This window comes from Flagellimonas marina, from assembly GCF_042651185.1.
Taxonomy (GTDB): Bacteria; Bacteroidota; Bacteroidia; order Flavobacteriales; family Flavobacteriaceae; genus Flagellimonas; species Flagellimonas marina.
The window spans coordinates 1,495,447-1,553,117 of sequence record NZ_JBHSCL010000004.1; the positions used below are offsets into that span (position 1 = coordinate 1,495,447).

Genomic DNA, 57,671 nt, shown 5'->3' on the forward strand with positions numbered 1-57,671 from the left:
AAATATTCCTGTTTGGTAGCCACTAAATTATTGAAAACCACAGTGTTTTTAGAGACCGCTTTCGCCTTGGCCATCTTTTTGAAGTCTATTAAGGGCTTGTAAGCAATGAATTCTCCCTGTTTAAAGGAAACGTTCATTCGATCCAAAAGTTCAACATTATATTTTTGTTCCAGGCTTTGGATAAAATGTACCGATGCGTCAATGGAACAACCCGATGCACTGGCATTGGTCTGATCCAATCCAATAACGATGAATCGATTATACTTCATCTCAAAACCGGCTTGCAATGCGCTACCATGAGCGGTCCATTCTTTCAAAAATTCGGAGAGACTCTGGGCTATTTCCTGTTGCTCTTCTTCAGTGAAACTACGATTGGATTGATAAATCCAAATTCGGGATGTATCTGGAAGTTGATTGAAATCTACTAGCATGCTATCTATCTATTAAGGTCTCGACTACGCCTGTCTGCCGACAAAGGCAGGCCCGACCTGACATTTCATAAATTTTATAATCCTTGGGAGTTTGCCAATACTTCAGCAACATCCAAAACCGTAACACTATCTTCTTTTTCATGTGCTTTAATACCGTCCGTCATCATGGTATTACAATACGGACAGCCTGTGGCTATGATGCTTGGTTGCGTCTGCAAAGCTTCTTTGGTGCGCATCACATTAATGTCCATATCTCCTTTTTCCGGTTCCTTGAACATTTGTGCGCCACCAGCACCACAACATAGCGCAGTTTTTTTGTGACGCTTCATTTCCACCACGTCTGCATTGGTCTTGGAAAGCAGTTCCCTAGGGGCATCATAAACAGAATTTGCCCTACCTAAATAGCAAGGGTCGTGAAAAGTGATGCGTTTCCCCTTGTATACTTCCCCCTCAATGGTCAACCGACCTTTATCTATCAATTCTTTAAGATATTGCGTATGGTGGACAACTTCATATTTACCACCCAAACTTGGGTACTCATTTTTTAAAGTATTGAAGGAATGTGGGTCGCAGGTTACAATTCGTTTTATTTCATAACCGTTCAACAACTCAATATTCATCATGGCCTGCATCTGAAACAAAAATTCATTACCGGCGCGTTTGGCAACATCTCCAGTGGAGCTTTCTTCGGTGCCCAAAACCGCAAAGTCCACATTGGCTTTGTTCAATAACTTCACAAAAGCCCGTGAAATCTTTTTAGCGCGATCATCATAACTACCGGCAGAGCCTACCCAAAACAATATTTCTGGCTGCTTACCCTCTGCCATAAACTCCTGCATGGTCTTGACCTTTAGTTGCTCGCTCATAGTTTTTGATTTATTCGTTCACCCAATTTAAACGGTCCATTTGATTATAGGGCCAAGGTGCTCCGTTGTTTTCAATATTGGACATCATATTGTTCAACTCCATCGGAGCTGCGGATTGCTCCATGACCAAATAGCGCCGCATTTCCACAATAATGGACAACGGGTCAATACTTACGGGACACGCCTCAACACAGGCATTGCACGTAGTGCACGCCCAGAGTTCTTCTGGGGTGATGTAGTCATTCAATAATTGTTTGCCATTGTCCACGAATTCACCTTTATTGGCATCTATGACCTTCCCTACTTCTTCCAATCGGTCACGGGTATCCATCATTATTTTTCGGGGCGATAATTTCTTCCCGGTTTGGTTGGCGGGACATTCCGAGGTACATCGACCACATTCCGTACAGGTGTACGCATTCAACAGCTGCACCCAGTTTAAATCCATTACGTCTGATGCACCAAATTTTTCTGGTTCACCTGAATCATCGCCCTCTGCTGGAGCTGCATACGGATCAGCGGAAGGGTCCATCATCAATTTTACCTCATTGGTAACAGATTCCAAATTTGTAAACTGACCCTGGGGCTTTACTCGACCATAATAGGTATTGGGGAATGCCAATAAAATATGTAAATGCTTGGAATAATATAGATAATTCAAAAAGGCCAAGATGCCCAAAATGTGCAGCCACCATGCGCTACGTTCAATCAGTATAAGTGTTGAAACGGAAAGACCATCAAACAAAGGGGTTATAAACTGACTGATGGGAAATGCGCCTGCCTTGGTATAATGTGCCGCTCCTAATTGTTGCAACTGGTAATCGGCAGCATTCATAGTCAAAAACAACAGCATCAACACCAATTCAATATAAAGAATCAGATTACCATCGGTTTTTGGCCATCCTTTCATTTCGGGTTTAATGAACCGCTTCAGCTTGATGATATTTCGTCTAATCCAAAAAACCACAACAGCCACAATGACCAATAAGGCCAAAACTTCAAAAGAACCTATTAGAAAATCATACAGTGCACCGAGTGGAGCAAATAATCGATGGGTACCTAAGATCCCGTCCAAAATAATCTCCAATACCTCAATATTGATGATGATAAAACCAACATAGACAATAATGTGCATTAGTCCCGCAATGGGCCGAACCACCATTTTGGTTTGCCCTAAAGCAATACGGATCATGTTTTTCCAACGTTGAGGTTTATTGTCGCTTACGTCCACATCTTTGCCCAGTTTTATGTTTCGTGACAATTTTTTAACGTTCTTGGTAAAGAAACCAATGCCCACAATCAGGGCGATAGCAAAGAGTATATTGGGCAAATATTCCATCATGTCCTAGTTCTGGGTCTGTGTTGAATCTGCAGGATCATTCTCTGGAAGCGTATAATCCTTTTGTTTTTTTCCAAATACGGATACGTTGACATACCGTTTGGGATTCAACCTAAAGTCTTGTAGCAGCAAATCCAATTCTCTGGAAGCTTCAGCCAAATTGTTGTACAACGCCTCGTCTTTGCTGAGCTTGCCCAAGGACCCCTCGCCTTTTTCAATTTTTCCAAGGATGACATTCAATTTATCCACAGTGGTCTGGAAGTTGGTAAGGGTTCCTGCAATATCCACACTTGCCAACGAATCGGAAAGTTTGGAGAAATTGGAAGTAATCTTATCTACATTTTTAAGCGAATTGTCCAGTTGTGCTTGGTTGTTTTCCAAGAGTACATTTATTTTATCCGCACTACCCTTGAATGCTTTAACCAATTGATTGAGTGAAACAATGGTTTCCTTCAATTCTCTTTTGGTGGGGTCGTCCAGTATCTGGTTCACGTTCATCAACAAAGTGTCGGCATGGGACACAGCACCTTCTACCTTCATTTGCAATGGTGTCAACTTTTGTTGGACTAATTCCGTAATACCCGGCTTTATTTTAGACTGAAGGGTGTCTCCTGATTGGGCAATAGGGGCCCCATCAAAAACAGGAACAATCTGTATTCCTTTACCTCCAATGATTCCGGTATCAAAAAGCTCTGCCACACTATTTTGGGAAAAGTCAAACTCATTACTCACTGAAAACGTCACCAGCAACTTCCCTGAGCTGTCCTTAAAACCAATATTGGTCACGTTGCCCACGCTGTATCCATTTATGGAAACTTGTGTGCCTGGTTGTAGACCGCCTACGGATTCGTATACGGCATAAAATGTTTTATTATTGTCGAACAGTGGGGAGGATTTTAAATAGCTAAGCCCAAAAACAAAGGCAAAAATTCCTACAAGTACGATAACCCCCGTTTTAACTTCCCTGGATAGCTTCAAAGGATTCGGTTTATGGTTTAAACAAAATTAGGAATAATTTTGACAAGGCTGGTAAAGATGTCCATTAGTTCGTGGCTTGCGACAATGGCACACGTTCTCCATTCTTGTAAGCCACTATATACGACGTGGTATAGCCCTTGGCATCTGCATTGGCTTTCAGCTTTCTTGCCTCTTCCATGGTTGTTGCATTGCCATACATATATCTATATAGGTTCTTATAGGGTTCTCTGGACAAAATGTCCAACCCTTTAAAGTTCTCACTTCTTAAAGGGATATTTTTGGCACTGGCCAAAAGTTGCACCTTAAATACAACGCCATTATTGGTGGGCACGATAGTTTTTACAACTTCTTTTTCAGGTGTTGACACCACGGTGGTTTCTTCCTTATTGGGTATATCGTTTGTATTTTCCTGGGTTTTTTCTTCCTCTTTGGTTTCTTCTGGAAGTTCAACAACTACCTCCGTATTCTCTATTTCCTTGGAAATGGAACTGAGGTCGGCTCCGGTGTTCAACTCAGATTTATAGGCCAAAACAGCATCGGCAATGGCCTTTCCCATTTCATTCTGACCTTTTTTTGAATTTAAGTAGGTTCCTTCACTTTTATTGGTCAGAAAACCAGTTTCCACTAAAACGCTTGGCATAAAAGTTTGATGGAGTACAATAAACCCTGCTTGTTTTACCTTTCGGTCTTTTCTCTTCAGCTTTACGGTAAAATTATCCTGAAGCTTTTTGCCAAGCAGAATGCTTTGGTCCAAAAATTCTTCCTGCATAATGGTGAGTCCAATTACAGACTCCGGTGAGTTGATGTCGTACTCGGCGTAGCGTTGTGCGTAATCATCTTCCAAATAAATAACGGAGTTCTCCTTTTTGGCCACCTCAAAGTTTCGTTGGTTGGCATGGAGTCCCAATACAAAAGTCTCGGCACCATCAGCATCTGAATTGTGGGCATTGCAATGCACGGAGACGAAAAGATCGGCATTGGCCTCATTTGCAATCTCACCTCGTTTAAAGAGGTCCACAAACGTGTCATTATCCCGAGTATAGATAACTTTTATGGATGGGTCTTTCTCTAATTCCTTACCAGCTGCAAGCACCACTTTTAAGGCAATATCCTTCTCTAGAAAGCCATTTCCTATATTTCCAGGGTCATGTCCGCCGTGTCCTGCGTCCAAGACTACAATAAACTTATCCTTCTGTTGTACTTCGGTATCATTTTTGGTGAAAGAAGTCAAGGGAAGGACTACGAAAAGAAAAACTAAAAATGCAAACCGACTTTTATTCATAAGAACTTACTAATTATGGTATTCTCTATTGGTTAAAAATATCGTAATCCCCCATAAGCGGAACAAAAAATATATGTAAGTTTGAGCCCAAAAACTGAGCCAAACCAGCACAAAAATAGGATTTATCACGTTGCAATCAAACAAACATCTTTTAGTTTTCCTATTTGTTCTTCTATGTGGCAGACTCACCTTAACAGCTCAGGAAGACCCTATTACACCTTTGCCCATCAAAGCTGTACAGGATAGTATCACGGCTCCATTGCTGCCTGCCGATTTTCTTAAAAGTCCCAATGAGGTTGATTCTGTCGAGGTAGATTCCGCATCCCAAAAACAGCCTTTATTGCTGGACAAAATCAAATATAAGGCCAAGGACTACGTAAAACTTAGCCAGAAAGATAACAAAATTTATTTATACGATGAGGCAGAAATCTATTATCAAGATACCGAACTAAAGGCAGGTGTTATTGTAATGGACTATGTGAAGAACGAGGTGTATGCAGGCCGAATAAAGGATGAAAATGGAGTTTATTCGCAGCTCCCCTTTTTCAAACAGGGCGACAATGAAGTAACACCGGATTCCATCCGTTTTAATTTTGATACACAAAAGGCCCTGATTTGGAATTCAAGGACGGAGCAACAAGCTGGTGTAGGCCAATTGGGGAGTGACGCCATGAACGTTTATGCTGAAATCACAAAAAAGGAAAACGATTCTGTTTACTTTTTAAGTGAAGGTAAATTGACTACTTCAAAGGACACGGCAGACCCAGATTATTACATTCGTGTGCGGAAAGCTAAGTTTGTGCCCAAAAAGAAAATTATTGCGGGTTATAGCAACATGTACATTGTGGATGTTCCCACTCCCATTGCCTTACCCTTTGCTTATTTTCCCTTATCCAGTGGACGAGTGGCCGGATTGCTTTTCCCAACCTTTGGGAATGACCCGCAGCGCGGCTATTTTCTTCAAAATGGTGGATATTATCTCCCCATAAGTGATAATGTGGACCTTAGTGTGATGGGAGACTTCTATACCAATGGCAGTTACGGTTTCAGAGGGCAATCCATTTATGCTAAACGCTATAAATTTAGAGGGAATGTCAACGTCAGTTATGAAAACTTAATCCGAAGTCAAAGAGGTTTTGATGATTACAGCAGAACAAGCAACTATAACATTCGAATATCGCACACCCAAGACCCAAAGGCCAGTCCGTATTCGCGCTTTTCGGCCTCAGTAAACTTGGGAAGCAGCCAATATTATACCAACTCGCTAAACCAAGTTAACCGAAACAATTCACAGACCAACACCTTTGCCTCTTCCATAAGTTATTCCAAAACGTTTCCAGAATACCCCTCAGTGAATGCCAGTTTGACCCTGAGTCATACCCAAAACTCAAGGACGCAGTCCATCAACATGTCCTTGCCAACTTTACAGGCCAGTATGGAACGGATTTTTCCTTTTGCCAAAAGAGAGGGCATAAAAAAAGGAATCATACAAAACATCAACTTTCAATATGATGTAAATGCACAGAACAGCATAACCACTACGGAGGAGGATTTCTTTACAAGTAAGATGTTTGAGGATGCGCGAATTGGTGCTCGCCACCGAATCCCCATCGGAACCAACTTTAAGGTAGCAAAATACCTCAGTGTCAGCTTGAACGGTAGCTATGAGGATGTTTGGACCTTGGAAACGATACGTCGCAGATACGATACTGAACAAGAAGCGGTGGTCACCGACACTATTCCCGGATTCGACCGCTTCAACCGATATAACCTTGGGGCCAGTGTGGGAACCGTGGTTTACGGTACTTTTAATTTTGGGGAGGATAAAAAGATTCAGGCCATACGCCATGTTATGCGACCTTCCATTGGATATAGTTACACTCCTTCCTTTGAACAATTTTATGATACGTATACAGATGAGGACGGAGAAGAAGTGCAATACACCCCTTTCGAGACCAGTATCTACGGAAGACCTTCATTGAACCGTGGAAGCTCGCTAAACTTTTCATTGCAGAACACCCTTGAGGCCAAAGTGAGGGACAAGGATTCTACGGCCACGGAACCCAAAAAAGTGAGCATCCTCAGTAACCTAAGCTTATCAACCAGTTATAACTTTGAGGCAGACTCATTAAAATTGAGTCCCATCAACCTTAGTGGGGCCACAGAAATCATTAAAAATGTACCCATTAATTTTTCGGCAACCCTGGACCCCTATGCCATAGACAATAATGGCAGACGAATAAACACCCTGAATGTAAAAAATGGTGGAGGACTATTACGACTGACCTCGGCACGATTGAATACCGGTTTCTCCATTAATAGTGAGATGTTCCAAAAAGGCGGGGCAAAAAAGAAAGCAGGTGACCAGTCTAACCAAGATCCGGATTATGGCGCCAACCCCTTTGAACTTAAAGGTGTACGAGATGCCCAACCTCATTTTAACAAGGGTAATCAAGATGGAGGAGGCGATAAAGACAATCCAATTTATGGCACAAAGATTCCATGGGACATGCGTTTGACCTATGTTGCTACTTATAACAACCGAAACCGAGAAAAAGAAATTACCAACCACTCCTTAATGTTCAGCGGAAATGTTCAGCTTTCGCCAAAATGGGAGGTTGGATTTAATTCTGGATACGACTTTAAGAACAAAGGTTTTGCCGATACCCGATTTAACTTTCAGCGAGACTTGAGCAGTTTTAGACTAAGTTTTGATTGGACTCCCTTTGGCCGCTTTGAGCGTTGGTACTTCTTTATTGGGATAAAGAGTTCTCTGCTTAGTGATCTTAAATGGGAAAATAGAAGCCAACCTTTTAGTGGCAGAAGATAATTTTAAATACTTTAACACCCAGCAAAAAAGCTATAATCAATGAAAAAAATAGTCAATACCCCTAATGCTCCAGCCCCCATAGGTCCCTATAACCAAGCAGTGTTGGTAAAGGATACGCTCTACATTTCAGGACAAATTGCGTTAGACCCTGCAACGGGTGAATTGTTGAAAGGGGATGTTAAAGCAGAGACCAAACAGTCTTTGGAAAACCTAAAAGCCATTCTTGAAGCTGCTGACATGACTTTTGAAAACGTGGTGAAAACTTCGATTTTCATCAAGGACATGAACCAATTTTCCCAAATCAATGAGGTATACGGTACTTACTTTAACCCTGAAACCGCTCCGGCTAGGGAAACTGTAGAGGTTGCCAACCTTCCAAAGTTTGTAAATGTTGAAATTTCAATGATTGCAGTTAAATAGTTTCTTTGTGAAACTCAACCAACCCTTCAATGGGTCTTCTGCGGATTACACCTAAAATCAGGTCATTTCGTTCCAAACAAGCGGTGAGTTCATCCTGAAGGAAGTGTGCAATACTGCCCACAAAACTAATGGGAACCTTGGTGGCCAGTTCAAATTGCATGATGTAGTTGTTCACAAACTGCTGGAACCCTTTTTCAATGACTCCCTTGCAGTAGGGATGCTCTTTGTTTTCAATGATAAATCGGGCAAATGTGGCCAAATACGTATTGGGGTTGGGTTGTTTGTAAAGGTTTTCTTTGATAACATCCGCATCCAGATTGTATTCCTTGGCGAACTTTATCCCCAAATCTTGAGGCATTTTGTGAAAATAATAATCCCGCAACAATTTTCTTCCGAAGAAATTACCACTACCATCATCCATTAATATATATCCCAAAGACGTTACTTTTTGGAACAATTGGTGACCGTCATAATAACTGCAGTTAGATCCTGTCCCCAAAATGCAGACAATACCCTGTCTACCAATCTTGGTTGTGGAGTAAATTGCCGCATAAGTATCTTCGCGGACCTCGGTCTTGGCATTAGGAAAAAAATCCTTGAAGATTTCTTTCAAGAATTTCTTCATTCTATCGGTACCGCAACCGGCGCCGTAAAAATATAACTGACGTACTTCTTCTTTGTTTTTGGAAAGCTCAAAATTATTCGCCAAACGATCTTCGATTACCTCACGGGTAAGAACCTCTGGACTAAGTCCCAAAGTTTGGGTAAGGAACAATTGTTCCCCTTTATCGTCCAGCGCAATCCAATCGGATTTGGTGGCGCCACTATCCACAATTAATATCATACGTCTGAGTTTAGTGAGTGAATCCTGAAAGGGGCCAAAACCCCTTTCAGGAAATATATTGTATGGCAAAATAAAAATTAAAGACTGGCTGCGTGCTCTGCCAAGTCGACCAATTTGTTGGAATATCCGGTCTCATTATCGTACCATGAAACCACTTTGAAAAACTTAGAATTTAACTCTATTCCAGCATCAGCATCAAAGATGGAGGTTCTTACGTCTCCAACAAAATCTTGTGAAACCACCAATTCCTCAGTGTAACCCAAAATACCTGCCAATTCGCCTTCAGAAGCTTTTTTCATCGCAGCCTTAATGCCTTCATAAGACGTTTCTTTTTGAAGTTTTACGGTCAAATCCACTACAGAAACATCAGCAGTGGGCACCCTAAAGGCCATTCCTGTCAATTTTCCTTCCAAGGAAGGGATAACTTTGGTAACCGCCTTAGCAGCACCTGTAGCAGCTGGAATAATGTTCAAAAGGGCACTTCTACCTCCTCTGTAATCTTTTCTAGAAGGACCATCCACGGTTAATTGGGTGGCTGTGGTAGCGTGGACTGTGGTCATCAATCCTTCTTCAATACCGAACTCATCGTTCAACACCTTGGCCAAAGGCGCAAGACAGTTTGTGGTACAAGAAGCATTGGAAATAATGTTGTCTGATGCTTTTACATCTTTATGGTTTACACCCATAACGAACATGGGAGCATCTTTGGATGGAGCAGAGATAACCACTTTTTTAGCACCCCCATCAATGTGGTACTGGGCAGTTTCCAAGGTGGTGAAAATACCTGTGCATTCCGCAACGATATCAGCGCCAACTGCATCCCATTTAAGGTTTTTAGGATCACGTTCGGCTGTGATTCTTATGGTTTTTCCATTTACGACCAAGTTACCGTCCTTTACTTCAATGGTACCATCGAACTTTCCATGTACAGAGTCGTACTCCAACAAATAAGCAAGATGCTCAACATCCAACAAATCATTGATGGCAACAACATCCACATTGTCTCTCTTTACGGTTGCGCGAAATACCAACCTTCCAATCCTACCGAATCCGTTGATTCCTATTTTTAAATTTGACATGTTCTCGTTTTTAGTTTTTACATTAAGTTGTCATTATATCGGAAACTCGTATGAGTTCTTTATCTATTTCTGTGTGGGCCTTGATGGCTTCATCGATAGGTGTCAACACCAATTTGGTATCTCGTATCCCCACCATATAATTGGATTTACCCTCCAATAAGCTTTCAACGGCCTTTACCCCCATTCTACTGGCCAAAACCCGGTCAAAACAACTTGGATTCCCTCCACGTTGCATGTGTCCCAAAACAGACACTCTTACATCATAGATGGGAAGGTGTTCCTCTACATATTCCTTTAGCTCGAAAACATTCTTACCGGTTTTATCCCCTTCGGCCACAATAACAATACTGGATGACTTACCAGATTTTTTACTGCGTTTTAAGGAATCCAGCAAACGCTCTAAACCTAGGTTCTGTTCAGGTATCAATATTTCTTCGGCACCAGCCCCTACCCCTGCGTTCAATGCAATATGGCCCACATCGCGACCCATTACTTCCACGAAGAAGAGTCGGTTATGCGAACTTGCGGTATCCCTAATTTTATCGATGGCATCCACAACCGTATTAATGGCGGTATCAAATCCAATGGTATAGGAAGAACCTAGAATATCATTGTCTATAGTGCCTGGAATTCCCATGATGGGAAAGTTGAACTCTTGATTAAAAAGCATGGCACCGGCAAAGCTTCCATTACCTCCAATCACCACAAAGGCATCAATACCTTCCTTAACCAATTGGTCGTAAGCTTTCTTCCTTCCTTCCTTTGTTCTGAATTCCTGGCAGCGAGCAGATTTAAGGATTGTACCTCCTTTATTGATAATATTGTTTACGCTACGGGCATCCAATGTCTTGAAATCACCTTCAATCATTCCCTGGTACCCTCGGTAAATACCCACACACTCAATTTTCATGTACGCGCAAGTACGCACCACAGAGCGAATTGCCGCATTCATCCCCGGAGAGTCTCCACCGGAGGTAAAAACTCCTATTTTCTTTATTTCTGAGGCCATTCAAAATTTTAAAGGGTCAAAACTAGGAAACTTTATTCAAAATATGAATGCCTTAATAATTTATTTGTTTTCTGGGAAATCCTCAAACGTTTTCGTAAGAAATTCATCAAAAACAGTGAAAAAATATAACCTTGTTACGGTTGTTTTAGGGGTGACTCCTTTTTCGGCCTAAATCGAATCAAACTATCCTTTCCCATAGTTTCCAAAGGTACAGGCTGTTCCTCTAAATCTTCTTGTTCTGGAGCCTCTTCACTCTCCTGCTTTTTATTGAATACTCTTTGCATCAACTCCTTAAAGCTGTTGAAGTCTACCTGATAGGAAAGACCTACCCCTTGGGTGTAGCCTTGGCGCTCTGCCAAAAATTGTTGTATCTGATTTTCTCTGTTGAATATTTTAGCACTCAGGGTTCCTTGTTCATTCAACAACACCTGAACCTCAACATCACCTGCTACCACAGTTTCCGAAACGCCTCCTACCGGAACTCCCACCCTACCATTTATAAGGATTCGGTCTGAGATTTGGGTGGATAAGGTAACACCAATCCTATCTTCAGTTCTTATGTCTGCATTGGGATCTAAGAGCCCTTGCTCATAGGAAAGTCCCAGATTTAATTTGTCATTGTTGCCTGCCAAGATTTGATTGAGTAAGCCTGAAGCCGTTTGTATAAGATTTCCAGTAACCGCTTGTTGATTGATTCCGGTCTGGGCATTTACAAAGGTCCCTTGCGCCAGAAGGAAAAAGGCATTCCGTTCTTTTACGGTTGGGTCTTGCAACCTGTACTCCAATTCGGACTGCACCACAGAGTTTGTACCCGGAAAATCAATATCAAAATTAATGTTTGGGCTTTCCAATTCGCCATCCAAACGTACAACCACCTCAGTTGGAATCCTTCCGGTGTATCCTGGATTATCCAAAAGTGGGGCTGGGTTGGCATTGAGTGAATATACCGCTTCCAAGTTCAACTGTGCTGCCAAGGGATCTCGTTCCCATAGAATGGTACCTCCGGGGCGCACTTTGAACTTTTTGTCAATCACCCCCCCATACTTAAAGTTGAATTCTCCGGTAACCGCAACAAATTCACCATACATATTGAACTTGCCGTTGGTATTGATCTCTATCAACAAGATTCCTTCCCCTGTACCTTTCAGTGAGCTTCCTGAGCTTTGATCCACCACAATTTCCACTTCGGCCTCTGGGGTAACAGCAAGGTCAAATTCCATTTCCAGTCCTTGGTAATCTTGCAGTACTCGTTCTTCGGTAAACGATTGCGACCCTCCTTTTTCAATAAAATTGATAAACGAATAATCCCCAACGCTCGTCACGTCACTTAATGGAATCTTTAGCGAAGTTCCCCTAGCCGTGGTGGCGTCCACTTTAATGGTGAGTGCATCGGTGGGACCGTAAATGCTTCCAGTACCATTTATAAATCCTTGTCCATAGTAAAGGGACTCTTCATCAAACTCGGTGTTGAGAATCATAAACCGATTGTTTTTGGTATCCACATCCAACCCCAGATACCAATCTTCAAACCCGGTATGGCTGATGGTACCATCCAACGTAGCCGTTGTGCCTTCAGCAACATCTGAGAGGCCTATATTTTCAAAATAGAAACTCTGATCAAATAAGCGAACACGGGAATACTGGGCAAAATTATAGTCCACATTAAGGTAGGGAATCCCTATACCGGCATTAACAAGGCTAAGTGACCCATTAATGGAAGGATTACTGACACTTCCAGTAACTTTTGCACTCCCTATGATACTCCCCCTGATATTGGATATGACGTCTTCTCCCAAAGGAGCGAACGGTTCCAAACTAAAATCGGTGAAATTTGCGGAGAGATCCAATTCTTGTTTATTATTATAATTGGTAACCTTGCCATTTATGCTCATTTTTTCCTTTCCATTGTCATTGAGCCAAGTGCTCACCCCAAATTCGGTCAAATCATTGTTTCCAAAAATGCCCAGCTCCAAATCTCCCAACCGAATATCATTGACACTAAAGTTGCTGATATTTAAACTGGAGGTGGGCAAATACTTGCCATCTTTTTGGAGGATGTTCAGAAACCCATCCACTGAGCCATTCAATTTAAGACTGTCTATGGCGGGGGTAATCTTATTGAGGGAAACAATCTTAAATTGAAGGTCCAAATCCTTATAGGTTGAATCAGCAATCTCACCTCTCAAGCGAATTTGCTCTCTATTTTTGTTGTCCATCACCACATCCTCAATTCGGATACTGTCTAGGGTTCTGTTAATGATGACCTTGTTCTGACTGTTCCCATCTTTGTTAAGCACCCAAGTGTTGCCTTTAAAACTAACATCAGATTTCTTTAATCCTATAACAGATTTATTGTTCTCGTTAAAGGTGTGATAGAAATTGAGGTTGTAACTGTCATTGTACTCGCTACCTCCCTTAAATTCTGTTCTAAAGAACAGTGTATCCTTTAAGGTGGTATTGATCAAACTAAAATCCTTTATGTCATAATAATTTGTAGACATGTCCTCTACGGACACGAAGGTGTTGAAGAGCGGATTCTTATTGTCTATTTTAAGTTCAATATTATCAAACTTATTACCGAAAGCTTCAATACTGGGCGATTTAAAAGTGAGTTTAAAATCACCTTCATCAGATACAATATTTCCTCTTATAAACGTATTGGGATCAAAGGCAACTTCTGGGAAGAAAACATCGACAATTTTGTTGTAAATCTTAAAATTGAAGTCCAAATGTTGCCCTTCAGAAATTTCGTGGGGTTTATAATTGGTGTAAATGCTACCTATGGAGTTCTGCACCAATTTTCCAATTTCATTGACCCTGAACTTTCCTCTCACATATCCTGTAATGATGTCGGGTGAATTGATCTCAACCGTCCGCACCGTATCTTGGTCAAACGAGGAGTACACCGAAAAATCCTCAAAATAATACGTGGAGTTCTGATTTTGATAGGTGGTGTTCGAGAACCGCATCTGACCTGCCATATCATCAAGAGTTCTACCTTCAATATCCATATTTACATGACCTTTGAAAATGGAGATGCTATCATCAATAAAGTTGAGCTGCTTTAAATCGGCATAATCCACTGCGGCAATAAAGTTGAACTTGTTCTCCCTTCCACCAAAATCGGCCAATCCTTTAAAATCGAACCGGAAATTTTCGTCATTGCACAGTAGGGAACCATCAAACAGCTGATCTTTTAAGATTCCTGAAACCTTAATGTTATTGTACTCGTATTTGTTGAACTGCAGCTTGTATACATCACCAATGACCTCGGTATTCAAATTCTCTGCAGCAAAGCCTTTTCCTTCCACATTAACATCCAAAGAAGTGAGGCCCAATTCATCGTCATTAGTGAATTCTCCCAAATCAAAATCAATAAGGGATATAAAACCAATGTAGGAAGCGTCATTTTTTGCTTGGAGATTTGTCATTTGTACATCCATATAGCTGCTACCCACCGCTGTATTGAGGTTTATTTTTACATCGAGGGAGGTCTCCGTAACCTCAACATCACCCCGAACCGTAAATTGCCCCAACTTTTGAACAGTTTCTGGAATGTTCCTTCCTAAAATATTGGGCAATAATGCCCTTAATTGATAATAACTGGAGGTTAGGTTGTCTATATCGCCACGAATGACAAACGGTGCTTGGTCCGTGAACATATTGTCAAACTCAAAGTCCCCCCGAACCCCTGTGTTGTCTGTAAAGAGGAAAAGATTATCTACGATAAGTTTATTGAGCACACCTGAAAAATCACCCGAAAGCGTAACAATCCTATCTTGCCCAAATTCGTCATAAAAAGCATTCACTTCGTTCAGTGCTACAGTAGATTCCGTAAAAGTGGCGTCAACCTGAACACGGTCCACGAATTGCGCAAAATCCTCGCGATTGTAATTGAACACCAAATTACCTTTAAGTTCAGATTGTTCAGTATCAATGAGAAGTTCATCAAACCGCATCTGTTCTTTGGTATACTTGAAGTTCGTGGCCAATTTTTTAAGTCGAAGCCCCCGTTTTGCGTCTAAGGAAAGATCTTCAATGTTCAAGGTAACCTGCGGCCCCAAAATTTGAAAGTCGTTGGCCAGAATCTTCAGTTCGGTAAAATTTAATATTCCTGGAGATTCCAAATTTTCATCACTGAGCATAAATCGGCCTTCATTGATTTCAATCTGATCAGAAGACATAAAAAAAGGAGGGGTTCCGGGAGGTCTTGGTTTACCATCATCAAGTTTGGCCACAAACACGTCCAAATTGGTATCGGATTCTCCTTTGTAGGTTTTTAGGTTGAAAAAGAGGCCATCAACCTCAATGTCCCCAAATTCCATTTTCCCGTTGACCATATTTCGTATGTTCAAGACAGAAGTGGTCAACTTATTAATATACGCCAGCGTATCCTTTTTATAATCTTCCACATAAATGCCCTTTATGCCTGCATTTAAATTAAAAAGCGATAAGCTTACTTGATCTATCTGGATATTTGTGCCAAATTCATTGTTTATGGATTCCATGGCATATTTTGCCATTTTGGTCTGCACGGCCGGCATGGATAAAATCAACGAGCCCAGCACCATAATCAGCAAAATTGCCAACAGGAAACGAAGTAGTATTTTCCGAAGTTTTTTGATAGGGCTTTATGTTTTACCTTTGATGTCCAATTTTTGTTCCAAAGCCAGTGGTAAATTCAAAAAATTATATTCTTGCAATTGAATCATCGTGTGATGATACTTCTGCCGCCATTCTCTGCAATACAAAGGTACTGAGCAATGTGGTGGCCACACAAGAAATCCACAAGCAATATGGAGGTGTTGTCCCAGAGTTGGCATCGCGGGCCCATCAACAAAACATTGTCCCTGTGGTACACCAAGCCTTGGCCAAGGCAAATATCGACAAAAAACAACTATCTGCCATAGCCTTTACGCGCGGCCCCGGACTCATGGGTTCACTGCTGGTGGGTACCTCATTTGCCAAATCGTTGGCGCTCGGCCTAAACATTCCCTTAATAGAGGTAAACCATATGGAGGCGCATATTTTGGCCCATTTTATTGAGGATGAAACCCGGACACCTCCTACATTTCCGTTTTTGGCCATGACCATAAGCGGTGGACATACCCAAATTGTGAAGGTTACCGATTATTTTACCATGGAAGTGTTAGGTGAAACCTTGGACGATGCCGTTGGCGAAGCTTTTGATAAAAGTGCCAAACTCATGGGACTTCCCTATCCCGGTGGACCATTGGTGGATAAGCATGCACGGCAGGGCAACCCGTTGGCCTATGATTTTCCAAAGCCGAAGGTAGATGGACTCAACTTCAGTTTTAGTGGATTAAAGACCAGCATCCTTTATTTTCTGCAAAGGGAGACCCAAAAGAATCCCGATTTTGTTTCAGAAAATATCGATGATATTTGTGCCTCGGTGCAGTATACCATTCTAGAAATCTTAATGGAAAAGCTACAACTTGCCGTTGAACAGACCGGAATCAAACAAATTGCCATAGGCGGTGGGGTTGCGGCCAATTCTGGCATACGAACTCGTTTAAAAGAAGCCGAGAAATCTCTTGGCTGGACAACCTATATCCCTAAATTTGAATATTGCACCGATAATGCCGCTATGATCGGTATTGTTGGTTATCTTAAATTTATGGAAGGTGATTTTACGGACCAGAGTGTAGCTGCTAAGGCGCGCTATGCCATTGGAAGCAAATAATTAGGCCAAAACAACGAAACTAAATCAATGCAGCTCTTTTACGACCCCAGTCTGGATCATAGTGCCACACAGTTTGTCTTTTCAGCAGAGGAAAGCAAACATATTGTCCGGGTGTTACGTAAAAAGGAAGGTGATGTTTTGCTCATCACCAATGGAAAGGGGTATTTGTTTGAGGCAGAAATATTAAAGGCTGACCCGAAGAAATGCAAAGCCCGAATCATTTCAACCAAAAAGTCGATTCCTAAGCGGTACCATGTACACCTAGCCGTGGCGCCAACCAAAATGAACGATCGTTATGAGTGGTTCCTTGAAAAAGCTACGGAAATTGGGGTTGATGAAATCACTCCTATCATTTGTGACAACTCCGAACGAAAGACCCTAAAACTGGAACGGATGGAACGCATGCTCCAATCGGCCATGAAACAATCCTTACAAACCATTCTTCCAAAACTCAATCCGGTTACACCGCTTAAAACTTTTGTGGAAGAGCCGCATACCGGACTCAAATTTATAGGTCATTGTGATAATGGGGATAAAATGGAATTGAAACGACGTGTAATCGCTGATATGGATATCATCATTCTCATTGGACCTGAGGGAGATTTCTCCAAGGAGGAAATAGATTTAGCCCGGGAAAAAGGCTTTATCCCCATATCGTTGGGAAACACGCGTTTGCGTACCGAAACCGCTGCTGTGGTAGCCTGTACTACCGTGGCAATAATCAATGGTTAGTTGTTTATCGCAGTTTTGGCAGCAGCGATAATATCCAGATTTTCAGACTCCATCACTAATACAAGAGTCAGGTCATCCGTTGGGGATACCAAATATGGAATATTGATTGAAGCTATTCCAGATTGACGCTCCAAATCGATATATTGCTCTGCAACCACAATATTTGTATTGCGAAGCGTCCTATTTCTATTTTCACCTCTTTTCACCTGAGTTGTCCGCTCGTCAATCACCAAAACAGCTCTCAATGATTTCTGGTTTATATCACCAATAGTGGAATATTCAAAATTAACTTGATCATCGATAGCTTTTACAGACTCTAGCTTTATCCCATAACCCTTATTCTTTGTGGAATAGAATTTAATTTTGGCATGTGCCGTAGTTGAATTGGACCCTACAAAATGTTCCTTTCCATTGACCACTATTTGCGGTGTATAATTGTTTGGAGAACGAAATTTTCTATTATAAGCACTTTGCTTTTTGGTATAGGCCGATTTGGCAAAAGGGTCCTTCCAACCAATATAATCCCAATAATCCACATGGTACGACAAGGCAAAAACCGATTTGGGAAATTCTTTCTGAACCCTTTCCAATAGTGCATCTGCAGGTGGGCAACTGGAACAACCCTGTGAGGTAAAAAGTTCCAACACAACAAAGGAATCCCCATGCTTTAAATTGATTCTTGGCTTTTGATTTTTACCAACGTTGGCGGTGTACAACGCCATTAGCGACATCCCAAAAAAGGCAAATGAGAGAAATATGATTTTTTTAATCATGAATACTGTACTTTTGACTAGTTGGTTAATCGGATTTACATGAGGCAACTTACCCTGTACAGCTGTATTTTAACGTTTTTTATGATGGCCATGGTCCACGCACAGGAAATTGCCATCCTTAAATATGGCGGTGGTGGTGATTGGTATTCCAATCCAACAGCTTTGCCCAACCTCATTCAATTTTGTAATGCCAACATTGGTACACGAATCGCTCCAGAACCCGAAACTGTGGAAACTGGGAGCGTTACCATTTTCAAATATCCATTCCTCCACATGACCGGTCACGGAAATGTCTTTTTTACCGATGAAGAAGCAGAGAATCTAAGAACTTATCTTCTTTCCGGAGGGTTTTTGCATATTGATGACAACTATGGCATGGCCCCATATTTAGAACGGGAACTGAAAAAAGTATTTCCTGAAAAACAGTTGGAGGAACTAGGAGCGGACCATCCTGTATTCAATCAAAAATATCAATTCCCCGATGGACTCCCCAAAATACATGAGCATGATGGCAAAAGGCCACAGGCCCTTGGCATTTTTGAAAACGGAAGACTTATACTCCTATTTACTTTTGAATCAGATTTAGGAGATGGCTGGGAAGACCCTTCCGTGCACAACGACCCCGAGGATGTTCGGTTAAAAGCGCTTCAAATGGGAGCAAATATCTTGGAATATGCCTTTAAAAGTTAATCCATGACATCAAAGACCATAGCAAACGGAGTTTTAAGGGCCGTAACCATTATTGCAGCGGTAGTTCTTCTGTGCTATTTCCTGTACAAAATTCAATCTGTTATAGCCTATTTGGCCATAGCCGTGGTCATTGCCTTGTTGGGCAGGCCGATTGTTTTGTTCTTACGAAGAAAACTGAAATTTCCCAATACCTTGGCCGTGGTGACCACCATGGTATTTATGCTCGGTATTTTTCTTGGAATATTGGCACTGTTCATTCCATTAATTACGGAACAAAGTAAAAATCTTTCCCTTTTGGACATTGAGGCTTTAAAGGCCGATATCAATACCCTGTACGTTCAAATTTTAGAATATTTTGGGGCTACCTCGGGAAATGTGGAAGATTTGATTGAGGAATCCCAGCTTGAGGAAAGTATGCTCAAAGACCTGAACTTTGGTTTTATCCCAAATTTCCTCAACTCATTTGTGAACACATTGAGCAATTTTAGCATTGGTCTTTTCTCAGTTCTATTTATCTCATTTTTCTTTCTCAAAGACAGCAAACTTTTCCAAAACGGTTTACTCACTTTTGTGCCGGACAACAAGGAAAGTAATCTGGTGAAATCCATTGACAAGATCAACGGATTGCTCTCAAGATACTTTGCCGGAATTCTGTTGCAGCTTTTCATTCTATTTGTTATTTACACCATTTCACTGTTGATTGTTGGTGTGGAAAATGCCATCGTAATTGCATTCCTTTGTGCCCTTTTCAATATCATTCCTTACGTGGGTCCAATCATCGGGGGAGCCATTATGATTACCCTAACCATGACCAGCTATTTGGGAGCTGATTTTAGTACGGTAATTTTACCAAAAGCCTTCTATGTTTTAATCGGTTTGGTGATTGGCCAGCTTATCGATAATTTCTTTTCACAGCCCTTTATTTTTTCCACCAGTGTTAAATCCCACCCACTGGAAATCTTCTTGGTCATTATCATTGCAGGCTTACTTTTTGGAGTGGTAGGTATGGTGGTAGCCGTACCTGGATATACCGCAATAAAAGTGATTTTAAAGGAATTTATGGACGAAAACTCCTTTGTGAAAAAGTTTACGAAAAACTTATAGTATACGTTTGAATAAATTCATATTAAATACTGGTATACAGGAATTTATAAAAAAAAATTGGAGAGCTGACATCGTGTCAGTCCTACTCAAAAAGCCGGTATTTGAGGGCATTTCCCAGAAAGAGCTTGCAGAACAGTTGGAAGCCAAGAAAAAGTGCAAGGATAAGTTACCTTCTTGGTTCAATACCCCAAACATTTATTACCCCAACAAACTCAATATTGAGCAAACCAGTTCCGAGGAAACTGCACGTTACAAATCAGGTTTGGTAGATGGAAAAACACTGCTGGACCTAACCGGAGGATTGGGCGTTGACACCTATTATTTTTCTAAAAAAATCGACACGGTTTTTCATTGTGAAATCAATACAAATCTGAGTGAAATTGCCCAGCACAATTTCGAGGTTTTGGGTCAAAAAAGCATCGTTTGTCTTTCACAAAATGGTATTGATTTTTTGAACGAAACCGACAAAAAATTTGATTGGATATTTGTGGACCCTTCGCGACGAAACGATGAAATTGGAAAAGTGTTTTTGTTCAAAGACTGTCTCCCCAATCTTCCAAAACACCTTCCTCTCCTTTTCAAAAAATCCAAAAATATTTTGGTAAAAGCCTCTCCTCTTTTGGACATCAAACAAGGTATCGAAGAACTCGATTTCGTAAAGGAGGTTCATGTCGTTGCCATTCAAAATGAGGTGAAGGAACTGCTCTTTCATTTGGAGCAAGATTATGACGGCTCAGTAAGAATTAAAACCATCAATCTGGTCCATGAAGAAGAAGTGACTTTCAATTTCAACCATGAGGATGAACCCCATGTTAAAGTGGAATTCGGCTCACCTGAAAACTATCTCTATGAACCCAATTCGGCTATTTTAAAATCAGGAGCATTTAAATCGGTGGCGAATGCCTACGGCCTAAAAAAATTACACCAACATTCACATCTATATACGTCAAATGGCCCAATAAACTTTCCTGGAAGACGGTTTTCCATAATAAGGGCACTACCCTATTCCAAAAGCAACGTAAAGGAATTTTCACAGCAAAAAGCAAACATCACAACGCGGAATTTCCCCATGTCCGTAGCTGAAATTCGAAAAAAACATAAAATCAAGGAGGGAGGCGAAACCTATCTCTTCTTCACGAAAACTTTCCCTGATGATCTAATGGTACTGGAATGCAAAAAATGGGAATGACCTATTCCAGATTATCCAACCATTCATATAATAGAGTCATCCAATTGTTCAGGCGTTTATCCTGCAGAGCCAACGAAAATCCATGCCCACCCTTCGGATAAATATGCATAGTCACCGGAACATTTTCCTTTTTAAGCGCACTGAACATCAAAATACTATTTTCAACCGGGACACCTTCATCATCCTGAGCATGCAACAAAAAAGTGGGTGGAGTATCCTTGGTGACATTTTTGTTTGCTGAAAATCGGTCAGACATCTCATCTGAAGGGTTATCTCCTAACAATGCCCCTCTTGATCCTGTATGGGTCGTGGATTTCTCCATGGAAATCACGGGGTAGATTAAGGCCATAAAATTGGGTCGTGCACTTACATCATCAGCTTCATCCTGTTTTTCATAAACGTCGTCCTCGTAATGGGTGCCAAGTGTGGAGGCTAGGTGTCCACCTGCAGAAAAGCCCATGATTCCAATCTTTTCTTCCGAAATATTCCACTCAGCGGCTTTGCTTCTCACCAAACGAATGGCTCTTTGGGCATCTTGCAAGGGAACGACTTCTTTTTCCTTTACAATGGATTTGGACAATGGCAGACGATATTTCACAACAATCCCGGCCACTCCCCTAGAGTTTAATGCCTTGGCCATGTCAATTCCCTCCCAATCGTACGCTAGTCCATAATAGCCACCGCCCGGAAAAATAACCACCGCTTGTCCATTGGCATTGCTCTTTGTGGGCAAATACACTTCAATGGTGGGTTCTTGAACATTGCTTATCCATTTGAACCGTTCAGTCTCTATTTTTTCCTTTTCATTTGATGGTTCCTGATTTGGAATTTTCTTGGACCACAAGGGCATAATGGTGTCTTGTGCCGAGAGACTCATGGTGAATAGGCCAATGAGCGTCACGAAAATTGATGTGTGTTTTGAATATTTCACTCTGTTTGTTTTTAGTTATTCTTTACAGTCCCATTTAAAATTGGCCACCTTATCGTTGGAAGCAGCTGATAAATTATAATGCCACCATTCTGTTCGGATGGACCAGAAACCATGCTTCTCCATGGTTTCCTTCAGCAATTTACGATTGTCCAAAATTTCTTGGGGGAGGTCCAAATTATCGTGGTATGCCCTTTTTCCGAAGAAATCAAAATCGGTACCCATGTTCAGTTCGTTGCCCTCTAAATCAACCAAAGTGATGTCCACGGCCCCACCCTTGTTATGAATTGATCCCTTTACAGGATTGGCCACATATTGGGGATTGGGAACTATTTCCCACATCTTGTATTGCACTGAATTAGGTCGATAACAGTCGAAAAATTTAATTTTGACACCCTTTTCCAAAAAGTCTTTATTAGCCTCTATCAGTGCTCTTGCGGTTTTTACCCGGGTATAGCATTCCGCACAATCATACACCTTCGCCTTTAAAAAATTGTTTTCAGTGGCGTACCGCATATCATAAGCAAAATCATCACTAAAATCCGCCAAACGTACAAAAGTGGTATCGGCGAGACCTTCAAAAGATTTTAGCTTTTTAACAGGCTCAACCATAGTGTCAACTTCCTTAACAACAATGCGTTTTTGTTCCACTACCTTCTCTTCCTTTGGTTTTTCCCGACAATTGAAAAAGGTAAGTGCAATCAAACTAAGCAACAAATATCTCATTTGAGTCAATTTATGCGTTTCTGTTTGGCCATCCATGTGTACAATGAATCGGTAGTGTATGCCCTGTCCCAAGCATTATGACCAACATCTTGGTATCTGGTGTATCTTACATCATAATTCATTTCTTTGAGCTTACTCACCATTTTATCCGATTCTTCCACATCAATGATTTCGTCTTTATCCCCATGAAAGACCCAAATGGGCATGTTCCTGTCAATCCAATGCGCATAAGGCACCGGCGCCATCCCACAGACTACGGCCATAGCGGCAAATTTATCTGGATACTGTGTGGCCATTTCCCAAGCCGCACTACCTCCCCGACTAAGGCCCGTTAAATAGATTCTCCTCTTGTCCACCCGATTTGCATCAATAACGGAATCCAATAATTGGTTAACCGCCTGTGTGTTCCACCACATTTTTTCATGAGGATTCTGCGGCGCCAAAATCAAAAACGGAAATTGCTTTCCTTCAATCAGCAATTTGGGTGGCCCATTTTTCTTTATATGCAGTAATTCCCTTCCGGACTCACCTCCTCCGTGAAGAAAAAGTAGCAATCCAAAATCTTTACTTGGTTCATCAAAATAATCCTCTGGATAGTATAAATAATACCGAAGGTTTTCTTTGGTAACCGTCTGAGCTTCATCTTCTACCAAATGGGATTGTGCAGAACAAGCCTGAAATAAGAAAACAGTGCCCAGTAGAAGTAAATGGGAAATCAGTTGGCGAATTAACATGCTGTAAGTTACAAAAGTTTGTCCGCGATTTCCATCCAATTATTGGCACGTTCAAAATCTGTGGTGTTGGTATTGTGGGGTGAGGTGAACATAATGCTTCTTCCATCAAAATAGGTAAGGTTTTTGCTGCGGTCATCAATAAGCACATCCCCTTTTAAGATGTTTTTATCGCCACACAAAATTCGCTTTTTCCACGTGATGAAGGGAAAGAATTCATCCAGCCAGTCTGACTTTTCTTTAAGTGAATTGGGAAATTCCATGGCCGCAGAAGCTATATAGACATCATGCTTTTTACTCAACTCACGAAGTACTTCTTGACTATCCGGAATTACCTTTAGGTTTCTAAAATATCCTATCCGCCAATTATGCCCTCTAACGGTATCTTGGTGCTCTTCGGGAACACATTGCCATGCTTCTTTACCATAGCAATCCTCCAAAGTCAAGTTTGCATTGAACTCTGCATTGTATAGTTCAAGATGGGCTCCATAAGCATCGGCCATCACCTCGTCCATATCCACAAAAATGGTCATGATTTAGATTTTAGCTTGAAGAAAAACAAAAAGGATTCTCTTCCAAAATGAAATCAAAAATATACTGTTTTTATAACACTCTTTTACATAATCCTCCATTTTAAAACTTATTGTTAATATTGTGTTTAATTAAGTGGAGCTTTTTTATGAAGTATTGGCATCAATTAGTGCTGATTGGCAGTATCTTTTTTCAAGGAGTTGTTGCGGTGGGGCAGGACAAATTTGAAAGGATTCCTGTAATAAGCGAAAATGAAGAGATTACTTATGGTGACATCGAAGGTCAAATAGGTCCTGGGGTTTCATTCTTTGATTATGACAACGATGGGTGGGATGATATAACCATACCGGCCTCGAACAATAGAGATTTTCAGTTTCTAAGAAACATAGGTGGTTCATTTCAACTGCAAAACCTACCCATTTCAAGTAATGGGGTACAATCAAGACAAGCTATCTGGGTTGATTTTGACAATGACGGCGACAACGATTTTTTTGCAACCAGCACTACAGGTCAATGTTGGTTTTATAGAAATGATGGGGGTGGAAATTTCACTGATATTTTAGCTCAGTCTAAATTGGCCATACCCTCTTTTGCTTACTGGGGGGCGTCATGGGGTGATTATGATAATGATGGTTATTTAGATCCTTTTTTGATGGTTAGAACCCCAGATGAAGATAACTACAATTTGCTTTATCACAACAATGGTGATGGTACTTTCACGGACGTCACTCAATCCGCCAACCTTGATTTAACACGTAAAGTCACCCAAAGTGTAGCCTTTTTAGACTATGACCGCGATGGTTTTCAAGATATTCTCTTAGCCAACGATAGGGGGTACATTCCAAACACCCTGTACCGTAACAGAGGTGATGGAACTTTTGATGATGTTAGTATCCTTTCAGGAATGGATATTCTCGTCGATGGGATGTCTACCACAATAGACGACTACGACAATGATGGTTTTTTGGATGCCTATATAACCAATATTTACCCTCCCTTCGCGGGGGACATTGTTGGAAATGCATTTATGCGGAACAACAGAAATGGAACATTCTCCAATATAGCTTTGGAAAATGGTAGCAGGTTTGATGGTTATGCTTGGGGAGCCGTGTTTTTGGACACGGAAAATGATACTGATTTAGATCTTTTTGTTAGCAGTCACCTAGATGGAAGCGATGGAAGACCGTCAATGGCCTATTTTGAAAATAATGGGGATGGAATGTATTCAATACCAAATAATACTGGATTTGAAGGAGATATGGCAAGCAGTTATGGCAATGCCATCGGTGATATCAACAATGATGGCCTACCCGATATTGTTGTGGTAAATACCTATGATGAGCCCATAGATGTATGGAAGAATACAACGAACACCACTAACAACTGGTTAAAAATCAAACTCCAAGGCACCGAAAGTAATCGAATGGGTATAGGCTCATACATTAAAGTTGGGGTTGACAGCCAAACCTATTATAGGTACACACTATGCGGGGAAGGATTTATTTCTCAAAACAGCAATAGTGAATTTATAGGTTTGGGACAAGCATCCTCGGTTGACTATATTGAAGTGACATGGCTCAGTGGTATAGTGGACCGTTTTGAAAACATCAGCGCCAACCAAACCATAACCTTGGTTGAGGGCACTAATCCCGTTGACAATGCCGGTGATACTAACGACAACGAGTTCAATCTAGAAAAACATTCCATTGCAAGGCTTTGGAATGAGGCTCTGTTGGAAGGAATACGTAACGATTTTGCAAGACCAACGGTGCATGGTCGAAACTTATTTCACAGCGCCATAGCCATGTATGATGCCTGGGCCGTGTTTCAGGAGGAAGCGGAAACTGTGTTCCTTGGCAAATCGTACAAAGGGTTTCGTTGCAAGTTTGAAGGCATTGAAACACCCGAAAATGTGGATAAGGCCATTGAAGAGGTAATGAGTTATGCCATGTATCGCCTGCTTCAACATCGTTTTGCCAATTCACCGGGAGTGACAGCAAACATTCAGATTACCAATCAGTTGTTCAGCAACTTACAATATGACCCTTATTTTATAGATACGGACTATACAAATGGTTCTTATGCCGCATTGGGCAACTATTTGGCAGAACAGATCGTCAATTTTGGAAATCAAGATGGGGCCAACGAAGCCAATGCCTACGCCAATGAGCATTATCAGCCTGTTAATGAACCTCTTGAACTGCAAAACTATGACCAACCTATTACCTTGAACAATCCCAACCGGTGGCAACCTTTACAGTTTGAAAGTTTTGTGGATCAAAGCGGCAACGTGATATCTGCGACCACGCCACCTTTTCTAGGACCGGAATGGGGAGAAGTCCTCCCGTTTGCACTCAAAGAATCTGATTTGTCCATACTAAACAACGGTTTTGACAGCTACATTTATCAGGACCCTGGGGCACCACCTTTAATTCAGGATGGAAATGGAATCGATGATCCTTACAAATGGCATTTCTCTTTGGTGGCTTCTTGGTCGTCCCATTTGGACCCCAATGACCCAACTCTTATTGATATCAGCCCTGGAGCTTTGGGTAATGTGGATATTTCTTTATACCCTACAACATTTGAAGAATATAAAAATTTCTATAATTATATGGACGGTGGTGATATTGGTACCGGTCACTCACTTAATCCATTCACCCAACAACCCTACGAGCCGCAATTGGTAAAACGTGCAGATTATGCCCGGGCCCTTGCAGAGTTCTGGGCGGATGGTCCCGATTCAGAAACACCTCCAGGGCATTGGTTCACTATACTAAATTATGTATCTGACCACCCCGAAGTCAACAAACAATTTGGAGGTGAAGGCCCTGTCTTAAGTGATCTGGAATGGGATGTTAAATCCTATTTGGCATTGGGAGGAGCCATGCATGATGCTGCCGTGAACACATGGGCCATAAAAGGGTATTATGACTTCATCCGACCTGTTTCAGCTATTCGATATATGGCTTACAACGGACAGAGCAGCGATCCTTCGTTGCCCAGTTACCATCCCCATGGAATACCCTTGGTGCCTGGCCGCATTGAACTGATTGAAGCAGGGGACCCCCTTGCAGGAGCTTCCGATGAAAATGTTGGAAAAATAAAAATCTATGCATGGCGAGGGCATGATGCTATAACCGATCCCACTATGGAATTTGCCGGTGTGGGTTGGATTTTGGGAACTCAATGGTGGCCGTACCAAAGACCTACCTTTGTCACCCCTCCTTTTGCAGGTTATGTTTCTGGGCATTCCACATTTTCAAGAGCTGCGGCCGAGGTATTGACCTTATTGACCGGGGATGAGTTTTTCCCAGGTGGAATGGGAACTTTTGATATTGAACAAAATAAGTTCTTGGTCTTTGAGCAAGGTCCCAGTGAAAGTTTTGTGCTTCAGTGGGCCACCTACCAAGATGCCTCAGAGCAAACCAGCCTTTCCCGAATTTGGGGTGGCATCCATCCTCCCGTAGATGATATCCCTGGTAGAATAATGGGCGATAAAATAGGCAAGGACGCCTTTGCGCTGGCTCAAGATTACTATTCTGGATTAGCTGAATTTTCAAGCGATAATTTTACCATTGAAATTACCAGTGAATCTTGTGTGGACCAAAACGATGGCCAAATATCAATTGTTGCCAAAGATTACTACAACTACGTCGCCAACCTCAATGGGCAGGATTACTTCTTCAATACAAATTACACTATTCCAAATTTAGCCCCGGGAGAATATTCCCTCTGTTTGGGGGTTACCAACAACCCCTCTGTTGAACAATGCTTCACTATTGTAATAAACGAGGTTAGCCCAACCATTGTAAGTACCACATTGGTCAGTGAAAGCAATAGCCTAATGGCATCCATTCAAGTTGAGGGTGGAACTCCCCCCTATAACCTTGAAATCAATGGCATTGTCCTTGACCAATTTTCTTCCAAAAATTACAGCGCTTCTGTAAAATCAGGTGATGTTCTTAAAATATCATCCCAAATCCCTTGCGAAGGAGTGTATTCAGAAGTCATTGGTTTAGATTCAAATTCTGTGGTCTTTACCAATCCAAATACCGATGAAGCTACTATCCAAACCAATGGAATTGTAGGGACGTTACCCGTTTTCATTTACGGTATGAACGGCCAGTTGATACAGTCCTCGGAGCAAACCGTTCAAAACAATCAAATACACCTTTCCATAAGTAATCTTAAACCTGGTGTTTATGTGGTTGTTCTCGAAAATGAGAATCCCGTTTCCTTTAAAATGGTCAAAAAATAGGCTTTGCGGTACCTTCTTAGAACTATTAATCTAATTCCTCACAACTAAAACCACTTTTTTGCAAAAGGGATGATATGGAAGGTGCACTCAGACTTTGGGTCTCGACCCGGAGGATATTATCACAATCCTCCAAGTCGAAATTCCAATAGTCGTTTTGGTTTACCAATCCGTTCAGCAAAGGTTTTAGTTTTTTCACTTCGCTTTTACCAGAAACAGATGTTTTAAATACCAATACGTTTTTCATTTCTAAAATCAATTTAGCTTCGCTCATAAAAAAGTGGTGGCTCTACACCCAGTGAACGCAAATACACATAACCTTGACCCCTGTGATGGATTTCATTATCCATAAAATAGAAAATCTGGGATTGAACAGGACCTTCATACTGTCCAAACAATTTTACATGCTTCTGAAACTGCTCTTCCGGAATCTTAGCCCATAAGGCATTGATTTGTTCCGTGGCCTCATCCCACCATTCCAAGATTTTGGCCTTACTATTGCCATGATTGAGGTCCTCATTAAATGTTGCGGGTTCTCCCGACACTATTTCCTGAAGGCCTGGAACAGCTATGGCCAGTAGTTCGCAAACCATTGCTGAAAATGGACGCATTCCGCCAATGGAGTGGGTAAAGAATTCTTTTTCTGGAAAGGCTTCGATTGCCCTTCGGGTCACCCTTCGGTGTCCTTGCCAGTGCTCCAAAAGTTGGGAAGGTGTAATGACTTGTGCTGATTCTTTTTGTTGTTCCACTGTGTTTTTCATGATACATTGTTTTTGGATTTTGTTTCTGAAACCAAAGGTAAATGGGGGGTGTGACAACGGCGTGTCAGTAGTAAAAAATGGAAGGTAAATTTTCTTTGTTGACAATACGTTGTCAGTGACCCATCCTAATTTTGGAATTTAACAACTGAAAGAATGAACCAAAAATGGCCTACCTACCTTGGATTGAAATCCTATCTTTGGGAAATAGGTCACTCAATTATGGGAATGGATACCGCTAAACGTTTTGATAGGATTGTGGCCATCTTAATCCAGCTGCAATCCAAACGCATTGTTAAGGCCCAAGAACTAGCCGACCGCTTTGATGTGAGCTTAAGAACCATCTATCGCGACATACGAACCTTGGAAGCATCAGGGGTTCCCATTGTTAGTGAAGCCGGGGTGGGCTATTCTATAATGGAGGGGTATCGCTTACCTCCGGTTATGTTCACCCGGGAAGAGGCTGGGAGCTTTGTGGCTGCTGAAAAACTGATGCAAAAATTCACCGATAAATCACTGGGAACGTATTATGAATCTGCCATGTTTAAACTGAAATCGGTGCTGCGCGGTAAAGAAAAAGCTTGGGTAGAAGCTTTGGAATCACAAGTATCCATTTTTCCGGGGCAAGAATTGTTCAATGCAACGATTCCCAATGCCCTTGAAATTCTTTTTGAAAGTATTGCCGAAAAAACACAGGTCTTTTTAAAATATGAATCACTTCGGGAGGATGCCCCTTCAGAAAGAAACATTGAACCCGTTGGGGTCTTCCATGAGAACAATTTTTGGTATATCCTTGGTTATTGCCACCTCAGAAAAGATTATCGACACTTTCGGACGGATAGGATATTGCAAATAAAACGCACCCCACATAGTTTTGCCCTGGAACACGGTACCATTGATGAGCATAGGAGCAAGAACGACGAAATCCAAAAAACAAAGGTCATCATTTTGGTAAACAAAACGGTGGCTAAATATATTCAGGGAAGCAAAAAACATTATGGCTTTGTATCTGAAAAACCAAAAGATGGAGAAGTGGAAATGACGTTTATGACCACAGATTTGGCAAATGGTTTTGCCCGTTGGTACCTTATGTTCGGGGATTATGCCAAAATTGTGGAACCCGAAGACCTCAAAAAACGAATTGCAGAACTCTTGCAAAAAAACCAAGATATGCTTTCAGCATAATTCTCTAAGTTGAAAACACTTTTTATCATTTTAATAGGGTAAAAAACCTCTCAGGAAATAGGGCGTAAGGTTTCAATTTAGGAAAATATCCTTTACCTTCACATACAGTCGTGCAGAGTCGTTTCGAGACTTTTTTCGTGCTTTAAACCAACCCTAAAATATGCTGCCTAAAGGTAATTTTCCTGAAAAAATATTTTTGAATGGTAAAGTGATTTCCGGTGTTGATGCCGCCATTTCCGTTTTTGACCGTGGTTTTCTCTTTGGAGATGGCATTTACGAGGTTATGGTTCAATTAGAGAATGGCCTTTTTTACGGTGATGCTCATTGGCAAAGGCTTCAGCAAAATCTGGAAAAAATTGGAATTGACTACAACGTTGCTGAAATGGAAGCATATCTGAATCCACTTTTAATGGCCAGCAACCTTTTAAACAAACCTTGTCTCATATACATACAGGTGACGCGAGGGGTGGCTCCGAGGAAGCACTCTTTTCCAAAAGATGTACGACCAACAACCATGATGTACGCCCTACCCTATTCGCTTCCCCATATCAACACAAAAAATGTGTACGCCATTCTACGTTCCGATAACAGATGGCTTAGGTGCGATATAAAATCAATCTCCCTTTTAGGGAATGTCATGGCCAATGAAAGAGCCATGGAGGAAAATGCGGAAGAAGCCGTTTTGGTCCGGGATGGGTTCATTACGGAAGGCTCACACACTAATATTTTCTTTGTAAAATCTGGAAAAGTCTACACCCATCCAGCCAATCAATTGATTTTGGATGGCATTACCCGAAAAATTGTACTGAAACTCTGTGAAGATTTGGACATTCCCGTAATGGAAAAAGCCATCGGTGTGGACCAAATTGATGGAATGGATGAAGCATTCCTCACTGGAACCACTACCCAAATTGCCTCCATCGCACAACTCGGGGACCATACCTATCATGCTCCTGATACCATCGGACCGGTTACAAAAAAATTACAGGAAGCATTTGCAGAGCTTAAAAAATTGGAACCCGAAAAATTAGTATTGTAATGCAACTAAATTTAAACACCGACTTACTGATCAAACTATTTTTGAGCTTTTCTTTCATAGTCATTTTTTCTTGTGGTGGCCCGGAATATGATATTCTTATCCTAGATGGAACGGTATATGACGGCTCCGGAAATGCACCGATTGAAACTGATATTGCCATAAAGGATTCCATGATTGTGGCGATAGGTGATTTGGATGAAGCTAAAGCCGCTCGAATACTTAAAGTCGACGGTCTTGCCGTTTCCCCAGGATTCATTGATATGCACACCCATTTAGAGCCTATCATGGAATTGCCATCATGCGAAAGTCATGTTCGGCAAGGTGTAACTACTGCTTTAGGTGGACCTGACGGAAGTTCGCCTTGGCCTCTAAAATCTTATTTGGACGGTCTTCAAGCAAAAGGAGTCGGAATGAATGTGGCCTATCTCATAGGTCACAACACCGTCCGGAAGAATGTTATGGGACTGGAAAATCGGGCACCAACCCAAGATGAGCTGCAATCCATGGAAGCTCAGATTGATAGCGCCATGAAAGAGGGAGCCTTTGGAATTTCAACCGGACTCAAGTATCTGCCAGGGGCGTTTTCTGAGGTAGACGAAGTCATTGCCCTGTCCAAAGTAGCGTCAAAACACGGTGGAATTTATACTTCGCATCTTAGGGAAGAGGGTTTAGGTTTGTTCGATGCGGTTCAAGAAGCCATACAAATTTCGGCCGAAGCAGAAATTCCGGTGGTATTGACCCACCATAAAGCCATTGGCAAACCCATGTGGGGGAAAAGTGTTCGCACATTGGCAATGGTCGATTCTGCTCGTGCTAAAGGTCTCGATATAAAAATGGACCAATATCCCTACGCAGCTAGCTATACTGGAATTTCCGTGCTCATTCCCAGTTGGTCCATGGCGGGCGGTCAAGAGGTCTTTGACGAAAGAGCCACTGACCCTGCTTTGAGGGACAGCATCAAAAACGGAATCGTTTTTAACATTTTGAATGATCGCGGTGGTTCCAATTTGGACCGAATTCAATTTGCCAAAGTGGAATGGCAACCCGAATTGGAGGGTAAAACCTTAAAATATTGGGCTGAACAGAAAGGTTTGGAACCTACCGTAGAAAATGGGGCTGATTTGGTCATTGAAGCACAATTAAATGGTGGTGCATCCTGCGTCTTCCATGCTATGGCCGAAGAAGACGTAACCCGAATCATGCAACATCCACAAACCATGATTGGCTCCGATGGCCGATTGGTAGAACCTGGTATGGGTCATCCCCATCCACGTTGGTATGGTACTTTTCCAAGGGTTTTAGGGCATTATGTAAGAGAAAGAAAGACTTTGGAATTGACAGAGGCCATTCGAAAAATGACCCTATTGCCCGCCCAAAGTCTGAACCTTACTGATAGAGGTTTAATCAAAGAAGGTATGCGAGCCGACATCACCATTTTCAACCCAGAAACGATAATAGACAAGGCCACTTTTGAAAAACCCCATCAATATCCCAAAGGAATTGATTTTGTGATTGTAAATGGTTTTTTTGCTGTGGATAATGGGGAATTTCACGACCTAAGGTCTGGAATGATATTACGAAAAAAATAGATGAAATGGATATGAAACAAATTGTTACAAGCCTGCTATTGGTATTTTTCCTAATCCCTTCGTTGAGTGTGGCTCAAGGAAATCAAGCTATTGAAAAGAAGTATACCAAAGAAATTGACAAATTGGCCAAGGCCAAGAAAGTTCAAGCCGCTTTTGACCACATTATCGAACAAGAGGACCAGACCATGAAGGATTTGATCACCTTAACCGAAGTATTGGCGCCACCCTTCGGAGAAGATAAAAGAGGGAAAGTCTTTGCTTCGATGCTAGTGGATGCTGGTGTCGATAGCATTTGGACCGATAAAGTAGGGAATGTCATTGCTTTGCGAAAAGGAACCTCAGGCACGCCGGGCTACGTTGGTGTTGATGCGCACATGGATGTAGTTTTCCCTGAAGGAACCGATGTAACCGTTAAAAAGGTGGGTGACACCTTAAAAGCCCCGGGCATAGGGGACGACACACGAGGACTGACCATGCTCCTCAGTATGCTCAAGGCCATGAACAAAGCAGATATTAAGACCGAAAAAGATGTACTTATCGTTGGAACGGTGGGCGAAGAAGGCCTTGGGGACCTTCGTGGTATGAAATATATGTTCAACGAATCTGGTCTCAAAATCGATTCTTGGATTGCGATTGATGGTGGTAGTATTGGAAGAATCAGCAATGCCGGTTTGGGTTCCAAACGTTATAAATTGGTTGTCAGTGGAAAAGGAGGGCATTCGTGGGGCGATTTTGAGTTGGCCAATCCCCATCACGCCCTAGGCAAAGCTATTGATGTGTTCTCAAAAGATGCTTGGGCCTTCACTGCGGGGGATATTTCCAAAACCAGCTTTAACGTGGGCAGAATTGGAGGCGGAACCTCGGTTAATTCCATTCCGTTTGAATCGTGGATGGAGGTTGATATGCGTGCCATCGACCCCAAAAATTTGGACAGGATTGAAGATATCTTCATAAAATCCGTGGAAAAAGCCATTTCAACGTATAATGCCAGTGGTGTAAAAGGAGAGGTAACCTATAAACTTATAAAAATTGGTGATCGCCCTTCCGAGGAGCTTCCCGCTTCCCTACCCCTGATTCAAAGAGCTATGGCCGCCACTCAATATTTTGGTGTGGAGCCCTCTTTGGGAAGAGGTTCTACCAATATCAATATCCCGGTTTCCAAAGGAATTCCATCGGTCTGTATTGGTCGCGGCGGACAAGGGGGAGGTGCACACTCCCTTCATGAATGGTATATGAATGACGAGACTGGCGCAGAATCCATTCAACTGGCCTTACTGATCACAGTGGCCCAAGCAGGACTTGAAAAATAGTATATGACAAAGACTTTCACCAACCTGCTCTTCTCAGTTGCACTTTTATGGGCGAGTCTCGCTTCAGCTCAGGTAGAAGCTAAAATTTCCCAAATCGATAGCTTGTTTTTGGATTGGGACCGTCCAAACCATCCTGGTGGTGCTGTGGCAATTATGCAAGGGGATGAAATCATCTTTTCCAAAGCGTATGGCTTGGCCAGCATGGAATATCTGATTCCCAACACCACAGAAACCCTATTTAATGTGGCTTCGGTGTCCAAACAATTTAGTGCTTTGGGAATTGTGCTGCTTCACCTGCAAGGAAAACTTTCTGTGGACGACACCATCGATACCTATATAGATGGTCTTCCAGAATTTGGGCATAAGATTACCATTCGGCAAATGTTGCACCATACCAGTGGGCTTCGCAGTCTCCATGCTTTGTTTGCCTTAGCTGGATGGCGAAATGATGATGCAAGGAGCAATGCTGATCTAAATCGGATTATTGCCATGCAAGATGACCTAAATTTTGAACCCGGCTCTGAATACATGTATTGCAATACAGGCTATATGTTTTTGGCAAACATTATTGAAAAAGTCACTGGCGAAAGCTTTGTAGAATACATGAAAAAGGAGGTTTTTGAGCCCCTTGGCATGAAAAACACCTATGTTGAACCCCATTATGATGCGATTGTTCCCAACAATGCCACTTCCTATTACACCAAAGAAAATGGGTTTACCCGTGCCGTGGAATATTGGGGGTATATAGGGTCTGGCAACATGCATACAACCACTGGCGACTTATTAAAATATTTGAAGAATTACTACGTCCCATTGCCCAATTGGGAAAAGGCCTTTGAAACCATGTTGACATTGGACCTTTTGAATGATGGAAGTTACAATCAGTATGCATTTGGCGTAAACATTGAAGCGATGTACGGCAAAAAAAAGATATCCCATGGTGGATCCATTGGTGGGTTCAGGTCCAATATTGCGGTTTACCCTGAAGCTAAGACCAGTATTGCCATTATCACCAATTTTTCATCTTCTGGTCCCTCGGATAAATCCAATCAGGTGGCCGGTATTTTGTTTGATGTAAAGCTTACCGGCAAACAGCTAAAAACCATCAAAGTCGAAAAAAGCACCATGGAATTGTATCAGGGAAGCTATTGGGACAACGAAACCTACGAAGAACTGGAACTTGGTATTCGTGGGGACACCCTGCTCGTTGGCAAATCAGAAACCCCTTTTTTGCCGGTTCAGGAAAATGAGTTTGAAGCCCTAAAACGAGATATCAGAATTCAGTTTAAGGGCGACCAGTTCACCTATATTCCCCATAGCGGTAAGCCCCAGACTTTTAAAAAATTTAAGGAAGAACCACTTACAGAAGAATCTATACATGAATATGTTGGTTCGTACTACAGTCCAGAAATCCATACCGCGTATTCCCTATTCATCAAAAAAGAAAAGTTATATGCGTTTCACATTAGGCACGGGGAATTGGCAGTAAAGCAAAAGTTCAAGGATCTACTTGTAGGTGATTATCCCCTGGAGGTTTTGAAATTTAAACGAGAGGATGGTAAAATCACAGGGATGTGGATTTCCAATGGAAGAGTACGCAATCTTTGGTTCAAAAAAACAAATTAATATGAAATCTATTTTACAACGCTCATCTTTACTTTTTACGCTATTGTTTCTCCTTTGTTTTATTGGGACGAAAGCACAGGTCTTTCCAGACCGGGTTTGGCATTGGGCTTCCGAAGCTGAGACCAAAGCATGGAACAACCCTAAGGCAGAAGCGTTTCATGAGTATTTGGTGGACAGTACAAAAATCACCGGGCTTATGATTATCCATAAAGGCAAAGTTGTTTTTGATTATGGTGACCTTGAAGAAATCAGTTACATTGCCTCTATCCGAAAAAGCGTGCTCTCGATGCTGTACGGCCAATATGTTGAAGATGGTACCATTCGTCTCAATAAAACCATAAAAGAACTGGGCATTGATGATGTTGAGGGGATTCTTCCCATTGAGCAGTCGGCTACCATCCAGGATATTATTTCTGCCAGGTCCGGGGTGTACCACCCAGAAGGGTATGGCGGAGGGATGCAGGAATATGCGCCAAAGCGTGGTTCCGTTCAACCGGGAAGCTATTGGTTGTACAGCAATTGGGATTTTAACGTCGCTGGATACATTTTTGAACAAGAAACCGGAAAAAACATTTATGACGAAGTAGAACGACAACTGGCCAATCCGTTGCATATGCAAGATTGGGACCGTTCGCTGCAGCACAAACAAGGCAACACCTCCATCTCTAAATACTTGGCGTACCCCATGTGGTTTTCAACACGTGATATGGCCCGTCTTGGTCTTTTAATGTTGAACAAAGGAAAGTGGAAAGATGTTCAAATTATTAGTGAAGCTTGGGTGGATGAGATGTTGAAATCCCGCACTTCCCATATCGAATTGAACAAAAATGTTCCTGTTTTTGAAGGTACAGGGGTCAATTATGGGTATGGTTATATGTGGTGGTTATGGCAAGATGTGAGCGACCCGCGTTTTGAAGGTGCTTATTCTGGAAAAGGTGCCATGGGTCAAAATATTACGGTGTATCCTGCCATTGAAACCGTTTTGGTATTTAAGACCAAGGCGGCCTATGGTCGCGTAAATCCTTCTGCTGTCCGCATAAAAGTGGCCCAAAAAGCGGCAGAAATCTTCACTATGGAAAACTAACCGTCTTTTGGGCCGCTCTTGAACTTATTTAATTGGCTGTGCTGTTAGGTAATCGTAGCTTTAATCTGTCGCCATTTCAATATTAAAACTGAACCTGAAATTAAGGCCACAGCCGTCAATATCAATGCTCCAGTCCACCTTCCATAAATCCAATATCCAGTGGCGAATAAAAGACTGTAAATCAACACGGTACCATATAGCATAGCCTGAATACCCTTAGGCACGCTCCATTTTTCGCCTGTATCCAGTTCAGTACCCTCTGCTTTGGCCTCTTGTACAACCTTTTTCCAACCGGGACCACCGGGATTTATCTTTTTATAAAAGCTGTTCAATACTTCAGTACTTTCTGGAGAAGTGCTGTAGGTCGCGATCAACCAAGCCGCTGTAGTCACGATTACCACGGTGGGATATTCCATCCAATCGGGTAAAAGTCCTGTCTCCGTAGCAAACAAATAATCTCCCAATGGAGTCAATTTGAACAGCAAGGATAGTATTCCAGATACGAACATCGCGTTAATCTCGCTCCACGCATTGATACGCCACCAAAACCATCTCAAGATAAAAATCAATCCGGTACCAGCTCCAAAAACCAATAACACCTCAAAAAGTTGAAGGGCATTTTGCAACAAAAGGGCCAAGAGTGCACTCAAGACCATCAGGCCAACCGTGGAAATCCGGCCTACGGCCACCAATCGTTTTTCAGATGCTTCTGGATTGATGCGTTGCTTGTAAAAATCATACACGATATAGGAGGAGCCCCAATTGAGCTGTGTTGATATTGTTGACATGTAGGCAGCCACCAAAGAGGCCAAAACCAATCCCAACAATCCAGCAGGTAGTTTGGTCAACATGGCGGAATACGCCAAATCATGCCCCAACTTATCATCCGCTACAATGGGAAAGGCTTGTTGCAGGCTCTCCAAATCGGGAAATACCACCAAAGATGCAAGTGCGACCAAAATCCAAGGCCATGGACGCAAGGCATAATGCATGATATTGAAAAAGAAAGTAGCGCCAATGGCGTGCTTTTCATTTTTGGCCGAAAGCATCCGCTGGGCAATATATCCACCGCCTCCAGGCTCCGAACCTGGATACCACGAACTCCACCACTGCACTGCCAATGGAATAATTAATAAGGTTATTAAAGTATGGGTATTGCTGGTATCGGGTAAGATATCCAGCTTATCCTTTACGTTTTCGTTGGATAGTAAAGCTTCCAATCCACCCACTTCTGGGATGTTCACCAAATAATAGGCTGCACCAATAGCGCCACCCATTGCCACGAAGAACAGGAGAAAATCGGTATAGACAACTCCTTTAAATCCTCCCACGGCACTGAAGATAACCGTAATGAGTCCGGCACTTACAACCGTTTGCCATGGTTCCAGCCCAAGCATGATACCACCTATTTTTATGGCAGCCAATGTCACCGCGGACATGGTAATGACATTGAAAATCACACCTAAATAAATGGCCCGAAAACCTCTAAGAAAACGAGCTGGTTTTCCGCCATATCGCAATTCATAAAATTCGAGATCCGTATTTACGTTGGATTTCCGCCAGAGGCGTGCATAAATAAAAACAGTAAGCAGACCTGTCAATAAAAAGGCCCACCAGACCCAGTTTCCGGAAACCCCACTGGTCCGGACAATATCGGTCACCAAATTGGGAGTATCGGTAGAAAACGTTGTGGCCACCATAGAGATTCCCAGCAACCACCAAGGCATGGATTTACCCGATAAGAAAAACTCGGAACTGTTCTTTCCTGAGCTTTTTGATACATAGATGCCAATGCCCAAGGTTATGGCAAAAAAGCCGAAGATGATGAGTATATCCCATGTATTCAATGATATCATACTATACTGCTTTATTTATTGGATTAGGTTAGAAAAGTAAAGTACAACAAAAATGACATATCAAAATAGAAATGATAGCCAAGATTTGTACCCGTAAAAAAGTAAAGGAAGAGCAACTCTTCCTTTACCTTACTTAACTCAAAATTAAACTAACTCAAATTATGAAGTAATCACTTGGATTGTTTTCATAAATCTTTGGCCTATTGCGCAAACCAAAGAGTAGTTCCTTGCATATCTGCTCCTTGTACGGGTTCAACCGCTGAGAAGTTGGGATTGTCCTGAGCTCCGGAACCATAACGTAAACGTTGTGGGTAAGCTCCGTTCAAGGTACCCAAAGCAAAGATGGTCTGATTTGACACCCCTGCGGCTAATTCCGCTGGATACCCTGTATCGCGAACCACGGCCCAAGCTTCAAATCCATCTGTATAGCTCATCAACCATCTTTGGTGGGCTATCTTTTCAAGTTTTTCATCCAAGGTTCCTACGGTAATATCTGCAGCGGCTTCATTAGCGATGTACGTATCGGCATCACCATCAGGAACATCCCAAAGCCTCATAGCCTCTTTAATACCCAAGGCAAACAACTCTTGTGCATCGCCAGTGGCTCCTTGCAATCCTTTTAAGACAGCTTCAGCTTGTAAAAAATACGCTTCAGCACTGGTCAAAATAATTTCTGGATAAGCATCCACTTGGGCACCCTTAGCTTGAATTACTTGCTCACTTGGTGTGCTAAAAAGATCATAACGAACATAAGGGTACGTGTCACCATTTATCCTAGAGGGTTGTCCTACGTATTGCCCTGCAGGCATTTCAATTATGGTTTCATCACCCACAGTAGAAAGCGTGTACTCTGCCCCTGCTCCATCAAGGGCTGAGATGATAAAGTCTAGTCTTTCTTGATAATTAGGGTCTGGTGTGTCAGGATTATTGGAAAAAGTAAAAGTTCCTCCTTTAGCTGGTTTCACATATGCATCCAATCTAGGATCATTGTTATCCTGCAACAGATTGACCAAAGTACTACTTACGGTCCAATCTGAGCCTGTTCCAAAGTTATACCAAACATCACCATAGGCGGCAGCGGCCCACTGGCTTATCACAAAATCCTTGTTCATGACCACACTTCCAGTGGTTTCGTCCAATAAGGGAGCAGCCAATGCCTCACTAATTGCAGTTGCAGCAAAATCATCCCCTGGTGCACCCAAGGCTCTCATTCCGATTCGCAATTTTAGGGTGTTGGCCAAACGCTTCCATTTTTGTAGGTCTCCGCCACAATACACATCGTTCTCACCGGCATCATCCACACCTACACCGGTTCTTTCGGTGGAACCAATAATTGCCATGGCTTCCTCCAACTCGGCGATCACTCCTTTATAAACTTCTTGTTGGGTGTCATATTTTGGGGTCAGAATACCGTCAACACCTGCTTCGCTGTAAGGTACCATACCAAAGGTTTCCGTATACATTTGATAATACAGACCTTTAATTATAAGTGCCATGGCATACATGTACTCATTCTCAAGTTCTCCACCTTCTTTTACAAAGTCTGTGAATCCCTTGATATTACCCAAATATCCGGCAAGCCATCCGTAAGCGGCATCTGTATATCCGGCATTATAGTTATATCCCAAATCATCGGCCCACCAGCAACCACTGAATCCGAAAGTGAAGTGGCCTGCAAATCTATCAGCATGGATTAAATGTGCCCTCCAATATGGGAAACGGTCCGGGGAGTACAATTTGTACTGTGTGTCCGTCAAAAAGAATTTAGCACTTACCTCAGAGGGAAGGAATCCATTTTGATCGGTATTGATCTCATCAAAATTCTTTGTACAGGAAAGTATTGTGACCATACATAGAAGGCCAAATACTAAAAATTTAATTTTTTTCATCGTAGCAAGTTTTTAAAAGTTTACGTTTAGAGTAAGTCCAAAACTTCGTGTAGTAGGCAAGGCATAAAAAAGTACCCCTTGACTAAAGTTTGACGTGGAGTAACTTGACTCTGGGTCAAAATTATCGACCTTCTTATATAAAAATAACAAGTTTCTTCCAACTGCACTCAATGAAGCTCCCGTTAGGAATGTTTTATCCAGGAGTTTCTTAGGGAAATTATAGGTAAGGCTAACCTCTCTCAACCTAAAGTTGGTTTGATCGTACACATATTCAGACCCAATACCACTTACTGACCCCCAATAATCCTGAGCACTTATTGTAGTGGTATTCGGAGAGAAAGTTCCATCACCATTATCCACAACACCATCAACCAAAACCCCACCTTCGCGGAACTCCAAAGATCTTGTTGAAACCCCTTGGGCATCCAAACCGGCATCGGTACCTGAATAGACTTCTCCACCAATTCTAAAATCAATAAGAGTATTCAGGGTAAGGTTCTTATAACGGAAAGTATTGGTAAAACCACCCACGGCATCAGGTTGGTAATTTCCAACCTTGACACGTTCTGAAGTGGCTTGCGGCCTACCTTCTGCGGTTACTACAATTTCCCCGGCATCATTTCGCAGCCAAGTAGTAGCCTCAATATCCCCGAATCCTTCGCCTACTCTAGCCACTGTGGAAACAGTTCCTGAGTTACTGCTACTAAATTCGAAGAAGTCCTGACCATCAATCAAGCTTTCCAGCTTGTTCTTGTTTCTGGAAACATTGGCAGAGACATCCCATGAGAAGTTTTGGGTTTGAATAGGTCTACCTCCGACCAATATTTCAAAACCTTGGTTGGTGATCTCCCCTACGTTGGTCCTGAAATTATCAAAACCTGCACCTGGATCTAATGGCACATCAAAAATCAAATCCTTTGAGCTAATATCATAATAAGAGATATCAGTAAAGAATCTATTGTTGAATGCTCTTAGCTCTAAACCAAATTCTGTTGACTTAACATCCTCTGGACGCAAGCTTTGGCTAAAAAGAGTTCTTTCTCGGCTTACGGTTACATTATCCAAAAAGCCATTGGCTGCAATTCTGAATAGATTCACCAATTGCTGTGGGTCCGTATCGTTACCAACACTGGCAACACTACCTCTCAATTTAAACAAATCAATTTTGTTTCCTAGATCAAATGCTTCGTTCAACAAAACACTCAAACTTGCAGAGCTGTAGAAATAGGACCGATTCTCTGCGGCTAGAGCAGATGACCAATCGTTTCTTCCTGTAAAGTCCAGGTAGATCATATTATCATAAGCCAATGAGACGGCTCCATACAAGGAGTTCACATTTTTCTTTATCAATGCGCTCTGCTCGGCAAACAATTCTTCGGTATTGTCCAAGAAAGGTCTTCCTGGAATTTTTATGTTTTCACCTCGTGTGCTGGAGCTAATGGTAGAAAAACGCAATGCATTTCCACCTACGTTTGCGTTAAGATTGAACTTATCACTAAGGTCCTTATTGAACATCAAAAGAAAATCGTAGTTGGTTTCCGTTCTCTTGTTCTGACCATAGTTCACCCTACCTGAAGGGAAAAAGTGATGTCCAGTTCTTGTGATTGCCTCCGTGTCCTGGGTAATGGCATCAGTACCAACGCGCACAAAAGCGGAAAGATAATCCGTGAACTCATATTGTAGTTTCGCGAAACCAGACACTCTGGTCCTTCTGTCCATATTGGAATCATTGTTCAAAATCCAGTATGGGTTACCTCCTGCAGATGATGGTGCAATTACACGATACGGGTTGGCCGGATCAATTGGATTTTCAATATCTTGAAAAACCATAAGATCCTCAATACTTACATTTCTTTCTAAAGGCCATAGATAGGCCATTACACCTTCGGTACCTTGTGTTGGTCTGTTTTTAGCCTTTTGAAGGAAATAGGTAACCCTGGTATCCAAACTTAATTTATCTGAAAGCTTTGAAAAAGCGCGAAGGTTAAAGTTATCCCTATCCACACTTGAATTGGGCAAAATAGCATCCAAATCAGAGTTGGTATAGGAAAACCGTACGGAAGCGTTATCATTACCTGAACTCAAGGCCAGTGTATTGATAAAGCTTGTACCTGTTTCAAAGAAATCCTTCACGTTATCAGGCTGGGCAACATAAGCCCTTTGTTGTCCATTGAACTCCAATTGTTGGGTTCCATCAAAGCGGGGACCCCATGAGTTGGTACTTGTTACTGTATTTACTTGGGTAACCAAAGGATCATTGGCATTTACCTGTGGAAAAATTCCATCAGTACCTCTACCATATTCATTTTGGTATTCTGGCAAAACAAAAGGATTCTCGAATGTAGCACTAGAAGTAAAGGAAATACCCAATCCTTTCTTCATGGATCCTCTCTTTGTGGTGATAATCACAACACCATTACTAGCTCTTGAACCGTACAATGCCGCTGCGTTTGGACCTTTCAACACAGAAATGGACTCAATATCATCAGGGTTTATATCCGAGATACCAGTACCTAAATCGGGAATACTGAATTCCCCTGCACCTTCAGGAGCACTTAGGGCACTGTTATCAATTGGCACCCCATCCACAACATATAAAGGTTGGTTGTTTCCACTAATGGAATTGTTACCCCTAATAACCACACGGGTACCACCAGCAGGACCTGAAGTGGTTCTGGAAACCACTACCCCAGCCACTTTACCGGCAAGGGAGTTTACCACGTTGGGCTCCTTTACCAAGGAAACCTCATCTCCTTGCACCTCGGTTACGGCGTAACCTAGTGATTTTTTCTCTCGACTGATACCCAAGGCGGTTACCACCACCTCATCAAGAAGCTCAGTATCTTCTTGTAAGGTCAGATCAATCGTTGTTCTTCCCGAAACCTGGATCTCTAAGGTTTGGTAGCCTAAATAGGAAAATACCAAAGTGGCATTGCTGTCGGATACAGTAATACCATAATTTCCATCGAAATCGGATGTAACCCCGTTGCTGGTTCCTTTTTCAACAATGTTGACCCCAGGTAACGGCACACCAGCTTCGTCAGAAACCGTTCCGGTAATTGTTTGCGCCATAGCTCCATGGATAGATACCAAAGCAACAAAAACAAATACATACTTAAGTTTTTGAATCATGTTAGTTTATTTGACAGTTAGTAATTAAGAAATACGTTAATTTAAAGTTAACATATGTAGTGAAAATCCTTATTTGTTAGGCATTGTAGAAAAAATTTCGACCAACAACAATGGTGAAAAGCCGAAGGGAGGTTTTGTTTATGAATAACTCCTAAAGTAGCCGTGCAAAAAGTGAGATACATAAAATAGGTTTGTTTTTTTTATTGGATTTTAACCAGACTCCAAGTTTCACCAAAAAAAATGCAATAAGGAGTGATTTGTGAAAGAAAACAAAGCAACCAGAATGGCGGTAAGATGAACAGTTTAATGGTTGATAAATTTCAGCCTCCAGCCAAGCTCACTCAAAGAGATAATTGCTTACCTGTCCTGCAAAACAGAATAATCAAAGAAAAAGGCTTTCTTAGTACCATTTTTCTTGGCCTGCTCCACAGCCTCGCTCAGTTTGTCGGAGGTCATTTCAGAAACGTTATGGGCAGTATGGACTTCCAAGTCTTCAGTCTCTGCCCTAGCAATTAAATGGTTCAGGAATACAGAATCTTCGTTGTTATTAACCAAAATAATGTTTAACCCATTGGACCGATACCGCTTAAATTCTTCTATGTACGCATCGGTTTCTTTTTCTGAATCCACTGCGATACATACCCAATAGACAAAATCGTTACCGCCCTTTGCCACAATTTTTGCATTGGGTTTCATACCAATGTTGTCCATGCAGGAAAACAGGGAAGTGGAAAGGAGTAATAAGATAACATGAAATCCTCTCATCTTGTCTTTTTAATTAATCTCAAGGTATTTTCCATCTTGCGCTATGGCATATATTTTACCGGTAAATGGGCTCTTTGCTTGAATGGACCACCCCATACGATGCACTTCCATATCAAGATTCACTTTGGTACCATCCTTTAAAATAGATTTTCTCCCAAGCGCATCCAATTGGTTTGCCCATGAACCATTCTCAGAATAATATTTCTTCTGTGCTCGATAAAGTCCATACAACATCCATCGGATTTGTTCATCCTCTGGAATCTTAAAACTATCTACTTCCCCAGCCACTTTTGGTGAAAAATAAGCGTAGCCCCAATGTTCGGGTTCATGCATATTAATCACCCCTTGTGGAGACCACACCCAATTGTATTCAGGAAGAAATTTGCCGTTTTCGTCCTTTTTTCGGGAATATTTTCCGTCAATCAGGTCGAAATCCCAGTTTACTCTAGAAAAATTAATACGCCAGAAGTCATCTTCAGGAATCATATTGCTGCCACTCGCTTCTTTCAACACCTCCCACGGCATGGCCACTTCAACACTCCATCCAGTATCTGTATCCGAAGCATCATTTAAAGTGCCATTGACATGCACAGCGGACTTCAATCCCAAAATTTCCCAACTGTCTACCACAGGAGCACTTTCCCTATAGGGTTTAACAAGAAGTAAATCCCAAACGGTGTTGAGGGCATTCATTTCGAACTCATAATAATTATGGGTGTCACCATCGGGGTCGATGAAGATTTCAAAATCGTTGTTATAGAAAATAACGGTATCGCGTTGCTTTAGGTTGGCCCAAACGTGGGGTTCTTCCATTTCAGCATAGAAGTACAGGTAGTTTTCGTCCCATAACATCCGTACATTGGTCTTATACCTTGGCGTTTTTACTCCTTTAATATCAATAAAATCATGGGATACATCCGCCTTGCCCCAAGAGGTTTCATTGGCCAGCCCATCAACTTTAATAGGCTCATTGGTTTTGTACACAATGATGGATTGCGGTCTTTCAATTTGTTGTCCAGAACAGGAGACTCCCATTACCAAGGATAGACACAACACTACTATTTGAAATATTTTTGACATTTGACCGAAATCTATTTAAAGGATTTATAACGATTGCTTTGGTTACATTTGAAAGCTGTTTAAGTCGATATAAATCCGTTCAATATTTAGTTATTTGTAAAAATTCCTAATTTCATCGGGATTTATGCGCTTTATTAGACCAATGACAGCTAAGCGAAGCCAAATGTTCAAAAAATGTAATCATTAGCCAGATGCAACTTCAAAAAAAGGTCAAAAATAGGTTCTTGGTAAATGCTGCAACACAGTTCAAGATTACCCCCTTGCATCATGTAATATTCTGGCTTATCTATTTTACCTTCAATTTTTTGCGATGGGGCAGTTATTTCAATGATTATGTCTATTCTTTGAAGTCCAATCTTTTGGGGTTTCCCATACATATTTTTCTGACTTATTTTACCATTTATTATTTGATTCCACGTTTTATTTTTAAGCGGAAAATCATACAGTTCATTGTCATCCTATTTTCTTCCATTTTTGTTATGGTGGTCATTAAATATCTTCTCACTTATTTCTTGATTAGAGAGGATGTTTGGCCCGAAGGTCCTGAAACCCATAGCCTTACCCTCAACTATACTGTTGTAATGATGTTAGGCGAACTTTATGTAATCACCTTTGTGGCCTCCATAAAATTGACCATTGATTGGCTCAGGGAAACCGGAAGGGCCGCCCGATTGGAAAAAGAACAATTGGAAAGCGAACTTCGGTTTCTGCGGGCCCAGATCTCGCCACACTTTTTCTTCAATACTTTGAACAATATCTACTCACTGAGTCTGGAAAAATCGGATAAGACTCCGGAGACCATTATTAAACTCTCGGATTTGATGCGCTATGTGCTTTATGAAACCAAGGACAAGAATCAAAGTTTACGAAAAGAACTGGTCTTTATACAGAATTACCTAGACCTTGAGAAGATTCGGTACAATGAGAATCTTCAACTTGAATTTAGGATAATCGGAAATCCAAAGGGAAAGAAAATCGCACCAATGTTATTGGTCCAATTTATTGAAAATGCCTTTAAACATGGGGCAAATCAAAATATACGCAAGGTCAGGATAAGCATCAATATCAGAATTGAAGAAAAGTTTCTTTATTTTGAGATCAGGAACACCAAACCAAAAAACCACTTACACACCAAAGAAAAATATGCCGGTGGTATAGGGCTTTTGAATGTTGAGAAAAGATTGAAATTACGGTATGGCGAAGATGAGTACAAACTTGACATACATGAGGAATTGGATGAATATATTGTGAACTTAAAGCTCAAACTCAGATGAATATTAAATGTGTAATTATTGATGACGAACCCTTGGCGGTAAAGGTTATTCAAAATTATATTGAACAAATCAAAGAACTCGAGGAAATGGCCGTGTTCAATAATGCCATTGACAGCCTTGCCTTTTTGCGAGAGAATAAACCAGACCTTCTTTTTTTGGATGTGAACATGCCTATCATTGATGGCTTCAGTTTCCTTGACAGTTTGGATGAGAAGCCCATGGTAATCATAACTTCTGCCCATGCGGAGCATGCGGCCAAAGGGTTTGATCAAGAGGTTTTGGACTATCTGGTAAAGCCCATTTCCTTACCCCGATTCATAAAAGCGGTGAACAAAGCCATTGCTAAATGCAAGGAACACCCTAAATGGGATACCACCCGAGACCATATCTTTGTGAAGGTGGACAAAAAGAAAATGAAAAAAATCTACTTGGATGAGATTATTTTGGTGGAAAGCCTAAAAGATTACATCAAAATCATTACCACCAAGGGAAATCATATAGTGCATAAAACCTTGAGTGCTTTCACAGACGAACTTTCAAGTGACAGGTTTATAAGAATTCATAGATCTCATACTGTCTCTTTGGATAAAATAGATGCCTTGGAAGGCAACAGTGTTGAAATCGCAGGAAAACGATACGTTATTGGCCGAAGCTATCTTGAAGATGTAAAGGGTATTATTTTAGAACGTTCCATCTCTTCAACAGGAAGCAAAAATTCAGATTAAAAAAGCTTGCCGCAACGGCAAGCTTTTTTGTCTATGTACTTGATAAATTATGTGATGAGATTTCCATTCTCATCCCATTCAGCAATGTCGTTACGTTTGCTCTGGTCCACACATTTAGCCACCCATTCCGGGTCATAGGAAACTCCGTGCTTCTTTAGAACATCATCGGGCACACCGTCCCATACATTGGGCATATTACCTTTGTAGCCTAGTTCCTCAATTCCAATTTTTGTGGTGTAGAATCCGGTCATGGTGAGATTACGAACCAATGAGAAAAAATTGACTTCAAAGGGTCGTTCACTCTCTGGAATATTGGCATCATAATAGGCAATTTCATCCAAAATGGTTTTCTGTTGCGCTTCGGTGGCGGACTTAAATTCCATCTCAAACTCGGTATTGCTCTTGTGATCTAACCACATTAAACCTCCCCTGAGGTCGGTCTGCATTTCAGGAATGTCTTTCGCCATGAATTCAATAAAAGAAACCACATCGGCATCCGAAGCACTTTTGAACTCTTCGCTGCCTGGTAATATTAAATCGCACAGAACGGTCATGGTGGCCAATTCATGTTCATTAAAAAATTGCTCATCATACAGTTCGGCAACGTGCTCATTCTCTTTTTCGGTCCGCCATTTTACCGCAGTGCTCTCAATTGTCTTTTCATCAATGGCAACTTCGGTTCCAGGTTTACAACCATTTAGGGCCAGACCTCCAGCCACAGAACCCAAAACAATTGATTTTAAACTTTTCCTTCTATCCATTGCCTATAAATTTTGCTTTTTCAATTGATCTACGATATAATCCGATGCCCTCCAAGAGAGCGCCAAGATGGTCCATGTACAGTTTTTATCGGCCTGCGAGGTAAAAACCCCTGCATCCACCACAAAAACATTGTCAACATCATGCAATTGTTGGTATTTATTGGTGACCGATGTTTTTGCATCATCGCCCATTCGGGTAGTACCCACCTCATGAATAATACGGCCGGGTGCATGAAGTCCATAATCAGCTTCGGGACCTGGTTTCTCACCAATGAGCTCTCCGCCCATGTTGGTCAATATCTCTTCAAAGGTATCGTGCATGTGCTTGGCCTGTTTACGTTCCAAATCTGACCATTTGTAGCGGAAACGCAATACCGGAATACCCCATTCATCCACGGTGCTAGGGTCTATTTCACAATAATTTTCTTTTAGGGCAACGGATTCTCCCCTACCACTCATGCCCACAACGGCACCATAGTACTTCTTCAAATCTTTTCTGAGTACGTCTCCGTAACCTCCTGCCTTAGTGCCGAAGAACTTATTGAAATCGTTGACGTTGAACCCGGTACCATAGCTGGGCATTCCACCCCCGCCCCAGGGTTCAATATGATATCCTCTGGGAAAATCACTTCCTTTGTCGTTCCACCATGGTGAATACACATGGATGCCACCTACACCATCTTCATTGTAAGACATATCGCGGTTCATCAAATCTGGAATGAAGGCCATTCGGTCCGCCCCTGTGGAATCATGTAGATATTTACCCACATGGTCACTACTGTTCCCCAGGCCATTGGGGTGCTGAGCACTTTTGGAGTTCATAAGAATTCGTGCGGTGCTACAGGCCGAAGCACCCAATATCACTACTCTTCCTTTGAGCTTATATTCTTTTCTGTCCTCTTTGTTGATATACGACACTCCAGTAGCCTTACCTTCATCATTAACCGTGACTTCGCGCACCATACAATTGACAAACAGGTCTACTTGACCTTTACTTTTTTGGGCAGGGAATATTAAACAGGTACCGGCTGAAAAATCGGCATACACCTGGCAGGCCCTTGAACACTGTCCACAATAAAAGCAGACCCCCCTTTCATTGTTTATTCTTTTGGTTAGCATGGACATCCGTGATGGATACACCGGAATGCCAGATTTTCTTGCTCCTTTTATGTAGAAAAGTTCATGCAACCTAGGTTTGGGCGGCGGTAGAAAATAACCGTCTGGATCATTAGGAAGCCCCTCATTGGTACCAAAGACTCCAATTAATTTATCGACCTTGTCATAGTAGGGTTTTACATCGTCATAACCAATGGGCCAATCATCACCGTAACCATCAATACTTTTATGCTTAAAGTCATCTGGTCCAAAACGAAGCGAAATACGCCCCCAGTGGTTGGTACGCCCACCCAGCATGTGGGAACGGAACCAATCGAACTTTGTACCTTCTGCATGAGTATAGGGCTCCCCTTCAATTTCCCAGCCACCGTAAGCAGCATCAAAATCACCAAATGGCCTAACGGTTCCTGCCCCTCTTCGTGGGGACTCGTATGGCCATCGTAGTTGGGTTCGCTGTTCTGGGTCTGCTGGGTCAAAAAATGGACCTGCTTCAACAACAGCCACTTTTAGACCTGCATCGGCCAATACTTTTGTGGCCATTCCTCCACCGGCTCCAGAGCCAACAATAATGGCATCATAGACCGTTGAATTTTCAATTATCTGCATTGTGTTCTTAAATTCTTATTTAACACTGATTTTATTTTCATTAAACCCCAAAAAGCGGAATTGAACCTTTATGGGTCCCTTACACTATTTGATTCGTTTTGGGTAAATGATGAATATTCAAAATTTTCAAATTAGAATCCGTAATTTTTAGACCAACGACCCTCTTACGAAGCTTAATAACAACAAAAAAGCTAAAGGATAAAATACTTGTAAGCCTACCTTTTTTTGATTCAGAATGAATGAAAGTTTCATTTCCTCCTTATCGATTATTCTCTGAAACGTATCTTGATTATATCAAAAAAACTATCTCTAAGCTGGGAAATTCCGCTGTGCAGCTAAATATCGTTAAAATTTAAAAACGACGGGGATTGGCGCTCTATTTTTGTAGAAAATATAATGGAGTCCTCAAAAAATTAAGCTTTTAAAAGCTTAACCCTAAACGTAGATCCTTCGCCAATATGACTCTCCACCGAGATGGTTCCCCCCATGGATTCAATCTGGTTTTTGGTAATGAATAGTCCAATTCCGCGAGCATCTTTGTTACCATGGAACGTTTTGTACATGCCGAAGATTTTCTCACCGTGTCTGGCCAAGTCTATTCCCTTGCCATTGTCCTCAACTGATAATACATGATGTTGGTCCTCTTCAGAGACTGTAAGAATAATATGGCACTTCTTTTCTATATCTCTATACTTAATACCATTGGTGACCAAATTTAGGATGATGCTTTCTATATATGCGGGGACTCCTTTTATTTTTAGTTGAGAAGAAACCTCTACTATAACCTCAACCTTATTCTCATTAATCAAGGCATTGATGTCTTGTAAAACTTTAGTAATGGTTTTACGAAGCGGGATGGTATCCAATTCCTTTTCCGTCTCCAATTTTACTTGAACCACCTCGTTGAGATGGGCAATGGTCTCATTGAGACCGTTGGATGCCCTACCCAACATATCCAAGGTGTCTTTTCGTTCTTTATCTTCCAAGGTATCATCCAAAAGAAACCCACTTATCATGGTGAGGTTGGCGGCATGGGATCTTAGATTATGGGAAACAATATGGGCAAAATTTAAAAGTCCACTGTTCTGATTAGTGGTCAATTCCAATAGACTCTTTAATTTTTTCTCTGCAATGATTCGGGATGAGATATCAACAATCTGAGATATAAAATGAGAAATTGTACCATCTATTTTAAGTACCGCGGTAACCGTTAAGAAAACATAGACCAACTGCCCCTCCTTGTCAAAATATCGCTTTTCAATTTGATAGGTGGACCGTTTTCCGTCAACAAGTTCGCCGAGGAGGGTTAAATCAATTTCCAGGTCATCGGGATGGGTTATATCTTGAAATGTAAGGTTCAATAGTTCGTCGGTTGTATATCCCAAACTATTGCATAGGCTTTGGTTCACTTGCATGAACTTACCGTCCAGTCCTACCAAGGCCATTCCAATGGAAGAATTTTCAAAAGCTCCTTGATGTGATTCTTCACTCTTAACAAGTTGCATTTGGGTGGTCTTCAATTCGGTAACATCTTCGTTGACCCCTATCATTTTCAACGGCTGTCCATCATCATCCCAAATCATTCCCGCCTCTGCCTTTATCCATCTAATTTCCCCATTGGGCCTTCTTATCCGAAAAGTGGTATTGAAATCTTTTTTCCCTTCAACGGCGTCCTTTACCTCTTGAGCAGATCTTTCTTTATCCTCGGGAAGAATGCAAGACTCCCAGGCTTCATACACCCCATCAAAATCTGATTCTTCAAGGCCATATAGTTCGTACATGTTATGATCCCATAGTACTTGATTTTCTGGAATATTATACTCCCAAATACCTATGCCCGCTGTTTTGGTGGCAAGGGCTAATCTTTCGCTTACGCGTTTATATTCAAACTCAGCTTTTTTTCGAACATCTATGTCTTGAAATGTTCCCGCTAGTCGAACGCACCTGCCATTTACGATTTCAGGCTCTCCAATGGCCCTTACCCAAACCTCCTTCTTTTTTGCAGTAACAATTTGAAGTTCCACATCCCAAGAAGTTCCATGGTCAATTGCATTCTGAACCAACTTGGATATGGTTTCCCGGCTATGACCTTCCTTATAAAAATGAATGCCCTGCTCAAGATTGGGAACATAATCGTAGGGAACTTCATGAATTTCTCGGGTGATATGGGACCAATAAACTGTATTTTTTATCAGGTCAACTTCCCATCCGCCAATACGTGCTACGTCTTGGGCCTTTATTAAAAGTGACTCTTCAAGTTTCTTATCGGTTATGTCCTCTAGAAAAAGAATCAATCCCTCTACAGCACCATTTTTATCAGAAATGGAATTGATTTTCCATTCGTACCAGACTGCATCGCCATTTTCCAGAACCACGCGCATCATATCAGACCGCTGGTCCACACCTTCCAAGCAATAGTTGATGTCCATTTTCAATTCGTCTGGCAGCGTAGGCATGGATTCATAAAAAGGCTCCCCTTTTATATTTCTCGATTGCTTGAACTGCTCCAACCAAGTATCCGTAAAATCCACCAAATTCAACTCTGTGTCCAAAAACGCAAAGGAGATTGGAGCTTTAAGGCAAAGGGATTGATCAATTGTCATCCAGTTCAGTTCGATTATTGTTGAGGGCAAAAGTAACTAAAACCTTTTAAGAATATTTCAGGCACTTAGCTAATAACGATAATTTAAAAAGCTTAGTACCGGACACTGACCCATAGTTGTTTTGTTTAAAGTATAACCCTTTTGTGTTCAATATCCTAGCTACAACGTCAGTTGCAAAACCAAATTGCACTTTATTTTGTTAAACTTTTAAAAAAATAAGTTAAACAAAAATATTTTTGTTTAAGTTTACTATGTATTTCTTAAACATTATAAAACAACAGTCACATGAAAACACTACTGAGAATAACCAAACTTGCTTCACTGGTTATGCTATTTACCCTTGCATCTTGTTCAGATGATGACAATGGAATGGCACCACCACCAGAACCTACAGCCAACATTGTGGAGGCTGCCCAAGCCACCTCAGATTTGAGCACATTGGTGGCCGCACTACAGAAAGCTGATGAAAGTGCCAACAATGATTTGATCACTGCACTTAGTGGTGATGGACCTTTCACCGTATTTGCCCCAACTAATCAAGCCTTTGCAGACCTATTGGCGCAATTGGACGGATATGATTCCCTTGATGATTTCAGTTCACAACAACTTCAAGACCTTTTGGCCGTTATCCTAACCTACCACGTTGTGCCGGGTGCAGCTGCAATGTCCACAGATTTAAGTAATGGACAAACGCTGACCACCTTGCAAGGTTCCTCCTTAGAGGTGAGCACCACCGGAGGGGTTTTTATAAGTGATGCCACAGATGTTGCTGCGCAAGTAACCACAGCAGACGTGGAAACATCCAACGGCGTTGTTCATATTATTGACAAAGTACTCTTACCACAAGCCATTTTAGATGCCTTGGCAGATGTTATTCTTGTACCCATCACCGACTTGGCATTGGGCAACGAGAATCTTGAAAATTTGGTGGCTGCCCTTGTAGCCGCTGATGGCGACTTACCGACCGCTTTGCGAGGTGATGGACCATTTACGGTATTGGCTCCTACTGATGAAGCCTTTGAAACCTTTTTGGATGGTGCCTCACTTGATGACATTCCAACTGAAGTATTAACACAGGTTTTATTGAACCATGTAATTGAAGGTGAATTGTACAGTACAGATTTGCAAAGTTTGGGCGCTGGATATACCTCAACTTTGGCAAGAGGAGTGCAGGATGCCAATATCAGCATCTTCTTTGATACGTCGGACGGAGTTACCTTTAACGGTGTATCTTCTGTAGTTACCCCAGATGTAAAAGCATTGAATGGCGTAGTTCATGTTGTGGATGCCGTAATTGATTTGCCCAATATTGTAGATCATGCTGTGGCCAATCCTAATCTTACTTCTTTGGTGGCCGCCCTTACAGACGGAGGCAACACTACATTCACGGACCTTCTTTCCAATGAAGAGGAAGAGTTTACCGTTTTTGCACCAGTCAACGACGCCTTCGCTGCCTTTACAAATCCGAATTCCAACGATATCAATGCTATCTTGTCCAACCATGTAGTTGTTGGAGCAGCAGCCTTCTCATCAGGATTGATGAACTCATACGTGAACACAGCTGCTGAATTTGATACCGATGAGAATCTGAGCCTATATATTAATACAGATGATGGGGTAACCCTTAATGGAGTGAGCAACGTAGCCATCGCTGATATTGTGGCGACCAACGGTGTAATCCATGCCGTAGATGCCGTAATTGATTTGCCAACCGTTGTAACATTCGCTGTAGCTGACCCTAATTTCTCCACTCTGGTTCAGGCGTTGACCGAGCTTACCCCAAGTACGGACTTTGTAAGCGTCTTGTCTGCCCAAGGTGGTGCGGGAGATGACCCATTCACCGTATTTGCTCCAACCAACGCTGCATTTGAAGCCCTTGCGGCCATTCCAGCTGAGGATGATTTAATACCGGTGTTACAACACCATGTAGTGGCAGGAGCCAATGTTCGTTCAGGTGATCTTTCTGATGGTATTACGGCCACAACTCTTGAAGGTGATGCCATTACCATAAATCTACCTGGAACTGGAGACAACATTGCAGATGTAACCGACGGCGCTGGAAATACAGGAATCGGTATCGATGCAGTGGACGTTCAGGCCATAAACGGTGTTATCCATGTACTGGATGCCGTATTGATTCCTGATACTACGAATTAATATAGATTCCGTTAAGTTTGTTTAGTTTATAGTTAATAAGAAAGCTCCCAAGATTAATTTCTTGGGAGCTTTTCAATTTAAATAGTTGTGCTTTTAAAATTTATGAAGCATCCAATTCTTCCAAAAACTTCTGTGCGTTTTGCAGATGGCCGGCTTTGGTATCTGGATTCATTTTGTCAAAATTGCGTAGCAACATTGCAAGTCTAGGATTCTGTTCAAAGAAATCTCGATTCTTATCCATGAAATTCCAGAAGAGTCCATCCCAAATTTCCTCCCATTCACCACCATCATAATCTCCCATTTTGTTGATGTAGTTGCTACTACTAATGTAGGGTTTGGTACTCATAAGTCCGCCATCGGCAAAGAGCCCCATGCCATACACATTGGGCACCATGACCCAATCATAAGCGTCAATGAAAAGTTCCATGAACCATTGGTAGATGTCATCTGGGTCAAATTCGCACAACAACATAAAATTGCAGAGCACCATTAAGCGTTCAATATGGTGGGCATACCCAGTTTTCAATACTTTTTTGATAGTGATATCCACTGGGGTTATTCCGGTTGTGCCATCATAAAATGATTTTGGAATCTTTCGGGAATAGCCCCAAAAGTTACGGGTACGTTCCTCCGTACCTTTTACTTGATAAATCCCGCGGATAAACTCACGCCAGCCCATAATCTGTCGTACAAAACCTTCCAAAGAATTAATGGGCACCTTATTTTCTTCAGCAAATGATATGGACTCATGTAGCACATCTTCTACAGAAATCATACCCACGTTGAGCATAGGTGTCAATACACTGTGGTGTAAATATGAAGCATCTTTGACAAGGGCATCTTCATAATCCCCAAACTTATGAAACCGGTTTTCCAAGAAATCCATGAACCACCGGTCCGCTGATTCAAAGTTCATGGGATACAAAGGGGATTGGGAAAGCGACCCAAGATTGTCTGCAAAATGGGATTCCACATAGCTTTTTGCTTCTTTAAAATAAGTATCGGCATCAGGAAAGGAAATGGACGGCGGGGTTCTGTTTTTTGGATACTTTTTTCGATTGTCCACATCGTAGGTCCACTTCCCTCCTTTTGGATTATCGCCCTCCAGTAAGATCTCCCGTTTTCTCCGCTGCTGTTTGTAAAATGTCGTTTGAAAAAAGTTCTTCTTGTCTGGTTTGAAGAAATGCTTCAAATCATCTGTTGAATTCAAAAAAAGCGGGGAGTCATACCACTTTACGATAGCCCCTGAGGCACAAGACTTAATTCGCTTTTCCAACCAATTGTCCGTTGGGTCAATTATGTGGAACTCTTCGCATCCTTCGGCAACCAATTCCTTCAATAATATCCGGATATCGGCACGTTCTTCCTGCGCATCAACGTAATGGACATCATATCCTTTTTCGGAAAGAAAATCTGCATAGAATTTCATCGTAGCCCGATGAAACAAAATTTTCTGTTTATGAAAATTATATTGATTAAAAAACAAGGTTTCCTCCACCAAAAACACAGGAACACCCTCTGGAAGCAAATCCAGATTTTGAAAAAGCTGATGCGGAAAACGTAGGCTTACTTTTCTCATTTTTTTGTTAGGGAATTGATCATCCCTTTAAAAACGAAGGCATGAAAAGGCAGCACCATATACCAATACAAACGGCCCCAAAGCCCTTTGGGCCTAAATACCGCTCTTTGGAACAAGGTGTTATCTATTATTTTGAACTCCAACCAAGCTTCGCCCGGTAGTTTCATTTCGGCGAAAAGAAGCAATCGCTTTTGTTTTTTGTCTGCAAGCAATACACGCCAAAAATCCAAGGGATCGCCAGCTTCCAGATTGGTATCGTGCCTACGTCCACGACGCAGTCCCACTCCGCCAAATAATTTATCCAGATATCCACGAATGCGCCACAACAGATTAAAACCGTACCAACCGTTTTTCCCGCCAATGGACCATATTCTGTTAAGGGTATACGTTTCATCCTTTACAATTTTGGAACGCACATCTTTAAAGCAACCGTGATTGGGCACTTGAATGTGATCGGACAACTGGTCATGGAACACCCCACTGCTAATGGCATCCTTCCAACTGGAAATTACAGAGTTCTGTTCAATTTTTTGAAAGGCCAACCTAACGGCTTCCTTATACGGCATCGGTTTTACGTGAAGAATTTCATTGATTTGGCTGGGTTTGGCTATAACTTCAACCTTCATACTATCTACCAATGCCTTGGCCAGATTGAAGGAGGTTGAGGTCACAAAATACAGCCAATACGATGATAATCTCGGGGTAAGCACTGGGAGCGTCAAAATGTATCTTTTTAATCCCCGAACCTCACCAAATTGATACAGCATTTGCTTATATGTTAGAATCTCGGGACCACAAATGTCAAAGGATTGGTTCCTTACTTCTTCTTTTCCCGCTGCACGTTGCAAGAAGCGGAGCACATCGCGAATAGCTAGAGGTTGCGTTCGGGTGTTGAGCCATCTAGGTGCTACCATTACCGGTAGTTTCTCCACAATATCCCTGATAATTTCAAAGGAAGCGCTGCCGCTACCGACAATAATACCTGCTCTAAAGATAGTTAAGTCATACGAATCCGATTTTAAGGTGTTCTCAACAGCCAAACGGGATTTAAGGTGCTTGGACAGTGATTCATCATTCACAATGCCGCTCAAAT

Annotated in this window: 43 protein-coding genes (2 of these 43 only partly in view); 17 read left to right on the forward strand and 26 right to left on the reverse strand. The window is 41.8% G+C overall.

All coding sequences use genetic code 11. The annotated features are described in order from the left end of the window. The 5 genes from ACFOWS_RS10315 to ACFOWS_RS10335 form a co-directional block, all read right to left on the reverse strand. Positions 1 to 431 carry the 5' portion of an ABC transporter ATPase gene (locus ACFOWS_RS10315; protein WP_366588524.1) on the reverse strand. Its footprint begins 52 nt before the window's first position, so the window shows 431 of its 483 coding nt (coding positions 1-431); it begins with the start codon at positions 429 to 431; the stop codon falls past the left edge of the window. A gap of 74 nt (positions 432 to 505) precedes the next feature. After that, the gene (locus ACFOWS_RS10320) at positions 506 to 1,297 is read right to left on the reverse strand and encodes a (Fe-S)-binding protein (RefSeq protein ID WP_379764197.1); all 792 of its coding nucleotides are present in this window, start codon (positions 1,295 to 1,297) and stop codon (positions 506 to 508) included. A 10-nt stretch (positions 1,298 to 1,307) separates the two neighbouring features. Next, the gene (locus ACFOWS_RS10325) at positions 1,308 to 2,636 is read right to left on the reverse strand and encodes a 4Fe-4S dicluster domain-containing protein (protein WP_379764514.1); all 1,329 of its coding nucleotides are present in this window, start codon (positions 2,634 to 2,636) and stop codon (positions 1,308 to 1,310) included. A gap of 6 nt (positions 2,637 to 2,642) precedes the next feature. Next, positions 2,643 to 3,614, reverse strand: coding sequence for an MlaD family protein (locus tag ACFOWS_RS10330; RefSeq protein WP_379764199.1), 972 nt, complete (start codon positions 3,612 to 3,614; stop codon positions 2,643 to 2,645). 64 nt (positions 3,615 to 3,678) lie between these two features. Further along, positions 3,679 to 4,896, reverse strand: a complete 1,218-nt coding sequence (locus ACFOWS_RS10335; RefSeq protein WP_379764201.1) for an N-acetylmuramoyl-L-alanine amidase family protein — start codon at positions 4,894 to 4,896, stop codon at positions 3,679 to 3,681. Between the two features lie 130 nt (positions 4,897 to 5,026). Here ACFOWS_RS10335 and ACFOWS_RS10340 point away from each other — a divergent pair, with 130 nt between their 5' ends. Together ACFOWS_RS10340 and ACFOWS_RS10345 are read left to right on the forward strand one after the other, a co-directional pair. Further along, entirely contained in the window at positions 5,027 to 7,726 is a 2,700-nt protein-coding gene (locus tag ACFOWS_RS10340; protein WP_379764203.1) for a putative LPS assembly protein LptD, read from the forward strand. 39 nt (positions 7,727 to 7,765) lie between these two features. After that, positions 7,766 to 8,146 carry a RidA family protein gene (locus ACFOWS_RS10345; RefSeq protein ID WP_379764205.1) on the forward strand — a complete coding sequence of 127 codons (381 nt, stop codon included), beginning with the start codon at positions 7,766 to 7,768 and terminating at the stop codon, positions 8,144 to 8,146. Here ACFOWS_RS10345 and ACFOWS_RS10350 read toward each other — a convergent pair. The 4 genes from ACFOWS_RS10350 to ACFOWS_RS10365 form a co-directional block, all read right to left on the reverse strand. Further along, positions 8,139 to 8,990, reverse strand: coding sequence for an N-acetylglucosamine kinase (locus tag ACFOWS_RS10350; RefSeq protein WP_366588508.1), 852 nt, complete (start codon positions 8,988 to 8,990; stop codon positions 8,139 to 8,141). The genes ACFOWS_RS10345 and ACFOWS_RS10350 overlap by 8 nt on opposite strands. Positions 8,991 to 9,067: 77 nt before the next feature. Continuing rightward, positions 9,068 to 10,069, reverse strand: a complete 1,002-nt coding sequence (gene gap, locus ACFOWS_RS10355) for a type I glyceraldehyde-3-phosphate dehydrogenase (RefSeq protein ID WP_366588505.1) — start codon at positions 10,067 to 10,069, stop codon at positions 9,068 to 9,070. Positions 10,070 to 10,091: 22 nt separating this feature from the next. Beyond that, complete coding sequence (pfkA, locus tag ACFOWS_RS10360; RefSeq protein ID WP_366588504.1) at positions 10,092 to 11,078, reverse strand: 6-phosphofructokinase; 987 nt, start codon at positions 11,076 to 11,078, stop codon at positions 10,092 to 10,094. 134 nt (positions 11,079 to 11,212) lie between these two features. Beyond that, positions 11,213 to 15,622, reverse strand: a complete 4,410-nt coding sequence (locus ACFOWS_RS10365; protein ID WP_379764516.1) for a translocation/assembly module TamB domain-containing protein — start codon at positions 15,620 to 15,622, stop codon at positions 11,213 to 11,215. 128 nt (positions 15,623 to 15,750) lie between these two features. Here ACFOWS_RS10365 and tsaD point away from each other — a divergent pair, with 128 nt between their 5' ends. Next, complete coding sequence (gene tsaD / locus ACFOWS_RS10370; protein WP_379764208.1) at positions 15,751 to 16,782, forward strand: tRNA (adenosine(37)-N6)-threonylcarbamoyltransferase complex transferase subunit TsaD; 1,032 nt, start codon at positions 15,751 to 15,753, stop codon at positions 16,780 to 16,782. 27 nt (positions 16,783 to 16,809) lie between these two features. Beyond that, positions 16,810 to 17,514, forward strand: coding sequence for a 16S rRNA (uracil(1498)-N(3))-methyltransferase (locus tag ACFOWS_RS10375; protein WP_379764210.1), 705 nt, complete (start codon positions 16,810 to 16,812; stop codon positions 17,512 to 17,514). Here the strand turns inward: ACFOWS_RS10375 and ACFOWS_RS10380 are convergent. Continuing rightward, a complete protein-coding gene (locus ACFOWS_RS10380) occupies positions 17,511 to 18,287 on the reverse strand; it encodes a DUF1223 domain-containing protein (RefSeq protein WP_379764212.1) in 777 nt (258 codons plus the stop codon). The two genes, ACFOWS_RS10375 and ACFOWS_RS10380, sit on opposite strands and share 4 nt — an antisense overlap. A 39-nt stretch (positions 18,288 to 18,326) precedes the next feature. Here ACFOWS_RS10380 and ACFOWS_RS10385 point away from each other — a divergent pair, with 39 nt between their 5' ends. The 3 genes from ACFOWS_RS10385 to ACFOWS_RS10395 all read left to right on the forward strand — a co-directional run bounded on the left by ACFOWS_RS10385 (position 18,327) and on the right by ACFOWS_RS10395 (position 21,270). After that, positions 18,327 to 18,977 carry a DUF4159 domain-containing protein gene (locus ACFOWS_RS10385; RefSeq protein ID WP_366588493.1) on the forward strand — a complete coding sequence of 217 codons (651 nt, stop codon included), beginning with the start codon at positions 18,327 to 18,329 and terminating at the stop codon, positions 18,975 to 18,977. 3 nt (positions 18,978 to 18,980) lie between these two features. Next, on the forward strand, positions 18,981 to 20,081 hold the full coding sequence (locus tag ACFOWS_RS10390) for an AI-2E family transporter (RefSeq protein WP_379764214.1): 1,101 nt from the start codon (positions 18,981 to 18,983) through the stop codon (positions 20,079 to 20,081). Between the two features lie 73 nt (positions 20,082 to 20,154). After that, the gene (locus ACFOWS_RS10395) at positions 20,155 to 21,270 is read left to right on the forward strand and encodes a THUMP-like domain-containing protein (RefSeq protein WP_379764216.1); all 1,116 of its coding nucleotides are present in this window, start codon (positions 20,155 to 20,157) and stop codon (positions 21,268 to 21,270) included. A gap of 1 nt (position 21,271) precedes the next feature. Here ACFOWS_RS10395 and ACFOWS_RS10400 read toward each other — a convergent pair whose 3' ends face one another. The 4 genes from ACFOWS_RS10400 to ACFOWS_RS10415 are packed head-to-tail and all read right to left on the reverse strand — an operon-like array spanning position 21,272 to position 24,188. Further along, positions 21,272 to 22,201 carry an alpha/beta hydrolase gene (locus ACFOWS_RS10400; protein ID WP_379764218.1) on the reverse strand — a complete coding sequence of 310 codons (930 nt, stop codon included), beginning with the start codon at positions 22,199 to 22,201 and terminating at the stop codon, positions 21,272 to 21,274. A gap of 15 nt (positions 22,202 to 22,216) precedes the next feature. Next, positions 22,217 to 22,924 (reverse strand): M15 family metallopeptidase, encoded by a 708-nt coding sequence (locus ACFOWS_RS10405; RefSeq protein ID WP_379764220.1) that lies wholly within the window; start codon positions 22,922 to 22,924, stop codon positions 22,217 to 22,219. Between the two features lie 5 nt (positions 22,925 to 22,929). Further along, a complete protein-coding gene (locus tag ACFOWS_RS10410) occupies positions 22,930 to 23,658 on the reverse strand; it encodes a carboxylesterase family protein (RefSeq protein WP_379764222.1) in 729 nt (242 codons plus the stop codon). A gap of 8 nt (positions 23,659 to 23,666) precedes the next feature. Further along, positions 23,667 to 24,188, reverse strand: a complete 522-nt coding sequence (locus ACFOWS_RS10415; RefSeq protein ID WP_366588478.1) for a 5' nucleotidase, NT5C type — start codon at positions 24,186 to 24,188, stop codon at positions 23,667 to 23,669. Positions 24,189 to 24,334: 146 nt separating this feature from the next. On the opposite strand from ACFOWS_RS10415, the gene ACFOWS_RS10420 reads away from it, so the two are divergent. Next, positions 24,335 to 28,447, forward strand: coding sequence for an FG-GAP-like repeat-containing protein (locus ACFOWS_RS10420; protein WP_379764224.1), 4,113 nt, complete (start codon positions 24,335 to 24,337; stop codon positions 28,445 to 28,447). A gap of 25 nt (positions 28,448 to 28,472) precedes the next feature. Here the strand turns inward: ACFOWS_RS10420 and ACFOWS_RS10425 are convergent, their stop codons facing one another. Next, positions 28,473 to 28,691, reverse strand: coding sequence for a hypothetical protein (locus tag ACFOWS_RS10425; protein ID WP_379764226.1), 219 nt, complete (start codon positions 28,689 to 28,691; stop codon positions 28,473 to 28,475). 13 nt (positions 28,692 to 28,704) lie between these two features. Beyond that, complete coding sequence (locus ACFOWS_RS10430) at positions 28,705 to 29,205, reverse strand: DinB family protein (RefSeq protein ID WP_379764228.1); 501 nt, start codon at positions 29,203 to 29,205, stop codon at positions 28,705 to 28,707. A 219-nt stretch (positions 29,206 to 29,424) separates the two neighbouring features. Here ACFOWS_RS10430 and ACFOWS_RS10435 point away from each other — a divergent pair, with 219 nt between their 5' ends. From ACFOWS_RS10435 to ACFOWS_RS10460, 6 genes are all read left to right on the forward strand, one after another. Continuing rightward, the gene (locus tag ACFOWS_RS10435; protein WP_379764518.1) at positions 29,425 to 30,387 is read left to right on the forward strand and encodes a helix-turn-helix transcriptional regulator; all 963 of its coding nucleotides are present in this window, start codon (positions 29,425 to 29,427) and stop codon (positions 30,385 to 30,387) included. A gap of 160 nt (positions 30,388 to 30,547) precedes the next feature. Then, a complete protein-coding gene (locus tag ACFOWS_RS10440; protein ID WP_379764230.1) occupies positions 30,548 to 31,426 on the forward strand; it encodes an aminotransferase class IV in 879 nt (292 codons plus the stop codon). Continuing rightward, positions 31,426 to 33,015 (forward strand): N-acyl-D-amino-acid deacylase family protein, encoded by a 1,590-nt coding sequence (locus tag ACFOWS_RS10445; protein ID WP_379764232.1) that lies wholly within the window; start codon positions 31,426 to 31,428, stop codon positions 33,013 to 33,015. Before ACFOWS_RS10440 ends, ACFOWS_RS10445 begins: the two co-directional genes overlap by 1 nt. 5 nt (positions 33,016 to 33,020) lie before the next feature. After that, positions 33,021 to 34,325 (forward strand): M20/M25/M40 family metallo-hydrolase, encoded by a 1,305-nt coding sequence (locus tag ACFOWS_RS10450; RefSeq protein ID WP_379764234.1) that lies wholly within the window; start codon positions 33,021 to 33,023, stop codon positions 34,323 to 34,325. A 3-nt stretch (positions 34,326 to 34,328) separates the two neighbouring features. Next, positions 34,329 to 35,951, forward strand: a complete 1,623-nt coding sequence (locus tag ACFOWS_RS10455; protein WP_379764236.1) for a serine hydrolase domain-containing protein — start codon at positions 34,329 to 34,331, stop codon at positions 35,949 to 35,951. Position 35,952: 1 nt separating this feature from the next. Continuing rightward, entirely contained in the window at positions 35,953 to 37,035 is a 1,083-nt protein-coding gene (locus tag ACFOWS_RS10460; RefSeq protein WP_379764238.1) for a serine hydrolase domain-containing protein, read from the forward strand. Positions 37,036 to 37,079: 44 nt separating this feature from the next. Here the strand turns inward: ACFOWS_RS10460 and ACFOWS_RS10465 are convergent, their stop codons facing one another. The 5 genes from ACFOWS_RS10465 to ACFOWS_RS10485 all read right to left on the reverse strand — a co-directional run bounded on the left by ACFOWS_RS10465 (position 37,080) and on the right by ACFOWS_RS10485 (position 45,757). After that, entirely contained in the window at positions 37,080 to 38,891 is a 1,812-nt protein-coding gene (locus ACFOWS_RS10465) for a sodium:solute symporter family protein (RefSeq protein ID WP_379764240.1), read from the reverse strand. Positions 38,892 to 39,091: 200 nt separating this feature from the next. Further along, positions 39,092 to 40,780, reverse strand: coding sequence for a SusD/RagB family nutrient-binding outer membrane lipoprotein (locus ACFOWS_RS10470; protein WP_379764242.1), 1,689 nt, complete (start codon positions 40,778 to 40,780; stop codon positions 39,092 to 39,094). Positions 40,781 to 40,792: 12 nt separating this feature from the next. After that, a complete protein-coding gene (locus tag ACFOWS_RS10475; RefSeq protein WP_366588453.1) occupies positions 40,793 to 43,912 on the reverse strand; it encodes a SusC/RagA family TonB-linked outer membrane protein in 3,120 nt (1,039 codons plus the stop codon). 357 nt (positions 43,913 to 44,269) lie between these two features. Beyond that, a complete protein-coding gene (locus tag ACFOWS_RS10480) occupies positions 44,270 to 44,677 on the reverse strand; it encodes a hypothetical protein (RefSeq protein ID WP_379764245.1) in 408 nt (135 codons plus the stop codon). Between the two features lie 9 nt (positions 44,678 to 44,686). After that, entirely contained in the window at positions 44,687 to 45,757 is a 1,071-nt protein-coding gene (locus tag ACFOWS_RS10485) for a carbohydrate-binding family 9-like protein (protein WP_379764247.1), read from the reverse strand. 191 nt (positions 45,758 to 45,948) lie between these two features. Between ACFOWS_RS10485 and ACFOWS_RS10490 the strand changes: the two genes are divergently transcribed. Then, on the forward strand, positions 45,949 to 47,031 hold the full coding sequence (locus ACFOWS_RS10490; RefSeq protein WP_366588446.1) for a sensor histidine kinase: 1,083 nt from the start codon (positions 45,949 to 45,951) through the stop codon (positions 47,029 to 47,031). Further along, positions 47,028 to 47,756, forward strand: coding sequence for a LytR/AlgR family response regulator transcription factor (locus ACFOWS_RS10495; protein ID WP_379764249.1), 729 nt, complete (start codon positions 47,028 to 47,030; stop codon positions 47,754 to 47,756). Before ACFOWS_RS10490 ends, ACFOWS_RS10495 begins: the two co-directional genes overlap by 4 nt. A 47-nt stretch (positions 47,757 to 47,803) precedes the next feature. Here the strand turns inward: ACFOWS_RS10495 and ACFOWS_RS10500 are convergent, their stop codons facing one another. From ACFOWS_RS10500 to ACFOWS_RS10510, 3 genes are all read right to left on the reverse strand, one after another. Beyond that, on the reverse strand, positions 47,804 to 48,517 hold the full coding sequence (locus ACFOWS_RS10500; protein WP_379764251.1) for a gluconate 2-dehydrogenase subunit 3 family protein: 714 nt from the start codon (positions 48,515 to 48,517) through the stop codon (positions 47,804 to 47,806). Between the two features lie 3 nt (positions 48,518 to 48,520). Beyond that, positions 48,521 to 50,239, reverse strand: coding sequence for a GMC family oxidoreductase (locus tag ACFOWS_RS10505; protein ID WP_379764253.1), 1,719 nt, complete (start codon positions 50,237 to 50,239; stop codon positions 48,521 to 48,523). A 413-nt stretch (positions 50,240 to 50,652) separates the two neighbouring features. Further along, the gene (locus ACFOWS_RS10510) at positions 50,653 to 52,842 is read right to left on the reverse strand and encodes a PAS domain-containing protein (RefSeq protein WP_379764255.1); all 2,190 of its coding nucleotides are present in this window, start codon (positions 52,840 to 52,842) and stop codon (positions 50,653 to 50,655) included. Positions 52,843 to 53,127: 285 nt separating this feature from the next. On the opposite strand from ACFOWS_RS10510, the gene ACFOWS_RS10515 reads away from it, so the two are divergent. Then, positions 53,128 to 54,999, forward strand: a complete 1,872-nt coding sequence (locus ACFOWS_RS10515) for a fasciclin domain-containing protein (protein WP_379764257.1) — start codon at positions 53,128 to 53,130, stop codon at positions 54,997 to 54,999. Between the two features lie 100 nt (positions 55,000 to 55,099). Here the strand turns inward: ACFOWS_RS10515 and ACFOWS_RS10520 are convergent, their stop codons facing one another. Together ACFOWS_RS10520 and ACFOWS_RS10525 are read right to left on the reverse strand one after the other, a co-directional pair. Then, complete coding sequence (locus tag ACFOWS_RS10520; RefSeq protein ID WP_379764259.1) at positions 55,100 to 56,578, reverse strand: cryptochrome/photolyase family protein; 1,479 nt, start codon at positions 56,576 to 56,578, stop codon at positions 55,100 to 55,102. Next, positions 56,575 to 57,671, reverse strand: partial view of an SDR family oxidoreductase gene (locus ACFOWS_RS10525; protein WP_379764261.1) — the 3' portion only. The gene runs 322 nt beyond the window's last position; the window shows 1,097 of its 1,419 coding nt (coding positions 323-1,419); its start codon lies off the right edge, out of view; its stop codon occupies positions 56,575 to 56,577. Before ACFOWS_RS10525 ends, ACFOWS_RS10520 begins: the two co-directional genes overlap by 4 nt.

What these genes read in the sequence shown, in the direction of transcription:
- ACFOWS_RS10455 (WP_379764236.1), top strand. Translation starts at nt 34,329, where the DNA reads ATGACAAAGACTTTCACCAACCTGCTCTTCTCAGTTGCACTTTTATGG.
- ACFOWS_RS10485 (WP_379764247.1), bottom strand. Translation starts at nt 45,757, where the DNA reads ATGTCAAAAATATTTCAAATAGTAGTGTTGTGTCTATCCTTGGTAATG.
- ACFOWS_RS10425 (WP_379764226.1), bottom strand. Translation starts at nt 28,691, where the DNA reads ATGAAAAACGTATTGGTATTTAAAACATCTGTTTCTGGTAAAAGCGAA.
- ACFOWS_RS10375 (WP_379764210.1), top strand. Translation starts at nt 16,810, where the DNA reads ATGCAGCTCTTTTACGACCCCAGTCTGGATCATAGTGCCACACAGTTT.
- ACFOWS_RS10365 (WP_379764516.1), bottom strand. Translation starts at nt 15,622, where the DNA reads ATGCCGGCCGTGCAGACCAAAATGGCAAAATATGCCATGGAATCCATA.
- ACFOWS_RS10490 (WP_366588446.1), top strand. Translation starts at nt 45,949, where the DNA reads ATGCAACTTCAAAAAAAGGTCAAAAATAGGTTCTTGGTAAATGCTGCA.
- ACFOWS_RS10510 (WP_379764255.1), bottom strand. Translation starts at nt 52,842, where the DNA reads ATGACAATTGATCAATCCCTTTGCCTTAAAGCTCCAATCTCCTTTGCG.
- ACFOWS_RS10505 (WP_379764253.1), bottom strand. Translation starts at nt 50,239, where the DNA reads ATGCAGATAATTGAAAATTCAACGGTCTATGATGCCATTATTGTTGGC.
- ACFOWS_RS10345 (WP_379764205.1), top strand. Translation starts at nt 7,766, where the DNA reads ATGAAAAAAATAGTCAATACCCCTAATGCTCCAGCCCCCATAGGTCCC.
- ACFOWS_RS10450 (WP_379764234.1), top strand. Translation starts at nt 33,021, where the DNA reads ATGGATATGAAACAAATTGTTACAAGCCTGCTATTGGTATTTTTCCTA.
- pfkA (WP_366588504.1), bottom strand. Translation starts at nt 11,078, where the DNA reads ATGGCCTCAGAAATAAAGAAAATAGGAGTTTTTACCTCCGGTGGAGAC.
- ACFOWS_RS10475 (WP_366588453.1), bottom strand. Translation starts at nt 43,912, where the DNA reads ATGATTCAAAAACTTAAGTATGTATTTGTTTTTGTTGCTTTGGTATCT.
- ACFOWS_RS10325 (WP_379764514.1), bottom strand. Translation starts at nt 2,636, where the DNA reads ATGGAATATTTGCCCAATATACTCTTTGCTATCGCCCTGATTGTGGGC.
- ACFOWS_RS10415 (WP_366588478.1), bottom strand. Translation starts at nt 24,188, where the DNA reads ATGACCATTTTTGTGGATATGGACGAGGTGATGGCCGATGCTTATGGA.
- ACFOWS_RS10335 (WP_379764201.1), bottom strand. Translation starts at nt 4,896, where the DNA reads ATGAATAAAAGTCGGTTTGCATTTTTAGTTTTTCTTTTCGTAGTCCTT.
- ACFOWS_RS10495 (WP_379764249.1), top strand. Translation starts at nt 47,028, where the DNA reads ATGAATATTAAATGTGTAATTATTGATGACGAACCCTTGGCGGTAAAG.
- ACFOWS_RS10515 (WP_379764257.1), top strand. Translation starts at nt 53,128, where the DNA reads ATGAAAACACTACTGAGAATAACCAAACTTGCTTCACTGGTTATGCTA.
- ACFOWS_RS10405 (WP_379764220.1), bottom strand. Translation starts at nt 22,924, where the DNA reads ATGAGATATTTGTTGCTTAGTTTGATTGCACTTACCTTTTTCAATTGT.
- ACFOWS_RS10430 (WP_379764228.1), bottom strand. Translation starts at nt 29,205, where the DNA reads ATGAAAAACACAGTGGAACAACAAAAAGAATCAGCACAAGTCATTACA.
- ACFOWS_RS10380 (WP_379764212.1), bottom strand. Translation starts at nt 18,287, where the DNA reads ATGATTAAAAAAATCATATTTCTCTCATTTGCCTTTTTTGGGATGTCG.
- ACFOWS_RS10385 (WP_366588493.1), top strand. Translation starts at nt 18,327, where the DNA reads ATGAGGCAACTTACCCTGTACAGCTGTATTTTAACGTTTTTTATGATG.
- ACFOWS_RS10500 (WP_379764251.1), bottom strand. Translation starts at nt 48,517, where the DNA reads ATGGATAGAAGGAAAAGTTTAAAATCAATTGTTTTGGGTTCTGTGGCT.
- ACFOWS_RS10320 (WP_379764197.1), bottom strand. Translation starts at nt 1,297, where the DNA reads ATGAGCGAGCAACTAAAGGTCAAGACCATGCAGGAGTTTATGGCAGAG.
- ACFOWS_RS10460 (WP_379764238.1), top strand. Translation starts at nt 35,953, where the DNA reads ATGAAATCTATTTTACAACGCTCATCTTTACTTTTTACGCTATTGTTT.
- ACFOWS_RS10465 (WP_379764240.1), bottom strand. Translation starts at nt 38,891, where the DNA reads ATGATATCATTGAATACATGGGATATACTCATCATCTTCGGCTTTTTT.
- ACFOWS_RS10435 (WP_379764518.1), top strand. Translation starts at nt 29,425, where the DNA reads ATGGGAATGGATACCGCTAAACGTTTTGATAGGATTGTGGCCATCTTA.
- ACFOWS_RS10350 (WP_366588508.1), bottom strand. Translation starts at nt 8,990, where the DNA reads ATGATATTAATTGTGGATAGTGGCGCCACCAAATCCGATTGGATTGCG.
- gap (WP_366588505.1), bottom strand. Translation starts at nt 10,069, where the DNA reads ATGTCAAATTTAAAAATAGGAATCAACGGATTCGGTAGGATTGGAAGG.
- ACFOWS_RS10420 (WP_379764224.1), top strand. Translation starts at nt 24,335, where the DNA reads ATGAAGTATTGGCATCAATTAGTGCTGATTGGCAGTATCTTTTTTCAA.
- ACFOWS_RS10470 (WP_379764242.1), bottom strand. Translation starts at nt 40,780, where the DNA reads ATGAAAAAAATTAAATTTTTAGTATTTGGCCTTCTATGTATGGTCACA.
- ACFOWS_RS10445 (WP_379764232.1), top strand. Translation starts at nt 31,426, where the DNA reads ATGCAACTAAATTTAAACACCGACTTACTGATCAAACTATTTTTGAGC.
- ACFOWS_RS10390 (WP_379764214.1), top strand. Translation starts at nt 18,981, where the DNA reads ATGACATCAAAGACCATAGCAAACGGAGTTTTAAGGGCCGTAACCATT.
- ACFOWS_RS10520 (WP_379764259.1), bottom strand. Translation starts at nt 56,578, where the DNA reads ATGAGAAAAGTAAGCCTACGTTTTCCGCATCAGCTTTTTCAAAATCTG.
- ACFOWS_RS10440 (WP_379764230.1), top strand. Translation starts at nt 30,548, where the DNA reads ATGCTGCCTAAAGGTAATTTTCCTGAAAAAATATTTTTGAATGGTAAA.
- ACFOWS_RS10480 (WP_379764245.1), bottom strand. Translation starts at nt 44,677, where the DNA reads ATGAGAGGATTTCATGTTATCTTATTACTCCTTTCCACTTCCCTGTTT.
- ACFOWS_RS10410 (WP_379764222.1), bottom strand. Translation starts at nt 23,658, where the DNA reads ATGTTAATTCGCCAACTGATTTCCCATTTACTTCTACTGGGCACTGTT.